The 57,671-nt window shown below is 45.5% G+C and carries 45 protein-coding genes and 1 tRNA gene (2 of these 46 cut by a window edge); 18 read left to right on the top strand and 28 right to left on the bottom strand.

From position 1 onward, the window contains the following. The 3 genes from EL262_RS01425 to EL262_RS01415 all read right to left on the bottom strand — a co-directional run. Positions 1 to 524: the 5' end (the start) of an FtsW/RodA/SpoVE family cell cycle protein gene (locus EL262_RS01425; protein WP_051522808.1), read on the bottom strand. It extends 775 nt beyond the left edge of the window; the window shows 524 of its 1,299 coding nt (coding positions 1–524); its start codon is at positions 522 to 524; its stop codon lies beyond the left edge, outside the window. Between the two features lie 88 nt (positions 525 to 612). Beyond that, positions 613 to 1,491 (bottom strand): bile acid:sodium symporter family protein, encoded by an 879-nt coding sequence (locus EL262_RS01420; RefSeq protein WP_025839255.1) that lies wholly within the window; start codon positions 1,489 to 1,491, stop codon positions 613 to 615. Positions 1,492 to 1,799: 308 nt separating this feature from the next. Continuing rightward, positions 1,800 to 4,076, bottom strand: a complete 2,277-nt coding sequence (locus EL262_RS01415; protein ID WP_078735946.1) for an NADP-dependent malic enzyme — start codon at positions 4,074 to 4,076, stop codon at positions 1,800 to 1,802. Positions 4,077 to 4,701: 625 nt separating this feature from the next. Here EL262_RS01415 and EL262_RS01410 point away from each other — a divergent pair. The 4 genes from EL262_RS01410 to EL262_RS01395 all read left to right on the top strand — a co-directional run bounded on the left by EL262_RS01410 (position 4,702) and on the right by EL262_RS01395 (position 9,588). Beyond that, positions 4,702 to 5,397 (top strand): succinate dehydrogenase cytochrome b subunit, encoded by a 696-nt coding sequence (locus EL262_RS01410; protein ID WP_025839253.1) that lies wholly within the window; start codon positions 4,702 to 4,704, stop codon positions 5,395 to 5,397. Positions 5,398 to 5,468: 71 nt separating this feature from the next. Continuing rightward, positions 5,469 to 7,409, top strand: a complete 1,941-nt coding sequence (locus EL262_RS01405) for a fumarate reductase/succinate dehydrogenase flavoprotein subunit (protein ID WP_025839250.1) — start codon at positions 5,469 to 5,471, stop codon at positions 7,407 to 7,409. 39 nt (positions 7,410 to 7,448) lie between these two features. After that, a complete protein-coding gene (locus EL262_RS01400; RefSeq protein ID WP_025839247.1) occupies positions 7,449 to 8,204 on the top strand; it encodes a succinate dehydrogenase/fumarate reductase iron-sulfur subunit in 756 nt (251 codons plus the stop codon). Positions 8,205 to 8,478: 274 nt separating this feature from the next. After that, the gene (locus EL262_RS01395) at positions 8,479 to 9,588 is read left to right on the top strand and encodes an IS256 family transposase (RefSeq protein ID WP_244919655.1); all 1,110 of its coding nucleotides are present in this window, start codon (positions 8,479 to 8,481) and stop codon (positions 9,586 to 9,588) included. Between the two features lie 600 nt (positions 9,589 to 10,188). Here the strand turns inward: EL262_RS01395 and glgP are convergent. From glgP to EL262_RS01370, 5 genes are all read right to left on the bottom strand, one after another. After that, the gene (gene glgP, locus EL262_RS01390; RefSeq protein ID WP_078735733.1) at positions 10,189 to 12,765 is read right to left on the bottom strand and encodes an alpha-glucan family phosphorylase; all 2,577 of its coding nucleotides are present in this window, start codon (positions 12,763 to 12,765) and stop codon (positions 10,189 to 10,191) included. 281 nt (positions 12,766 to 13,046) lie between these two features. Then, complete coding sequence (locus tag EL262_RS01385; RefSeq protein WP_025837692.1) at positions 13,047 to 13,955, bottom strand: BACON domain-containing protein; 909 nt, start codon at positions 13,953 to 13,955, stop codon at positions 13,047 to 13,049. Between the two features lie 40 nt (positions 13,956 to 13,995). After that, entirely contained in the window at positions 13,996 to 14,955 is a 960-nt protein-coding gene (locus EL262_RS10225; RefSeq protein WP_126464330.1) for a DUF5689 domain-containing protein, read from the bottom strand. After that, positions 14,940 to 15,497: a DUF5689 domain-containing protein gene (locus EL262_RS01375; RefSeq protein WP_126464329.1), complete on the bottom strand. Its 558-nt coding sequence runs from the start codon at positions 15,495 to 15,497 to the stop codon at positions 14,940 to 14,942. The genes EL262_RS10225 and EL262_RS01375 overlap by 16 nt, the downstream gene beginning before the upstream one ends. A gap of 39 nt (positions 15,498 to 15,536) precedes the next feature. Beyond that, positions 15,537 to 18,068, bottom strand: coding sequence for a TonB-dependent receptor (locus EL262_RS01370; RefSeq protein WP_025837687.1), 2,532 nt, complete (start codon positions 18,066 to 18,068; stop codon positions 15,537 to 15,539). Between the two features lie 698 nt (positions 18,069 to 18,766). Here EL262_RS01370 and EL262_RS01365 point away from each other — a divergent pair. Together EL262_RS01365 and EL262_RS01360 are read left to right on the top strand one after the other, a co-directional pair. Then, a complete protein-coding gene (locus EL262_RS01365; protein WP_025837683.1) occupies positions 18,767 to 20,926 on the top strand; it encodes an outer membrane beta-barrel protein in 2,160 nt (719 codons plus the stop codon). A 21-nt stretch (positions 20,927 to 20,947) separates the two neighbouring features. After that, positions 20,948 to 21,817: an OmpA family protein gene (locus tag EL262_RS01360; RefSeq protein WP_078735732.1), complete on the top strand. Its 870-nt coding sequence runs from the start codon at positions 20,948 to 20,950 to the stop codon at positions 21,815 to 21,817. A 310-nt stretch (positions 21,818 to 22,127) separates the two neighbouring features. Here the strand turns inward: EL262_RS01360 and EL262_RS01355 are convergent, their stop codons facing one another. From EL262_RS01355 to EL262_RS01310, 11 genes are all read right to left on the bottom strand, one after another. Next, a complete protein-coding gene (locus tag EL262_RS01355) occupies positions 22,128 to 24,974 on the bottom strand; it encodes a M16 family metallopeptidase (protein WP_159442733.1) in 2,847 nt (948 codons plus the stop codon). A gap of 284 nt (positions 24,975 to 25,258) precedes the next feature. Beyond that, entirely contained in the window at positions 25,259 to 25,573 is a 315-nt protein-coding gene (gene trxA / locus EL262_RS01350) for a thioredoxin (protein WP_025837678.1), read from the bottom strand. An 89-nt stretch (positions 25,574 to 25,662) separates the two neighbouring features. After that, entirely contained in the window at positions 25,663 to 29,289 is a 3,627-nt protein-coding gene (gene dnaE, locus EL262_RS01345) for a DNA polymerase III subunit alpha (RefSeq protein ID WP_025837676.1), read from the bottom strand. A 30-nt stretch (positions 29,290 to 29,319) separates the two neighbouring features. Continuing rightward, positions 29,320 to 31,344 carry an NAD-dependent DNA ligase LigA gene (ligA, locus tag EL262_RS01340; RefSeq protein WP_025837674.1) on the bottom strand — a complete coding sequence of 675 codons (2,025 nt, stop codon included), beginning with the start codon at positions 31,342 to 31,344 and terminating at the stop codon, positions 29,320 to 29,322. Between the two features lie 303 nt (positions 31,345 to 31,647). Continuing rightward, the gene (gene tilS, locus EL262_RS01335; protein WP_025837672.1) at positions 31,648 to 33,003 is read right to left on the bottom strand and encodes a tRNA lysidine(34) synthetase TilS; all 1,356 of its coding nucleotides are present in this window, start codon (positions 33,001 to 33,003) and stop codon (positions 31,648 to 31,650) included. Between the two features lie 209 nt (positions 33,004 to 33,212). Then, the gene (locus EL262_RS01330) at positions 33,213 to 33,992 is read right to left on the bottom strand and encodes a zinc ribbon domain-containing protein (protein WP_025837670.1); all 780 of its coding nucleotides are present in this window, start codon (positions 33,990 to 33,992) and stop codon (positions 33,213 to 33,215) included. Positions 33,993 to 34,022: 30 nt separating this feature from the next. Beyond that, positions 34,023 to 35,135, bottom strand: coding sequence for a Nif3-like dinuclear metal center hexameric protein (locus EL262_RS01325; RefSeq protein WP_025837668.1), 1,113 nt, complete (start codon positions 35,133 to 35,135; stop codon positions 34,023 to 34,025). 6 nt (positions 35,136 to 35,141) lie between these two features. Continuing rightward, entirely contained in the window at positions 35,142 to 36,179 is a 1,038-nt protein-coding gene (mltG, locus tag EL262_RS01320; RefSeq protein ID WP_078735730.1) for an endolytic transglycosylase MltG, read from the bottom strand. Between the two features lie 14 nt (positions 36,180 to 36,193). Next, positions 36,194 to 36,538, bottom strand: coding sequence for an HAD-IC family P-type ATPase (locus EL262_RS10220; protein WP_338047376.1), 345 nt, complete (start codon positions 36,536 to 36,538; stop codon positions 36,194 to 36,196). A 29-nt stretch (positions 36,539 to 36,567) separates the two neighbouring features. Further along, entirely contained in the window at positions 36,568 to 38,400 is a 1,833-nt protein-coding gene (locus EL262_RS01315) for a heavy metal translocating P-type ATPase (RefSeq protein ID WP_262706861.1), read from the bottom strand. After that, a complete protein-coding gene (locus tag EL262_RS01310; RefSeq protein WP_025837663.1) occupies positions 38,400 to 38,660 on the bottom strand; it encodes a DUF4834 family protein in 261 nt (86 codons plus the stop codon). The genes EL262_RS01315 and EL262_RS01310 overlap by 1 nt, the downstream gene beginning before the upstream one ends. 147 nt (positions 38,661 to 38,807) lie before the next feature. Between EL262_RS01310 and EL262_RS01305 the strand changes: the two genes are divergently transcribed. Beyond that, positions 38,808 to 38,993 (top strand): PspC domain-containing protein, encoded by a 186-nt coding sequence (locus EL262_RS01305; RefSeq protein ID WP_036845636.1) that lies wholly within the window; start codon positions 38,808 to 38,810, stop codon positions 38,991 to 38,993. Positions 38,994 to 39,156: 163 nt separating this feature from the next. On the opposite strand, the gene ppdK is transcribed toward EL262_RS01305, so the two are convergent. From ppdK to EL262_RS01280, 5 genes are all read right to left on the bottom strand, one after another. Next, a complete protein-coding gene (gene ppdK, locus EL262_RS01300; protein WP_025837661.1) occupies positions 39,157 to 41,886 on the bottom strand; it encodes a pyruvate, phosphate dikinase in 2,730 nt (909 codons plus the stop codon). Between the two features lie 493 nt (positions 41,887 to 42,379). Beyond that, on the bottom strand, positions 42,380 to 43,504 hold the full coding sequence (lpxB, locus tag EL262_RS01295) for a lipid-A-disaccharide synthase (protein ID WP_078735735.1): 1,125 nt from the start codon (positions 43,502 to 43,504) through the stop codon (positions 42,380 to 42,382). A gap of 27 nt (positions 43,505 to 43,531) precedes the next feature. Beyond that, complete coding sequence (gene surE, locus EL262_RS01290) at positions 43,532 to 44,302, bottom strand: 5'/3'-nucleotidase SurE (RefSeq protein ID WP_231551951.1); 771 nt, start codon at positions 44,300 to 44,302, stop codon at positions 43,532 to 43,534. A gap of 29 nt (positions 44,303 to 44,331) precedes the next feature. Beyond that, on the bottom strand, positions 44,332 to 44,931 hold the full coding sequence (locus tag EL262_RS01285) for an FKBP-type peptidyl-prolyl cis-trans isomerase (protein WP_025837657.1): 600 nt from the start codon (positions 44,929 to 44,931) through the stop codon (positions 44,332 to 44,334). Between the two features lie 43 nt (positions 44,932 to 44,974). Beyond that, positions 44,975 to 46,513 (bottom strand): glycine--tRNA ligase, encoded by a 1,539-nt coding sequence (locus tag EL262_RS01280; RefSeq protein WP_078735728.1) that lies wholly within the window; start codon positions 46,511 to 46,513, stop codon positions 44,975 to 44,977. Between the two features lie 565 nt (positions 46,514 to 47,078). Here EL262_RS01280 and EL262_RS01275 point away from each other — a divergent pair. After that, a tRNA-Leu gene (locus EL262_RS01275) sits at positions 47,079 to 47,162 on the top strand. A gap of 142 nt (positions 47,163 to 47,304) precedes the next feature. Here EL262_RS01275 and EL262_RS01270 read toward each other — a convergent pair. From EL262_RS01270 to EL262_RS01260, 3 genes are all read right to left on the bottom strand, one after another. Then, positions 47,305 to 50,067, bottom strand: a complete 2,763-nt coding sequence (locus EL262_RS01270) for a TonB-dependent receptor (protein ID WP_025837656.1) — start codon at positions 50,065 to 50,067, stop codon at positions 47,305 to 47,307. A 241-nt stretch (positions 50,068 to 50,308) separates the two neighbouring features. Next, positions 50,309 to 50,578, bottom strand: coding sequence for an HU family DNA-binding protein (locus EL262_RS01265; RefSeq protein ID WP_025837655.1), 270 nt, complete (start codon positions 50,576 to 50,578; stop codon positions 50,309 to 50,311). A gap of 343 nt (positions 50,579 to 50,921) precedes the next feature. Continuing rightward, on the bottom strand, positions 50,922 to 51,332 hold the full coding sequence (locus EL262_RS01260; RefSeq protein WP_078735727.1) for a DUF4332 domain-containing protein: 411 nt from the start codon (positions 51,330 to 51,332) through the stop codon (positions 50,922 to 50,924). A 775-nt stretch (positions 51,333 to 52,107) separates the two neighbouring features. Here EL262_RS01260 and EL262_RS01255 point away from each other — a divergent pair. From EL262_RS01255 to EL262_RS01220, 8 genes are read left to right on the top strand one after another with little or no spacing between them, the layout of a single operon-like run. Beyond that, the gene (locus EL262_RS01255; protein ID WP_078735726.1) at positions 52,108 to 52,317 is read left to right on the top strand and encodes a hypothetical protein; all 210 of its coding nucleotides are present in this window, start codon (positions 52,108 to 52,110) and stop codon (positions 52,315 to 52,317) included. A gap of 12 nt (positions 52,318 to 52,329) precedes the next feature. Further along, positions 52,330 to 52,548: a hypothetical protein gene (locus tag EL262_RS01250; protein WP_004584361.1), complete on the top strand. Its 219-nt coding sequence runs from the start codon at positions 52,330 to 52,332 to the stop codon at positions 52,546 to 52,548. 11 nt (positions 52,549 to 52,559) lie between these two features. Further along, positions 52,560 to 52,850, top strand: a complete 291-nt coding sequence (locus EL262_RS01245) for a hypothetical protein (protein WP_036853490.1) — start codon at positions 52,560 to 52,562, stop codon at positions 52,848 to 52,850. Positions 52,851 to 52,852: 2 nt separating this feature from the next. Further along, positions 52,853 to 53,443, top strand: a complete 591-nt coding sequence (locus EL262_RS01240; protein WP_025837653.1) for a hypothetical protein — start codon at positions 52,853 to 52,855, stop codon at positions 53,441 to 53,443. A gap of 17 nt (positions 53,444 to 53,460) precedes the next feature. Next, positions 53,461 to 53,874: a PcfK-like family protein gene (locus EL262_RS01235; RefSeq protein WP_004584358.1), complete on the top strand. Its 414-nt coding sequence runs from the start codon at positions 53,461 to 53,463 to the stop codon at positions 53,872 to 53,874. 19 nt (positions 53,875 to 53,893) lie between these two features. Then, positions 53,894 to 55,168 carry a PcfJ domain-containing protein gene (locus tag EL262_RS01230; protein ID WP_078735725.1) on the top strand — a complete coding sequence of 425 codons (1,275 nt, stop codon included), beginning with the start codon at positions 53,894 to 53,896 and terminating at the stop codon, positions 55,166 to 55,168. Positions 55,169 to 55,194: 26 nt separating this feature from the next. Continuing rightward, positions 55,195 to 55,449 (top strand): hypothetical protein, encoded by a 255-nt coding sequence (locus EL262_RS01225; RefSeq protein ID WP_025837648.1) that lies wholly within the window; start codon positions 55,195 to 55,197, stop codon positions 55,447 to 55,449. A 4-nt stretch (positions 55,450 to 55,453) separates the two neighbouring features. Then, complete coding sequence (locus EL262_RS01220; RefSeq protein WP_025837646.1) at positions 55,454 to 55,684, top strand: hypothetical protein; 231 nt, start codon at positions 55,454 to 55,456, stop codon at positions 55,682 to 55,684. A gap of 141 nt (positions 55,685 to 55,825) precedes the next feature. Here the strand turns inward: EL262_RS01220 and EL262_RS01215 are convergent, their stop codons facing one another. Continuing rightward, positions 55,826 to 56,941, bottom strand: coding sequence for a toll/interleukin-1 receptor domain-containing protein (locus EL262_RS01215; RefSeq protein WP_025837644.1), 1,116 nt, complete (start codon positions 56,939 to 56,941; stop codon positions 55,826 to 55,828). Positions 56,942 to 57,069: 128 nt separating this feature from the next. Here EL262_RS01215 and EL262_RS01210 point away from each other — a divergent pair, with 128 nt between their 5' ends. After that, positions 57,070 to 57,579 carry a transposase gene (locus EL262_RS01210; protein ID WP_126464328.1) on the top strand — a complete coding sequence of 170 codons (510 nt, stop codon included), beginning with the start codon at positions 57,070 to 57,072 and terminating at the stop codon, positions 57,577 to 57,579. After that, on the top strand, positions 57,567 to 57,671 hold the beginning of the coding sequence (locus EL262_RS01205; RefSeq protein ID WP_126464327.1) for an IS3 family transposase. The gene runs 648 nt beyond the window's last position; the window shows 105 of its 753 coding nt (coding positions 1–105); its start codon is at positions 57,567 to 57,569; its stop codon lies beyond the right edge, outside the window. The genes EL262_RS01210 and EL262_RS01205 overlap by 13 nt, the downstream gene beginning before the upstream one ends.

Here is a 57,671-nt window from a genome sequence, read left to right as displayed (position 1 = left end):
TCGATAAAAATAAGAAGGGCTATCACTGCCGTAGGTATGGCAACCCCGAGGAAAGCCGCCTTCTCTTTGTAATCCGCCTTACCAAGACGAAAAGCCGCAAAGTTGATCAGCGCAAACCGTGCAATTTCAGAGGGTTGAAACTCTACCCCGAAGAACTCTATCCAACGCTTACCATCGTTGCGCTCCACTCCCATCAGTAGGACAAGGAGCAGTAGGACAACGGAGATGAGGACGAGCAACCTCGACATCCCGGCAAAGACTTTCGGAGGTATGCGCGAACCCACCAGACACACCATAAACGCAAAGAATACGTGCCCCGAGTGACGTATGATGGGGTTATAAAAGCCTCCACCTCTCTGCTCACTCAAGAATGCGATATTGCTTGTCGCTGAGAAGACAAGAACAATGGAAATAAACATAAGACCAAGGATGACAAACCAAATGGTCTTGTCCCCCTTGAATAAAAAATGGAAAAAACGCTGCATAGAGCGTCCGGTCTCTCTTCTTTCTGCGTCGGTTGTCATCGGAGTTTGAATGTGGGTGTTCCTCAATAAGTGCAATCAAAGCAAAGGTAACAACTTTTTCACCAAAATCTTGTCACCCCGAGGACTTTTATTTTTGCTTCCCGACCCGACATTTGTACAGGTAACCAAGCAGGAGAGTCACCCAAAAAGAAGTCATGGCGTAGACCAAGGAGGGCTTGAGCATATCCTGACTTTTCAGAAGCGTACCAGCTATAAGCATGGCAAGCGAACTGTTTTGCACCGCAATCTCAATGGCTGCTGTGAGACGCAACTCACTCGACAGCCGAGTCACACTCGACCAAAACACAGCCGCAACAAAGCCCACGACATTGAACAAGACTGCCATCGGGAAGAGTAAAAACATCTCTGAGTCCTCAAGCTCCGCTCCGCCTTGGTTACCGGAAGCAAAAAATTTGATCCCGAAGACAAATGCAAGAATCACCAGCATCACCCCCTTGAGAGGGAGCTGGAGCTTCATACTGAGATCACTCCAACCTCTGCGTACAGCCATCCCCAGCAGCACGGGCAGTATGGTGACCAAGAAGATGTGAGACATCATCTCCCCCATGGGCATCACAACCGTCACCTCGGGAAGATGAAAGATCCGGAGAGCCACAGAAATAATAAGAGGTATGGTGAGTAGAGAAATAAGGCTGTTGAGTACGGTAAGAGACAAAGACATAGCCACGTTACCTCGCAGCAGATAGGTGATAACCCCCGAAGTGGTTCCCCCCGGACAGACAGACAAGATGATGAAGCCGACCTTGAATGCGCTCGGGATCGGGAATAAGGCCACGAGTCCCAAAGCCACCACCGGCAACAGGATGATCTGCCCGAAGAGACCGACGAGGATGGGTTTGGGATGCAATACCAAATCCAAATAGTCCTGACGAGTCAGAGAGAGCCCCAGGACAAACATAACCAGCCCTACTGCCCCCGCCAATAATACATCTATCAGATTGACCATGTCATGCCCCTCGCATTGTTTTAGTGAATGTTACAAATATAGGGATATATTGCGTTTCCTACTGCCCAATCAAGCATAATTAACTGCCCCTCCCGCTTTTATCGGCTCAAAACTTAGCCCGACAGAATGGTTTCTGCCAAGCTCCAAAAAACGGTCTATCCGATGAAAGAACACATTATATCCAACCACAAAAATCCACAGTCTCATCCATTTTCAAGGCTGTGGCAGCATGATAAAAAACAATGGGACACACCGACTATCTCGGTGCATCCCATTATTTTTATGTATCAGTCCGAAAACTACTTGGCTCACACCAAACAGGTACTACAGTCATGGACTGCCATTGCGGTAATGTTGACGATGTCTGTCACCGTAGCATCATGGTCTGTGAAGTATACCGGCTTACGAAGTCCCATCTGGATAGGCCCTACGACCTCCTCGGCATCGTCTGCTTCACGAAGGAGTTGATAGCAAGCATTGGCAGCAGAGAGACGTGGGAAGATTAGGACGTTTGCATTGTGACCCTTGATCTTATTTTCAGGATAACGAGCATCCCTCTTGTCGGCATGAAGTGCCATAGACACCCTCATCTCACCCTCGACCATGATGTGCGGATACTTCTCGTGCAAGATCGCCACAGCCTTACGCGCTTCACGTGTAGACTCTGCATCATCCGATCCGAAGTCCGAGAAGCCGACCAAAGCAACGACAGGCTTCACTCCGAAACAACGTACCTTGTCGGCCGCCATGACAGTGATGTCTACGAGTGCCTCCGCAGTGAGGTTACAGTTGATGAGCGTATCAGCAAGGAAGAGAGGGCCATTCTTGAGTGTCACCATGTGCATCGTTGCGAAGTGATCCACCCCATCTTCAAGTCCGACAGTCTGCTTCGCAATATTTGCCAAGTGGCTGTGATGGCTGTACACCCCGGTCACCATACCATCGGCATCACCGCTGGCTACCATCATCATACCGAAATAGTTGGGATCAAACATCTGATCCATTGCTTCGGGGACATTACCCCCCTTTCGCCAGTTATTTTTGGCCAACTGCTTGGAGTACTCTTGCCTGCGAGCTTTCTCTTCATCACTCCTATGATTGACGATCTCGATGCCCTCGAGGGATAGATCAAGCTCTGCCGCAAGAGCCTTGATCTTATTAGGATTACCGAGGATGATGGGCTCGGCCAGTTTTTGATTGCGCACCTCAACGGCTGCCTTGAGTGTCGAGACATTTTCGCCTGCAGCATAGACAATCTTGTGAGACGATAGCTTGGCTGCTTCGTGAAGACGTCTTGTAAGGTGACTCATGAGCCCGAGACGAGAGAGGAGCTCATCCTCGTATGCTTCCCAATCTTCGATGGTCTTCTGCGCCACACCACTCTCGATAGCAGCCTTTGCCACAGCTGTGGAGACCCTTACGATGAGTCGAGGGTCCACAGGCTTGGGGATGAAGTAATCTCTACCGAACTTGAATGTCGTATTGCCATAAGCAGTATTCACTTCATCGGGAACACTTTCTCTCGCCAAAGCAGCAATAGCCATGGTAGCAGCCATCTTCATCTCCTCATTGATAGCCTTGGCGCGCACATCCAAAGCCCCACGGAAAATATAAGGGAACCCAATCACGTTGTTGATCTGATTGGGGTAGTCCGAGCGACCGGTCGCCATGATGATGTCCTTGCGAGCAGACATAGCCTCTTCGTAAGTAATCTCCGGATCGGGATTGGCAAGGGCAAAAACGATAGGATTATCCGCCATCGAACGTATCATATCCTGAGTAAGGACTCCCGGACGAGACAGCCCCACAAAGACATCGGCACCCACAATAGCTTCGGCAAGAGTACGTACGTCTCTACGCTCGGTGGCAAAGTAGCGCTTCTGCTCCGTAAGGTCGGCACGATCGCTGGTGATGACACCCTTGCTGTCAATCATGACGATGTTTTCGCGCTTTGCGCCACAAGACTCATAGAGTTTGGTACAAGAGAATGCCGAAGCCCCGGCACCATTGACAACGATACGCGCATCCTCAATCTTCTTGCCGGCAAGGATGAGAGCATTGAGAAGGCCTGCCGAAGAGATGATAGCAGTACCGTGCTGGTCATCGTGCATCACAGGAATATCGAGTTCGGCCTTGAGTCTCTCTTCGATCTCAAAGCACTCAGGAGCCTTGATGTCTTCAAGGTTGATACCACCGAAAGTGGGCGCAATCGCCTTGACGGTGTCGATGAACTTCTGCGGGTCCTTCTCATCCACTTCGATGTCAAATACGTCAATGCCGGCGTATATCTTGAATAGAAGACCCTTACCCTCCATTACAGGCTTACCCGCCATGGCACCGATGTCACCGAGGCCGAGCACGGCAGTACCGTTGGAGATAACAGCAACAAGGTTGCCCTTTGCTGTATAATCATAAGCAGCAGAGGGATCTGCTTCGATGTCCTTACATGGCACAGCCACACCGGGACTGTACGCAAGTGTGAGATCCTGCTGAGTCGAATAAGGCTTGGTAGGCTTCACTTCGATCTTACCGGGCTTGGCACCGGCATGATAAGCTCTCGCCATTTCTTTGAGTTTGTTGTCCATATCTGGCTCTATTATATCAGTAGTTTTAGTAGTTTTCTTACCCTGCGTGTAGACATCGGAGTGTCTCGCGCATTCGGATGCGCAAATTTACTCTTTTTCAATCATTATCACCTGCTTTTATTCGTATTTTATATTAAAATAGCTCCGACTTCCCTATCCCTACCACGGAGTACGACTTGAGCCTTCCCAACGAGAGCTGTCAAAGCTCCATCAGAGGCATCACGAAGAAGTCCAAGGATCTTCGAAATCAAGTCGTACGATTTGATTTCGAAAGTCGTTAAAATCGATGCATCAAATCATACGACTTTTTTGGATGGGGTACATACCTCAAAAACAGGAGCAAATCAAAGCCTCAGCACTTTATTATTTTAATGTACATATAGAATTAAGGAGCTTTGTTTCCAAATACAAATAAGAACTCTTTCACAGTCACTTATAACACGTGAAATAATCGAAATGTCCCCACATCCCGATACCTACTAATCGGTAGCAAAGATTTCTGTTACAAAATGTTTGTACCCAATTATTGTGAAACAAATATATTCTCTTAACTTTGTACAGTAATCAAACCCACTTAAAAAGGTATAATACATTCATTTTTTAACCTCTTATTTACTTAAGAACTATGTGGTTATTTAACTCATCCATCGGGAAAAAGTTCATCATGAGTCTCTCAGGCTTTTTCCTTGTATTCTTTTTGTTGTTTCATGGAACCATGAACCTCGTAGCCGTCTTCTCTGAAAGCGGATACAATGCCATCGCAGACTTCCTTGGCACAAACGCAGTTGTACAATTTATGATTCCTGTACTTGCCTTAGGCTTTATCCTGCACATCGTCTACGCTACAGTATTGACAGTGCAAAATCGTAGAGCTCGTGGCAACGACCGTTACGCAAAGAGTGCAAATATGGGTGTACAGTGGGCTTCGAAGAATATGTTTATCCTCGGAGTAGTCGTCCTCGGTGCCCTCGGCTGGCACTTGTCACACTTCTGGGCAAAGATGCAGCTCGTGGAATGGATGGGAGATAAGCCTGAAGCAGGATTCACCCTCATTCAGGTTGCATTCTCCAGCCCTCTTATTGTCGTCGGTTATCTCGTGTGGTTCGTGGCGATATGGTTCCACTTGACACACGGATTCTGGAGTATGTTCCAGTCTATCGGCTTCAGCAACGACATCTGGTACAAAAGACTTAAAGCCCTCGGTATGGTGGTGTCGACCATCATCTGCTTGATGTTTACATTCGTCGCTGTAGCGTTCTATCTCCAAAGTATCGGAGTATGGAACTCAGTAGGTCACATCTGGACACTCGGTGCTCACTGATCCATCAACAGGCACAGAGATTTTGTGAATAAATAACTTCCAATCGTTTATCCAATCACGACATAATTATCATGGCAAAATTAGATCCAAAAATACCTCAAGGTCCTTTGGCCGAAAAGTGGACGAACTATAAAAGTCATCAAAAACTTGTCAACCCAGCCAACAAGCGTCGCCTCGATGTCATCGTCGTAGGTACAGGTCTTGCCGGTGCTTCGGCAGCAGCATCCCTCGCCGAACTTGGCTTCAACGTATATAACTTCTGTATATCTGACTCTCCCCGTCGTGCACACTCCATCGCTGCACAGGGTGGTGTCAATGCAGCAAAGAATTATCAAAACGACGGTGACTCGGTCTATCGTCTATTCTACGACACCATCAAGGGTGGTGACTATCGTGCAAGAGAAGCAAATGTCTATCGCCTCGCAGAGGTATCGAACTCCATCATCGACCAATGTGTGGCTCAGGGTGTCCCTTTCGCTCGTGAGTACGGAGGTCTCCTTGACAACCGCTCGTTCGGTGGTGCTCAGGTATCGCGTACATTCTACGCTCGCGGACAAACCGGACAACAGCTCCTCCTCGGTGCTTACTCGGCACTCTCTCGTCAGGTAGGTAAGGGTACGGTGAAGCTATTCACTCGTCATGAGATGCTTGACGTTGTCCTCATCGACGGTCGTGCTCGCGGTATCCTTGCTCGTGACCTCGTGACAGGTAAAATCAAAAGATTTGCTGCGCACGCAGTGGTGATCGCGACAGGTGGTTACGGCAACACATTCTTCCTTTCGACCAACGCCATGGCTTGTAACGGCTCGGCGGCTTGGCAGTGCTACAAGAAGGGTGCAATGTTCGGCAACCCATGTATGGCTCAGATCCACCCGACTTGTATCCCGGTACACGGTGACTTCCAGAGTAAGTTGACCCTCATGTCAGAGTCTCTCCGTAACGATGGACGCATCTGGGTACCTAAGAAAATCGAAGATGCTGTGGCAATCCGTGAAGGTCGTCTCAAACCAACTCAGATCAAGGAGGAGGACAGAGACTACTACTTGGAGCGTCGTTATCCCGCATTCGGTAACCTCGTACCACGTGACGTGGCTTCTCGTGCAGCAAAAGAGCGTTGCGATGCAGGGTATGGTGTAGGTACTGGTCAAGCAGTGTATCTCGACTTCGCACATGCGATCAACCGCCTTGGTAGAGATGTAGTAGAGGCTCGCTATGGTAACCTCTTCCAGATGTACGAAAAGATCACCAACGACAATCCATACGAAACACCCATGATGATCTTCCCTGCTATCCACTACACCATGGGTGGTATCTGGGTGGACTACGAGTTGCAGACCACTATCCCCGGTCTCTTTGCAATCGGTGAAGCAAACTTCTCTGACCACGGTGCAAACCGTCTCGGAGCATCAGCTCTCATGCAGGGTCTTGCGGATGGTTACTTCGTCCTTCCGTACACAATCCAAAATTACCTCGCAGACCAAATTCAGGTGCCAAGATTCAGTACAGAACTTCCTGAATTTGATGAAGCTGAAAAAGCTCTTCAGGCACGTATCGACCGCCTCATGAAGATCAAGGGTAAACGTTCGGTGGACAACATCCACAAGGAGCTCGGACACATCATGTGGGACTTCGTCGGTATGGGTCGCGATGCTGAAGGTCTCAAGACTGCCATCGCAAAACTCAAAGAGGTTAAGAAAGAGTTTTGGAACAATGTCTACATCCCCGGCGAGTCTGCTGATCTCAACGTAGAGCTTGAAAAAGCACTTCGCTTGGCAGACTTCATCGAGATCGGCGAACTCATGGCTCACGATGCCCTCGACAGAGAAGAGTCTTGCGGTGGACACTTCCGCCTTGAGCACCAAACAGAAGAAGGCGAAGCACTACGTCATGACGATCAATTTGCATACGTATCTTGCTGGGAATACCAAGGTGAAGACAAGGATCCTGTCATGCACAAGGAGCCTCTCGAATATGAGTTCATTGTTCGTCAACAACGTAACTACAAGAACTAACGTTTGTGTGTCACATTTTCAAATAGAAGAATTGATTTTATGGATAAGAATATAAATATCAAAGTAAAAGTTTGGAGACAAAGAAGTGCCAAAGAAAAAGGCTTCTTCGAGACACATGAACTCCAAAATATATCTCAAGGAAGTTCATTCCTTGAGATGATGGATATCTTGAACGAACAGATCATCCGTTCGGGTGGTGTGCCTGTGGCTTTTGATCATGACTGCCGTGAGGGCATCTGTGGTATGTGTTCGCTCTACATCGACGGTGTCGCACACGGTCCTGACACAGCGATCACTACCTGCCAGTTGCATATGCGCAAATTCAACGACGGAGATACCATCACAGTGGAGCCTTGGCGTTCGGCCGGCTTCCCGGTCATCCGAGACCTGATGGTAGACCGTACGGCCTATGATAAGATTATCCAAGCCGGAGGTTTCGTATCTGTCAATACCGGTGGTGTACCCGATGCCAACGCTATCCCCATCCCCAAGCACGATGCAGACCTTGCTATGGATGCAGCGGCTTGCATCGGTTGTGGTGCGTGCGCTGCTGCTTGTAAAAACGGATCGGCAATGCTCTTTGTTGCAGCAAAGGTCAGCCAGCTCGCCCTACTCCCACAAGGTCGCGTGGAAGCGGCTCGCCGTGCAAAAGCCATGGTGTCAAAGATGGACGAACTCGGCTTCGGTAACTGTACCAACACTCGCGCCTGCGAAGTGTCTTGTCCCAAGTCGATCTCTGTAAGCAACATCGCTCGACTCAACAGAGAGTTCATCAAGGCTAAATTCAAAGACTGATAAAAACCACTCTCAGTATATTAAAAATAAGCCTCACCTTTGAAATATAAGGTGAGGCTTATTTTTTGTTTATACTTAAAACTACATTAGTTCGATATAAGAAAGAGGCATAATATATTGTTTATCAAAACGTTTTATTTTTCACCTGTTTTTTTGATACTGTCCTAAAAAAGTGTGTAAGCCCCATTAGTCCTTAACTTTGAGGTAAGAAAAAAAAATAAACCTAAGAACAATGGAGCTTACAACATCACAAAAGTAGGCATTTATTTCTGAAATGCTATCATCAGAGGCGGGTATTAACGAACTTATCCGTGTACTATTGGACACCTTCTCGAAGCAAGAACGTGCTCTCTTTGTCGAAGAGCATGAGGGTGAACAATGCAATGGTTTCCGTCCTCGTCGATGGCGGGGCTATGGCTGTAGCTTTGAATTAAGGATTCCTCGAACACGTTCGGGCAATTTCCAACCCCTGATTTTGGGAATCCTCTCCAGCCAAGAGAGCGAACGAGCCTTGTTGTTTCACGAGCTTTATACCCGAGGCCTTTCCTGCGAAGACATTGGTGCTGTGTGCGAACGGATCTACGGCTATCACTATAGCAAGCAGCAAGTCAGTTTTCTCTCGAATACGAGTAAAGAGGAGATCTACAAGTGGTTGGAACGCCAACTGTCGCCCCACTATTTGGCGGTGTACATCGATGCTACCTTTGCCTACACACGGCGGGAGGAGCGTGTGGCTCAGGAAGCCTATTACACGATGTTGGGGTTGCTTCCTGACGGTAGTCGGGAGGTGCTTTGTGTGGTGAATCATCCCACGGAGGGAGCGTTGAATTGGGAGGCAGAGTTGAAAGCCCTCAAAGCACGTGGAGTCGAATGTATAGACCTGATCATCTCAGATGCTTTACAAGGGATTGAACGAGCCATCGCCTCGGCTTTCCCTCACTCCTCCCATCAGCTGTGTGTCGTTCATTTCAAGCGTCACGCACTTAATGCCGTATCGAAGAGGGACAAGGATCGGATGAGGCAGGAGTTGGAAGACTTGTTTCCGATCTCGGGTACAAGTCTTACACCCATCAAGGCATTTGAGAAATTGTGTACATTTGCAGAACGTTGGGGGAAAAGCTACCGGAGCCTGCTCTCCTTGTCGGCACCTCGCAATATAGGCTACTTCACTTACCTGATGTTCCCGGAGGGTGTTCGTCGTATGATTTACTCGACGAATTGGGTGGAGCGTCTCAATCGGAGCTATAAGCGCACGCTGCGTATGCGTGGGGCTCTACCCTCGGCTGATGCTGTCGTCTTTCTCTTGGGCTCTGTAGCCCGAGAAATGACCGAAAAGACTTACGCAAGGAGGTTACCCTATTTCCAAGAGTGGAGCACCAAATAAATGAGTAATGAGTAATAACAGGAAAACTCAAAGTTTTTTTCCCCTGGGGCATGCCCCAGGGGAAAAAGGGAGAACTAACCTTACACACTTTTTCGGACACTACCGTTTTTTTTAGATATTTATATTGCTTTCAGACGACTTTTTACTTCAGGGCAACCGCATCAAAATGTAAGTACCTGATTATCAATCATAGTTTTGAGTGCATTCTTTATCTTTGAGTATAATCTACGAAATGCAATCATTTGAAAATTAGCAACTTGTATTTTCTCTAGATTTTTGATGCGGTTGCCCTGTTTTTACTTTTGATTGAGCTACAATGACTTATAAATTGACTAATTTTGCGATTGTCTTATAAGACAGAACACAAAAAACAGATTGATTTATATACATTTATTCGCAGCATAAAGTATTTCCTTAGATCGAACTGGCGTAAAGTTAAGGACTGACGGGGCTTACACACTTTTTCGGACACTACCCAATTCTCCATCATCAATAAAGACCTCATACTCGCCTTCAAAACATAATAAACACAAAATAAAATCCTCAGCCAACAAAGAATTCTACCGACTGAGGATTTTATCGTTCAATCACAATGATTGATTAAACCAAAGAGAGAGGTATCCATGTCACATACGCAAAGTCCATCTTGTGTGGCAACGCGTGGTAGCGAGGTGTCACCCTTATAGAAATCTTTTGATGTCCGGGGACATCGATGATGCGTTCGAGTTCATACATGACTCTCGAGCCTTCTTGAGAGACGAGTTGTAATGGTATTACGCTCTGCAGCTTCAGGCTCTTATCCTCTTCCTCTTCGACCACAACAACTTCTACATCCAAGTCACAATCGACTTGGTGTTTGTCGAGAAGCAAAGTGACCTTTACGTGGTCGCCAATGATGAAGTTGAAGCTATCACCTTTCTTCACCACGGATGTCTCGATGACCTCAAGAGTATGCCAGTTGCTTGCAACCATCTCTTTCCACTTGACAATCTCCTTCACCAAAGCACGATCATCTGCACCAAGACGAGCACTCCTTTCGCTGAGGGGGATATAAAACCTCCTGATATAGTCGTTCATCATACGCCTCATGGTGAAATGAGGGAGGATGAAATTCATTGAGTTCTTGATCGTCTGTATCCATCCCGACGAATACTCCGCACCCGAAGTTCTTTCGTAATAGAGAGGGATGACCTCTTCTTCAAGAAGGTCATAGATTGTCTCAGCATCAAGCTGATCCTGATAGTACTGGTTGGTATATGTACGTTTATCCGTGAGTGCCCAGCCTGCCCCCTCTTTGTACCCTTCATACCACCATCCATCAAGAACAGACAGATTGAGGACACCATTCATAAGTGCCTTTTCTCCGGAAGTTCCGGAAGCCTCAAGGGGTCGTGTAGGCGTATTCATCCAGACATCGACACCTGCGATGAGACGCTGTGCGAGACGAATATCATAGTTCTCCAGGAATAGTATTTTACCGTCGAACTCGGGACGTCTGGATATCTCCACTATATGCTTGATGAGCCCTTGCCCTCCACCATCCGCCGGGTGTGCCTTACCCGTGAAGATAAACTGCACGGGCAATGTCTCATTATTGACTATCTTAGAGAGACGTTCAAGGTCTGTAAACAACAAATGCGCTCTCTTGTATGTGGCAAAACGTCGTCCAAAACCAATCAAAAGGGCATCGGGATTGATCTTATCAATGACTGATAGCGTATTCGATGGCTCACCCTTGCTATTGACGGGATGTAAAGAATAAGTGGACTTGACGTAGTCTATGAAACGCCGCTTCATGAGCTTACGCATATTCCAGATCTCGACATCCGGGATATCTTGTATCTTGTCCCATACCTCCTGCTTTTCTTGGAGATGAATGATATCATCAGAGATGTGTTTATGGACAAACGGTTTCCAGATCGAAGCCATCCACGTAGGAAGGTGTACGCCATTCGTCACATAACCCACGTGAAGTTCTTCGGGGAAGAAGCCCTTCCACACAGGAGCAAACATCTTCTGAGAGACAGCCCCATGGAGATAACTCACACCGTTGGCTGCCTGACACGTGTTGAGTGCGAATACGCTCATTGAGAACTTCTCGTATGAGCCGGGATTTTCGCGTCCCATATCGACAAACTCCTGCCATGTGATGCCCAACTTCGGGGGAAAGTCCCTCATGTACTTTCCGAAGAGTTCCTCATCGAAGTAGTCGTGTCCTGCGGGCACAGGCGTATGGACAGTATAAAGAGATGATGCACGGACGACTTCAAGAGCCTCATTAAAATTCAACCCCTCTTTTTCGATGAGATTGACGAGGCGTTGGACATTGATAAAAGCGGCATGCCCCTCATTACAGTGATAAACATCTTTCTTTATACCAAGCTCTTCGAGCATGAGGATACCACCGATGCCAAGGAGGTATTCCTGCTTCATGCGATTTTCCCAGTCACCGCCATAGAGTTGGTGAGTGATAGAGCGATCCCATTCGGAGTTTTCCGAGACATCGGTATCAAGTAGATAAAGATTGACACGACCGATGGCTACCTGCCAGACATTTGCATAAACGACACGTCCCGGATAAGGCACACTGATCTTCATAGGATTGCCATGAGCATCCTTTACCTGCGTGATCGGAAGTTCATTGAAGACCTGAGCTCTATACTCTGCCATCTGCTGACCATCGTTGGAGATGACCTGATCGAAGTAACCATATCTATACAAAAAGCCAACGCCTACCATATCGACATTCGAGTCGCTGGCTTCTTTCATAAAGTCTCCGGCAAGGACACCCAATCCTCCCGAATAGATCTTGAGGATATTGGTCAGTCCATACTCCATACTGAAGTAGGCTACAGAAGGGGCATCGGTACGATAAGGCTCCTGCATATATGTCTTAAACTTATCATATACACAGGAAATCTTGGCCTTGAAAGCCTCATCAGACTCGAGCTCCCTAAGCTTTCTCTGAGACAGAGAACGCAAGACACTCACGGGATTTCCGTTGGTTGTCTCCCACACTTCCTCATTGAGTCCCAAAAACAACTCTCTGGCATCACTATTCCACACCCACCAAAGGTTGTGCGCAATTTCATCCAGTTTAGACAACGAAGGAGGCAGGCTCGAGTATGTATAGACATCCCGCCATACAGGTTCGTTCGTTCGCTTAGATTGTATCATTGTAGATAGTATAATAACCTTTAAAATAATGTCGACTATGATGTAGAACACTTAAATCGGCATTCTTGTTGACACTTTTCAAGAAAATATCACCTCATTCAGATTTAAAGACACATTTGGATTCTCTATCGAGCGATGGAGCACATCTGAATATTCGTGAGCTTGATATCTCACTTTTCAAGTGACTTGATTTTGCCGTAGAAGTGCATCAGATAAAAAAGATTAGAGGGATGTGACTTCACACACCCCTCTAATCTTTCGTGTAATATTTCGGGCACTATTTACTGTATGGTAACCTCATCAATAAGGATATCATACTTAGCCTTGTTACCCATCTTGATTGCAAATAGGTCTTTACCTTCGGTTGTGGTAATATCTGAGATCTTAGAGATATCGAAGATTACTCTCACCCATTTATCATTTGTATTGATATTTCCCTTGTAGTCATTCATTCCACTACCGGTCTTATCATTGAGTTTATCTGTAGGTTTAACGGTCTTGTCACCGGTAAGGTCTCCGACATTAAGTGCAGCATACTTACCATCAGCTTTATACACTTGGATAGAGAGAGACTTAGCAGCAGAGCCCTTGACATAAAAAGAGATACTGGTCTTACCAGCCAAGCTAAAGCCGGCAGGACATTTTGCAGTTAGGATATAGGTATTCTTTTCAATTGCATCAGTTGAGATCTTGAGAGCCTTACCTTTCTTTCCACCTTCTGCGATTTCAGCATTTTTCAATCCATGAGTATTTAGAGCAGCCTTCAAAACATCAAGGTCTTCAAAATCCGCACCGGGGAAGAGGAGAGCACCGACAGGTACCTCAGCAGCTCCCGCCTGCTTGATGGTGATCTTTTCGGACTTTGTACCTGCAGTGATGGTAAGTTCTGCGCTACGTTCAGCACCATCATTCTTAAGTACCTTTACAGCTACAGTAGCCTTGCCACCCTTACCGCTTGTTGGGGTAACTGTTGCCCATGTTGCATCAGCAGGGACAGTGATGGTCCAGTCGACATTAGACTCGAACTTGACACTCTTTTCTTCACCTGCTGCAGCGAAAGAAACGGTCTTTTCTTCGATATCAATCTTTGGGGTGACAGGAGTGTCAGGAGTCTTGGAGCACGAAGCAAATGTAGCTGACAGCCCGACAAATAGGGTCGCAATTGCGAATAGTTTAGTTGAAATTTTCATATCATCAATGTTTTAGTTGTTAATAATCCGTGGGTTTCTTTTATTGTTGAACAACATCGCTTATGCTGTTGAGGGAAATCTGGTTAGTTGTATTGAAACCTGATAGGACTCCTTTTATATTAACCTTTCCGGTAGGCAAAAGGTTGTCCTTGTAAGCCACATACTTGTTAGAATACACAAAAATTTTATTGCCGCCCTCATCAGTAAAGGTACTATTGGTATGCATACCACCCTCAACCCATTTCTTCTGACCACCCTCGACAGCAGTAAGACCTTTGATCTCGATGTAAGTATTACACATCTCCGGAGTAATTTCGGCAATGGTAATGACTTTAGGAGCGACCTCCTTTGTTCCGGTCTTGAATGCCTTATCGGTGAAATCTTTCCACTCGACAAATGCTGTCTGATAGTTTCCGGAACCCGCTGTTCCGATCGAGAGTCTGTTATTGTCACGCCCCAAAGTCAGCCCTGAAGCGTCCACGACCAACTTTGTTCCGATCGGATAAGTTTCATAGATCTTTTTTCTATTGATCTTGATACTTATACCATGCCCCTGCTCATCTTGCATATAGAGATCTCGGTAGAAGTTACCATCCTTATCGGACGAAATAACAACAGCCTCGAAGACAGTATTATCGGGAAGAGTTACAGGTTTATCCATATAAAGAGCCTTAATCTCTGACAAAGTCTTTGTCACAGAAGGCGCGGGTTTATCGTTACCACCCACCTCAAAACGAGGTTTATCAAACTTAGCATCCGCAGGAGAACTCACATACAACTGAGGTGTTTCGTTGAAGAATGTGCACACACCAACAATATCTCCACTTCCATTAGGAAGTTTTTTACCAGCAAACACAGAGTAATCGCTGGTTCGGACAGTAATTATGTTCCCATCCCTATCCTGTAGTTCACGATTTTCGGCAAATTTATTTACGGAATTTGGATTAGCCCAAGTCTCCTCAGGGGACTTAAACTGCACATCCTTTATCTTGACAAGCATCCCCCCATAGAAGTACTGATATCGTTGATGCTAACCTCATTTATCTCGAGGGGCTTCACCTTCGCATCACCTTTAACTACTTTCATGACGAGAGGAAGAGGGATACGATTGTTCTCTCTGGTTCCCTTCTCCTCTACACCTATTGAGAGAGTTCCCTTGTAGCTTCCAAGTTTCAGACCATTGAGAGTTACTGCAACTTCAGAACCCTGAGGAAAGATGTCATAAAGAGATGCATAACCCAAAGAAATCTTAATACCTCCTGTACTATCTTGGATAAACATTTCATTATAAAAGTTACCCAGACGATCATCAGAGATTACCTGTCCACGTATGATGATAGGAGCAATATCTTTGGGAAAAAGAAATCCTCCTGGAACATACTTCTTCTGAACTTCTGCGATCTTCAAAGTAGCCTCTGGAAGAGAGGTCTCGACTGGAGCAACAGGTTCATGTTTATCATATGGATTACATGATGAAAGCAAGCCTCCTAAGAAAGATCCAAAGAGGAATGAAGCCACCAATATATTTATCTTCTGTTTCATTTCTATGTTCTTTTGTTTTGTTGTGTAAGGATATGATATTTACCAGCGGAAGCTGATGTTAGCAAAGTAGTTCATACCAAACATATAGAAATACTTCTTGTCAAAAGGCTTGTCAAATTTGACACCTTCTTGAGTCTTCGTGTACCTATTGCGCATCTGTTCAAAACCTCCGGTCTTGATTCCCTTGTTGTTAAGGATGTTAGAAGCCGAGAGGTTCACCGCAAGCGTGTACTTGCGTGCAAATCTCCAAGACTTACCTACAGTGGCATCGAGTACCCAGTAGCTACCCAGATTTTCTTGCTTTGCAAAGTCCGCTCGGAAGCCATCCATGTTGAAGATATTGTCAGTCCTAAGCGTTGGATTCATACTGATATAAGAGTCCGCAGCATAGTTCACGGTAAGGCCGGCATACCAGTAGCGAGGTGAGCGGTAATTGATCCCAAGACTTGCTACCTTCTGAGGAGTACCGGATACTTTATAGTCTTTCCAGTGTACGATACCGCTACCGAGGAGCTTTTCGGTATTGTCGACATAGTGAGAGTAGTTTGCATCCTTATGGTAGAAGAAGTCTCCTATCGATCCGGCTGCTGTGAGTGTCCAAGTAGGAGAGAGCTTGATCTCCGCACCGGCTTCGATACCGACATACTGCTCACCGATACCGGTCATCACATACTGACCAAATGCTCGCTTCTCATCGTCGTAGAAAGAAATAGTCTTATTCTTGTTGTCTATGCGTGTAAAGAATCCACTTACCCTTGCCTTGACAAATGGAGAGCGATAGATGTAGCTTACGTCTCCTGCCATCGAGCGTTCGGCCTTGAGTCCTTCGACGACCGTATTTCTCGAACGGGCAGACACAAAGACATCCCTCATGAGGGGAGCTCTCTGTCCCACTGCGACATTTGCAGAGACATAGTGCTGCCCTGTGATCTTATAGGTCGTACCGATCTTTGCATCGTACTCGAAGAACTTCAACACCTCTGACTTTCCGAACGAATTTTCGGGGAAAAGCCCACGCTTCATCTTACCATCACGGTACATGGTAGCGTGCCCCACCTGACCGGCGACATAAGTATCGAAGTGGTGAGTCTCGTGACGGAGGACTCCCCACACTTCGGGTCTCATGACGTACGTGTCATAGTCATACCCGAACTTGTCTCCGACCTTGGCTATACGATAAGGATTGTTGAGGTCACTCATCGCCTTGTCAGGATCTGCTGAGAAATCTCTCTCGGCAAACTTGTCGATATCATACCAGTAGTCTGCACCGAGGAGATCTTTGACTGTTGTGAAGTTAGACGTCCTATTGGCAGTGAAGCGTGCTCCTGCATCGAGTGCCCACATATCAGCAAGCTTACTGTTGAGTGTCGAAGCAAATGAGAACTGTCTCTGATCTGTACGACGATCTTCGATGATGTTCACCGCACGACGTCCCTCAGCCACCTTGTTGCCCTTGGCATCATAGATGGTCTCTTGGTTGTTGAGATTGGCGCGATACATCCGGTCGAAGTCTATATACAGCGTAGATCTATCCCCCGACTTCCAAAGGTCTGTAAGCATATCTTGTACGGTCGGTATTCCCTCATAGTTGCTGGGCAGGTTACGATAGTAGTCCGGACGCGGATCTTGTCCGATCCAGTTCATTGACGAATAGCCATTGTAACCGGTCCTATACATCGCTGTCGTCGAAAGCTTGTTGTTGCGATTGATCTTCCAATCATGAGTAAGGAGGAAGACCGGCTCGAAGAAGTCCCTCACACGGGCATTGCGTACCTTACCATTTTGGTAGCCGACATTGGGGTTGTAGTGATTACTGCCAATCAGGTCGTATGCTTCCTGTGTCGATCCTCCGGGAACACCCCTGCGAGTAGGAGCGACAAATGAAGAGAACGAGAGTGCATGACTGTCCCCAAGTCTCTTCTCTACCCCGAGATATACAGAATAAGCATCATAGAATGTACCGAGGACATAACCACTCTTACCTCCACGTCTGCCTACCGAAAGCGTGGCTGCCCATCCGTCCGAACGCAGACCGGTGGAGGCTGTGACCATCATACGGTGTGCGTAAGTACGGTTGCTGTGCGAGTAGGTCAACTTGACACCCTTACTAAATGCCGAAGCCCTGAAGTCCAAAGCCTGAGTACCACCGATATTACCGCTATCGAATGCCGATGCCGACAAGCCAAGGATCGTCTCTTGGTTACGAGTGATGTCATTGAGGCCACCCCAGAGTGCCCAGGAAGTGAAGCCGGAGTTCACATCATTCATCTTGATACCATTGATGAACGTGTTGGTATACATACCATCCAAGCCTCGAAGCCTGTATCTGAAGGGACTGAGATTATACGCCACGGCTGCGCCGAAAGGATCGCGAGAGGCATTGAGGAGAGAGGGCAACTCCATACTCATGCCGGGATCCAATTCAAATTCGAGTTCTTCCTGTGTCAGCTGAGAGACCTCTTGCTTCATCGCTTCTGCATCTGAAGTCTTGACCTCTTGGGCCATAAGATCGACATGAGCCGACATACCGATAGAGATACCCAGGAGAAGTAATCCTTGTTTAATATCCATATTATTTTGTAGTGTGTATAAAATCCGTGGAATGTATAGCCCCACGTATCGCTTACCTAATATCACAACAAAGTAAGAGTTTTTTTACCGATTTTCAAAGTTTTATGATCAAAACCCACCTTAATTTTGAATACCCCCTCAAGACTCTGATCTTGCAAGTGTCGGAGTGGTCTCATGACCCATCTCCATCCATGACACCGCCCCTCCCTTCAGCCAAATCACATCGTAAGACAGAACAACAGGCATCCTTCACTCAGTCCACAATAGGTCTCACGATCTTCGAAATCAAACTTAACGACTTTCAAAATTAAATCTAACGACTTTCATCATCGCCTTTAACGACTTTTTTCTCACCCTTGATGACACCTCCATAAGCCGACCTTATCGCTGATGAAGACAACGTGACAATACCCGATGCCGATCCTTCATTCTTCGCTCTGAAAATGCCCCTATGATATGGTACAAAACTAACAAAAAGCAGAACAAATGAAGAAAAAAGACCCACTTAATCAGTAAAAACTCACAAAAAAACAAAAAAATAAGCCTTATACCTGTCAATAAGAAGCCCAATAGCCAAAAACCGTAAATTCTTACACATTCAGTACTGCTATTTTCATTATCTTTGTTTTATACACGTAAAAAGTGTATCAAATCCACAGTATATAGATATAATATTTTGGACTATTAGACTATTATTTATGAGAAAGAGAAAATTTTTATTGGCCGGTGCTCTTGCGGCATTGGCTATCACCGGAGCAAACGCTCAAGTAAAAGATGTAAGTATCACTGTCTCACCTTTTGTAGAATACAACTGGTGGAATGACAACATTGCACTCAAGGACTCTCCATTCTGGGGAGCGAGAGTAGGTTTTGGCTTCGGTCCATTCTTTGAACTCAGAGGTACATTCGAGAAGTCTCTCAATCTCAAGAATGCTCTTGAAAATAAGTCTTGGAACGTCCTCAACGAGGAAACGCTCAAGAAGCTTGAGGGGACTCAGATCGACATCACACGAGTGGGAGGAGAAGCGAAGTTGAACCTCTTCGGGAATGCTCTATTCTCACCCTACGTGACTGCGGGGACGGGAGTACAGATCTTCGACTACAGCCCATTCAATTCTGACAATGTCGGAGGTGCAGTATCTGATGCACGTGTCAAGGAAAAGCAGATTTATGTCAGCCTTGGTGCAGGTCTCAAGTTGAGCATTTCAGATCGTATGGCTCTCTCTCTTGAAGCTCGCAACGTGAGATTCAACATGGATGAAGACAACACTTACTTCAACAAGAAAGTATCTGACAAGGATGCGAGATGGGGTAACTGGGCAGCGTTGGCATCTCTCGACTTCTATCTTGGTGGCAATACAACTCCTAAAGACAAGCAGGGAAGAGCATACTACAACCTCTTCACTGATGGATTCAGAGGGCCGAAGTTTGTGCTTGAACCAGGTATTGCATTCGTGGACTTCAGCAACAAGATGTCTTCGTACTCAGACCAGTGGTTTGTAGGGGGATCGGCAGGTATCGACCTCTCATCACTCATCGGTATCCGAGGCTTCTACTATCAAGCAACGAAAGAGCCCAACAAACTATCTTTCGACCTCAACAAGGATATGAAGATGTATGGTGCAAACATCATCACTCGTCTCAACTATCCACGTGGTATCGTACCTTACCTCTCTCTTGGTATGGGTTACTTTGACGTCAAAGGTGAAAAGGCATTCAAGAAAGAAAATATCATGGCTCTTGCAGGAGCAGGTATCGAAATCCCCGTGTCTCGTTATATCGCACTTTACGGTACATACAATGCTATGTTGATGACCACTCGTGAAGTCGAAGATGTCACAAAGGCGAAGAAGCCTTCTGACCTCATCAACAATCACATGTACACTGCCGGTGTGCGTATCAACCTCGGAGTACCGGCAAAGGCTCCAGTATACAACAAGCCTGTCTCAGCTGATGCAGAGTACGACAACGAGCGCATCAACGACATGAGAAGCGATAGCGATGTCAGAAAAGATAGCGATGTCAGAAGAGATGTCAAGATGACCAGAGAAGACGACACCAGAAGCAACTATAACCACGGTGTCTACACTCAGGAGCGTATGACAAAGAAGGAGTTTGAAGATATGGTGAACCGTATCCTCAAGAAGGTACGCGAAGAGGAAGAGCTGCTTACAGCAAAGCTCTCTCAAGACGAAACCAACGTCCTACTTGCAGCTATGGCTTACAAGGGTCAAAAGGCTGAAGGAAAGAAGGCTGGCGAAAAGGGTACGGACTCAGAAGTAGTCAAGGCTCTACAAGAAATCTCTTCAAAGCTCGACCGTAACCACTCTGAACTTCTCAGAAACGCAGGCACAACACCTTCGACAACCACAATAGTAACCACGCCGGGTGCTCAGACTGTAGTACCTGCTCAGCAACCTGTCGTCAAGGGTGGTGACCAAATCACAATCGAAGTAAAAGATGAGACCGTAGCTCCACGAATGACCTACTCGGCATTTACAGGAGTAAACTTTGGCGGCACATTCAACGTCAACATCGGTGGTCGTGGCTACATGAAGCTTGGTAACTCTTCATTTGATTTCGTTCCTGAAGCATATATCGGTCTTGGCAACAAGACCGGCTTCGGCCTCTCGGGCAACCTTGTGTTCAATATGGACTTCATGAACTCAGACAAGTTTGTTCCATACGTAGGTGTTGGTTTGGGTTTGTTCAACCACGGCAGTCTTGATCCCGGCACAAACATCATCGTGGGTGCTAACCTCAAGACTATCGGCAACGGAGCCCTATTCGTAGACTACTCAGCAAGAAACCTATTCAAGAACAATCAAGTAGCAGTCGGTTATAGGTTCAAATTCTAATCGTAAAAAGGTATAGAATTTATGAAGAAACTAACCATCATATTCCTATCACTTATCTTCACTTCTCTGAGCCTCACAGCTCAAGAAGTGAAGGAGGTGAAAGATACCATCGACGGTGATAAATACATACCGATCACTCGTCAGCAGGCCGAAGAGCTGATCACAAGGATTGTCGTCGAAGCTCGTAAGCCTCATATCAAAGCTCGTCAGACAGAGCGTATGTTGCGTGAGTTTAAGGTGGAAGCCCTCAAGCGCAGACTACTTGATCAGGCTCTGAGAGACACCTACGTGGATGAGTACAAAGAACGTATGGATCGCCTCGAAAGACTCGTCATGACCCTTGTCTTGGCACAGTCCGGAGGCAAAGCAGATCCTGCTGTCATACAGAACATCATCTCACAAGGAGGTTCGTCTCAAGCTCCTGTCATGGCAGGGACACCCGCAGTTGCGACCTCAAATAAAGAGGAAGCAGAGCACCATGACTCGGTAAACAAACTCATCGCAGACCTTGTCGATCCGACGATGGAGAGTGAGGAACCGACAGAGACCGACACTCATCATACACCACAGACCATCGACATCAAAGATGCAGTGTATTTCGAGGTCAGCAGTCATACCCTATCGGATGTTGCAAAAAGCACTTTGGATGAGGTCATAGCCAAAGCTCTATTCAATCCTTTGGTAAAGATCGAACTCAAAGGCTATGCATCTCCTGAAGGTAATATGGCTTTCAACAACCGCCTATCTCAAAGAAGGGTCGACAGTGTGGCGACTTACTTAAAGGAAAAAGGTATCGCAGCCTCTCGCCTTGTCCTTGTCCCCTCGGGCATTGACAGTATGAAGGCTCAAAGAAAAGATGCCAGACGAGTCGAACTGACAACAGTGAAGTGACACTGAGATAACATTCTATAAAGGCGGGATAAATCGGAGCGATTTATCCCGCCTTTTCTATGTCCATTATTCCTATCATCGCAGCAATCCGATACTCTTTGGATAAAGCAGAAAAAGCCTCTCAAAGATAAAAAGCCTAAAGACCAACAAGGTCTGTTAGCATCGGTCATTGTCTTTCCGGAATTAAGATTGACAATCTCCGATGGAGGAAGACAATGAGGTCAAAGACATACATAGGTATAAAAATTGAGGGGCATGAGACAAGTCTTATCTCATGCCCCTCATTGGGATCGGGTAATCAAGGCTAAGATTATAATCTCAAGAAGTCATCTTTCTTGAGGAAGACCACTTCCCCAAGGGTTTTGAGTTTGTCAATATCTATGTGCTTCTTGTTACCGACTATAGTATAAATAATGGGAGCATCCTTTACTTTGTTGTTGTGAAAGCTTACCATATCATTTTGAGTTACCGTTGATGCGACATCCAGATACTCGACAGCAATGTCATTGTCAAATCCTTTCCGACGAAGGGTACTGATACGTCTGCTCTTACGTCTCACTTCGGGATACATCGTGTATGCAAGGTTCCTAAGGGTCTTCTGAGCATCTCCATACCTTTCGACATCCTCAGGAGCCTGTCTCACAAGAGCATCCAAGAGTGCTATCGCATCTGCTGTCTTATCGGCCTGTGTGGACATATAGAGGATCAAGTCGGCCTTATCTTCTTTGAAAATCGGATCCAAAGAATCAAGATAGCCCCCTACCCCATAAGCCATGGATCGGTATTCCCTAATCTCTTGGAAGAGAAGAGAGTTCATCCCCCGACCAAGATAAGAGGTATAAAGTTCGGCAGACTTCTCATCGAGCTTCGACAAAGCATCGATATTCAGATAGGCTCTGATGACAGCTTGATTGACCTTTGGTTCATCGACGATATAGATTTTTGTATCCGAAGCCTTCGTAGCTTTCAAAAGGACAGGCTTATCTCCTACTCTTTTGATCTTATCTATCCGAAGATTTTCACAAAGGACAGGTGCTACATCCTCTGCTTTCCATTTACCCGTATAGTGCACGTCCACCTCTGTCTGTAACACCTCGGCTAACAGCTCAAGCATCTCATCCCCCTTCAACTTCTTGACCTCTGCCAATGTCATCATACGTCTAAAATCTGAAGCTTCACCGTAACGTACATATTCGAAGAGTCGTGCCGAAAGTTCGTCTGAGGACTTTTTGAGGCTCTTATTGTAAAGTTTCTTTATATTGGCGAGTTTTTTGACTTTGCTCTGTTCAGGCTTTGCATTGAAGATGAAATCGCTTAGAACCTTAAGTGTCTCTGCGAAATACTTGTCATAGCCTGTCAAGCTAATGCGGATACCTTCTCTAGGAGCCACAGCCCAAGTGAGCGAGGCACCAAGGTTTTGGAATGCTTCATTGACTTCATGAGCAGACTTCTTATCTGTACCGAGGAGAGACATATACTCATCCAAGTACTGGAGCTTGGGGTCATCATATTGATTTCGCTGATAAATGATGTCCAGAGAGAAGATATCATTGATCTCATTTTCGGTAACGTAAAGTGTCGCCAAATCATTTCCACCGAGTTTGGTAGTAACGACATCCTTGTCAAAATCCAATATGTGCACTCTATGCTCAGGGATAGGGAGCTTCTCCAACTCTTGAGCAAATGCAGATTCAGCACCCCTATTGGGCGGAATAATCGGTGCAAAAGGAGGCTTCTCGATCTTATCCTTAGGATAACGCCCCGTCTTCTTACGGACATCAAGATAGTTATCGGTAAGGTACTTGTTCGCCACGGTGACAATATCCTCCTTGGTGAGAGCATCTATACGTTTGAGGCTGAGCTCGTAATCCTCCCAAGACCGTCCGGAAGCAAATGTCGTGTACATAATCTGTGCACGCTCTACAGGCTCCTCGAGACTCACGAGTATAGACTTGAGGAGTTCTCTCTTGACACGTTGAAAAAAGTCCTCACTGAATGCCCCTGTCTTGATGGTTTTAACTGCTTCTTTCAACTTCTTCTGAGCCGAAGATGTGAGTTGAAAAGGTGGATTGGGCACAGCAAAAGCCAATACCGCTCCACAGTCCAATAGTGACACATGGGCTGCCTGTGCCATCATCACCTTACCATCGACTTGGATTCGATCCAAAAGACCCGTCTTACCCTCATTGGAGAGAAGGCCTACCATGACATCTATTGCCTCCTTATCGGGATGTGTGCCGGGCACGGTATGCCACGCCATCATAGCCCCTTTGATGAATGGAATCGGGAACTTGACGGTGTATTTCTCTGCTCCCACAAAGGGCTTCGGAGCGGGAGCTTCAGGTCTCTCGACCTCTCCCATTCGAATACGTCCGAATGTGCGATCTATGATAGGCATAGCAGCTTCGGCATCGAAGTCGCCCGTGAGTACCAGCCCCATATTGCCTGCGACATAATACTTCTCGAAGAAGTCTTTCATCTCCTTGAGGTCAGGATTTTTGAGGTTCTCGGTACTGCCTATGATGGGGTATTGGTAGGGATGAGGTGCAGCGATACGCCCTATGATAGCCTTCATCACTCCACTCTCCATACGATCATCGTACATGTTTTTTTCCTCATAGACAGTCTCCAATTCGCTTTGAAAAAGTCTGAATACCGGAGAGATCAGACGTTCGCTATTAAGCTCGCACCAGTGCTCCAAATACTGAGGAGTGAAGACATTGTGATAGACGGTATAGTCATACGAAGTACCGGCATTGAGACGACTGCCACCGTACTTGGTGATGAGATTGCTGAAGTCATTGGGGATAGCATACTTAGCGGCCTCTATGGAGAGTCGATTGATCTCCTTTTGGACCTCAAGCCGTTGGGCATCGGAGGTCTTTGTCTTGAGCTCCGCATATTTCTCTTCGATCTTCTCCAAGAGTTGCTTCTCCTTCTCATAGTCAATGGTACCGATACGATCAGTCCCCTTGAACATGATGTGCTCGAAGTAGTGAGCAATACCTGTGTTCGGAGAGTCTTTGGCTCCTATCTTGACGACCAAAGCCCCGACGACCTTGGACTGAGAGTGATCTTCGTTCAACCATACAGTAAGACCGTTCGGCAATATTACTTGTTTTACCTTGATAGGTGACGCTGTTAATTCAATTGTCATTATTATAACGCATAAAATCGTTGTTAGTACATATCTCATAATATTATAGGTATTAATCTGACCCCAAAGGGAAAAAAAGGTTATAAAACTCGATCAAACAAGTTATAAAGATCAATAAGACAAGTCATACAACTTGATGTCGATCATTCAGGACACGTTTACAGAAATGCATCTCAAACGATATCATAAGTAAGCAATACGACTCTAAAGAAAAACAAAAAAGGCGTACCGGCAGGCAAATGCCTACCGATACACCTTTTGTGCATTAGTCGTTGCTCAGTGAATTAGAGAAGAGCATCGACCTTTTCCTTCAAAGCAGCCTTTGTAGCAGCACCTACGTGCTTGTCCACGACCTTACCATCCTTGATGAAAAGGATCGTTGGGATGTTGCGTACAGAGAATTCACCCGGAGTCTCAGAATTTTCGTCTACGTTCATCTTACCGATGAGTACCTTACCTTCGTACTCCGCAGCAAGCTCCTCGATGATAGGAGTGACCATACGGCAAGGACCGCACCACTCTGCCCAAAAGTCAACAACGACGGGCTTTCCTGATTCTACTTCAGTCTTGAAATTTGCGTCTGTAAATACAAATGCCATAGTTTTCCTGTTTTTAGTGTTTAATAATCTATGTAATATATATTGATCTATGTTATTCTTTCCTATGTATAAACAATAATCGTGCCAGATTAGTTCAGGCGGAACTTGATGTCTTCGATCTTTTCGAGCTTCTCTACAAAGGCTGAAGAGAGACTGCGCCCCTTCAATTTATCGGACTCCAACTTAAGGACAACGCCACTGGAGGGATCTAAAACGCTAATAGTAACATCGATATGACCATTCTGAGTCTTGAGCAGATCGGGCACAAGCTGACTGTAGAGTTCGTCTGTCATTGCATAGTAGGGAATGTCGATGCTTAGATTTTTCAGTAGTGTGTCATACACCTCTTCCAACAACTGACATTTTTGGATCGAAATGAAGTGTCTATTATCCTTACTTTCGACAGCGGCGGTGAACAAGACATAAAGTCCCTCCTTACCGTAGTTGGCAAACTTTGCATAATTCTGTCCGAATAGCGCTAATTCCCCCTCTCCTGTGAGGTCTTGGAGTTTGATGAAACCACACTGTGCACCTTTACGAGTAACGGCTTCTCTATATCCGGTAACGATACCACCAAAAATCATATCACGCCCCACAAACTCTGCAGGATCGGACAAGCAATCGACATTGGCATTGCAATAATACTGCAACACAAGTGCATATTTGTCAAGTGGAGAAGAGGTCAAATAGATCCCCAATAGCTCTTTCTCCTTAGTCAGGCGTTCGATATCGCTCCAAGGATGAGCACGTTTTTCGAGTACAGGCTTGGCCATCTCTTGGTACTCGCTCTCTCCGAACAGGGAAACCTGTGCAGAGTTCTTCTCATTTTGAGTCTTGAGGGCAAACTTCAACAATTTATCCAAGAATGTCTCATCCCTATGCTCCTCGGTAGCAAAAAAGTCTTCTCTTGAGAAATCTCCAAAACTGTCGAATGCCCCACAGAGCACGAGAGACTCGACGACTTTCTTGGTACACTGATTAGGATTGACCCGTTCAAAGAAGTCATAGACATCCTTGTACTGACCGTTCTGCTCTCGCTCTTGAACAATGTTTTGGACAGCACTTCTTGAGATCCCTTTGATGGCACTCAACCCGAAACGAATATCTCCCTTGGCATTGACTGTGAAGATAGCATCAGACTCGTTGACATCAGGGCAAAGCACCTCGATCCCCATACCACGACACTCGTCGATGTACTTGATAACTTCCGTACTGTTGTTGACATTTCGGCTCAACACCCCTGCCATAAACTCTGCAGGGTAGTTGGCCTTCAAATAAGCTGTCTGATAGGCGACCCATGAGTAACAAGTAGAGTGGCTCTTGTTGAAGGCGTACTCCGCAAACTTCGTCCAGTCAGCCCAAATCTTGTTGAGTACATCCTCCGGATGCCCCTTCTCCTTACCACCGGCGAGGAACTTACTCTGAAGTGATGCCATGGTGGGCAAGTCCTTTTTACCCATTGCCTTACGAAGGGTATCGGACTGACCTCTGGTAAAACCTGCCAGCTCACGCGACAGGAGCATCACCTGCTCTTGAAAGACTGTGATACCATAGGTATCCTTCAAGAAGCGTTCCATCTCCGGGAGATCATAGTGTATGGGCTCTTCTCCGTGCTTACGATTGATAAAGGATGGGATATAATCCATCGGCCCCGGACGATAGAGAGCATTCATCGCAATAAGGTCTTCGAACTTTGAAGGCTTCAACTGCATGAGATACTTCTGCATACCGGCAGATTCGAACTGGAAGACTGCCGAAGTACGCCCTTCGCAGAAGAGATCGTAGGTCTTCTGATCATCCAGCGGGATTGCCTCTATATCTATACTCAGACCATGTCTCTTCTTGATATTGAGGAGGGCTTCCTTGATGATCGAAAGTGTCTTAAGACCCAAGAAGTCCATCTTGATCAATCCCGTTTGCTCGATGACCTTACCCTCATATTGTGTCACAAGGATCTCTTCGTTGGTCAAACTGTCTCGTGTCACAAATATAGGTACAGTATCAGAGATGTCATCCTTACCGATGATGATACCACAAGCGTGGACACCGGTACTACGGACTGTTCCCTCCAGCCTCATGGCATAGTCGAGGGTCTCACGCTTGACCTTATCTGATCCGTTGTATATATCATTAAGTTCGGGTACATACTTTATCGCTGCCTCGATGTTCACCTTCTTGACGTCAGGCAATTTATCAGGAATGAGTTTCGCTAATTTATTACTGTCCGGCAAGGGTAGACGGACGACTCTGGCAACGTCCTTGATAGCACTCTTGGATGCCATCGTACCATAAGTGATGATATGAGCGACTTTTTCGTAACCGTACTTCTTCGAGACCCAGTTGATAACCTCCAGACGTCCATCGTCGTCGAAGTCGATATCGATATCAGGGAGAGAGATACGGTCAGGATTAAGAAACCTCTCAAACAGCAAATCGTACTTGATAGGATCCAGATTGGTAATACCCAAAGCATAAGCTACAAGTGACCCAGCAGCTGATCCACGACCGGGGCCTACCGACACCCCCATCTCTCGCGCAGCGGCAATGAAGTCCTGGACGATGAGAAAGTACCCGGGAAACCCCATTTTCTTGATGGTTTCAAGCTCGAAGTCAAGGCGTTCGACAACGACGGGAGAAAGCTCTCCACCATACCGTCTCTTTGCCCCTTCGTACGATAAATGCCTGAGGTAATCATCCTCTCCATCAAATCCCTCTGGTATAGGGAAGTCAGGCATGAGAGGCTTATTGTCTATCGAATAGTGCTCTATCTTATCAAGTATCTCTATTGTGTTGTCGAGAGCTTCGGGGATATCCGCAAATATTCTGCTCATATCCGCCTGACTCTTAAGCCACTCCTGCTTGGAGTAGAAGAGCCTGTTCGGATCATCGTAGAAGACCTTCGTATTCATACATATCAAGCGGTCATGCGTCTCTGCATCCTCTTCCTTGGCGAAGTGAACGTCATTAGTGGCGATAACCTTAACCCCCGTCTCTCGAGCCAACTTGATCAACTGTTCGTTGACTTTCATCTGCTCTTCGTACGTGCTATGGTTGGCACGAGGGACGGTAGCCTTGTGTCTCTGCAACTCAAGATAATAATCATCACCAAAGATAGACTTGAACCACAATACCGACTGCTTTGCACCCTCATAGTCCCCTTTCATGATCAACTGCGGAATCTCACCCCCGAGACACGCACTACTGATGATGAGGCCTTCATGATGTTCTTCGAGAAGCTCTTTGTCGATACGAGGTCTATAGTACAGTCCCTCGGTATAGGACTTAGAAACCATCTTGATGAGATTCTTGTAGCCCACAAGATTTTTTGCAATGACGATGAGGTGATAGCCACTTCTGTCAAGCTTCTCTGTCTCCTTCATGTGACGACCACGACGAGCACAATAACATTCGCACCCGATGATAGGCGTAAATATCTCTTTCTTTGCCTTTTCAAGCTCCTCCAAGAGTTTCGACTTCCCATCCTCGGGTGCCTCTGCCAAAGCAGTCTCTATTTCCTTGATTTTTGCCTTAGGGCCACCGTTGATCTTATTGACATAGTTGACGAACTCCTTGATACCAAACATGCTACCATGGTCAGTAAGAGCAATACCACGCATACCATCCGCCTTGGCGAGATCTACAAGCTCCTTTACAGATGCTTGTCCGTCCAAAATCGAAAAGTAAGAGTGTACATGAAGGTGTACAAAGGGTCGTATTGATGTAGAGTCAGACATTGTGTATATCTCTTATTTCAGATTATATGTATTGAAAAATTCTTCTTCGGTCATAATCTTTGTACCCAAGGCCTCAGCCTTTTGCAACTTCGATGGACCGACATTATCCCCAATGACCATAAGGGTCGTTTTGGAGGTCACTCCACTCCCGACCTTACCACCATGAGTCATGATCAAGTCTTTGAGTGCCTCTCTTTCAATGGTCGAGAAGACACCGCTGACGACAATAATTTGCCCCGATAGAGTATCACCTCCGAGAGCTTCATCCTTTTCATTCTGAGGCACGGACATCTGTATACCATGATGCTCGAGCCTATCCAAGAGGGCAATGTGCCTCTCATCAGAGAAATAATCCGTCAGACTCTTTGCTATGCGAGGCCCGATACCATCGATAGCTGTGAGCTCATCCTCAGACATTGCTCTTAGATGATCGAGACTTTTAGTCTTCTTTGCGAGATCTCGTGCGACTGTCTCTCCGACATATTTGATGCCGATGGCAAAGAGCACCTTGGGAAAAGGGGTGGCCTTTGAGCCTTGGATACTGTCATAGAGCTTCGAGGCACTCTTTTCTTTGAAGAGAGGCAGAGTCATGATGTCTGCCACAGTCAAGTTGTAAAGATCTGAAACATCCCTGACAAGGCCACGTTCATAAAGTTCGCTGATGGTTTCAGGCCCTATATTGATATCCATTGCCTTACGAGAGGCAAAATGTTCTATTCTCCCCACAATTTGTGGAGGACAAGAGACATCGTTGGGACAATAAGTCCCTGCTTCGCCCTCATCCTTCACGAGAGTAGTCCCACAAGCCGGACAATGGGTAGGCATCTCTACCCTGACGAGAAGATCAGCTGCCCCCCTCTCATCATGCTTCACCCCTGTGATCTTGGGGATGATCTCCCCACCTTTCTCTACCATCACCATATCGCCGATATGCAGGTCGAGCTCTCTGATGATATCAGCATTGTGAAGTGAAGCACGACGTACCATAGTCCCCGAAATATGTACTCCTTCAAGGTTGGCCACAGGAGTAATGACACCCGTACGACCAACCTGAAAGTCCACACTGAGCAGTCTGGTGTGAGCGGCTTCTGCGGGATACTTGAAAGCGATAGCCCACTTCGGAGACTTGGCCGTAAAACCGATCTGTCCGTGGAGTCGATAGTCGTCGACCTTTAGGACAATACCATCGGTGGCAACATCCAACCCTCGTCGCCCATCTTCCCATTTGTCTATATATTCATACACTTCTTTCAGAGAACGACAAAGCTTGGCATGTTCACTGACCTTCAGACCCATCTGTTTCATCATCTCCAAACGTGCAAAGTGTGAGTGTGGCAAAATACCCTCTTCGTCTGACAAAAGATAATAGAAGATGGCATCAGGCTTACGTTCACTCACGATACGTGGACTGAGTTGCTTGATGGTACCCGCAACAGCGTTACGAGGGTTGGCAAACAGAGGTTCTCCCTTCTGCTCACGTTCGATGTTGATACGATTAAATTCGGTCCAAGGCAACAATATTTCTCCCCTCACTTCTAATAGAGGAGGGATGCCTTCTCCCCTGAGCCTTAATGGGATCGAACGTATGGCTCTCACCGATGCCGTGACATCATCACCTCGGATACCGTCCCCACGTGTAACAGCTCTTGTCAAAACGCCATCCTCGTAGATCAATGAGATAGACACTCCATCATACTTAATCTCAGCAACCAAGCAAAAGTCATCTCCTATCTCCTTCTCTATACGATCATAAAACTCCCCTACCTCACCCTGTGTGTAAGTGTTTGAAAGTGACAACATAGGAAACCTGTGCGCCACGGAGCGATCCCCACTGGTCAAGTCACTACCGACGCGCTGCGTGGGTGATGTACTATCGTAGTATTCGGGGAAGTCTGCTTCGAGAGCCTCCAAGTCCTTCATCATCATGTCGTAGTCTACGTCACTTATCGTAGGACTGTTGAGGATGTAGTATTCATACTCATACTGCCTTAGTTTTTGACGCAGTTCTTCTATCTTATGCTTGTAAAGTAAGGACATATAGCAGGTTATAAGGAAGGAATTAAGTCTAAGCAAACAAGATTACGAAAGGGGGTAGATGCCCAAAAATCACATCCATAATCCGGCCATTGTGTTTGTAGTGTAAAGATACAAAAAGTCGGGGCTTCGTCTTCTCCGATTAACCAATTTTGTTTCCCATTTGCCCGAAGCTCTCAACGACAAAACACCCCATTAAACCGAGACAGATGAGTAAGACATTGAAACACAAACTCATCCATCGAGACGATAGAAATAAGTTTTACGAAGAAAGGCCGTATATAGGTCAAGATCCGGTAGCTATGTTTACCTTTTGAGAAGCTCAAGAAGGCCTGAGAATGAAGATGAAATCGGCCCGAATGATAGGATATAAGTATCCCCTGACCCGGATGTGAGTGCAAAACGGTCATCGATCTGAAATGGCATGACAGCAACTATTTGACCTTGAAATGTGAGGACAGGGACACAACCTCTATACATCGGGGGCAGTCCTTGCTCTTTGAGATAAGTAAAGACTTTTTTCTGTCCCTTTTTCATTCCATAGGGTCGAAAACGATCTTCAGGGGTAGCATACCTCAACTGTAAAGTTTCCGTACGTTTGGGCAAAGTGAAACGCAATGTAAGGTCGGAGTCTTTCACCTCTGTCCCCCAATAGAAAGAACCGATAGGAGTCGAAGTCTGCACATTGAAAGGCAAGGAAAGCGACAGCTCCGTATGAATGTCTCCACAATTCTTGGCAAAGAAGAGCTTTCCCCTGAATAATTCGGATTTCAGGGACTTATCCACAGATAGGAAGATCGCACTTTCTCTGTGAACATCCAATAAAATATCATCAATGACGGAAGAAGAAAACCCTCTCTTTTGCAAGATCCTGAAGAGCAGCAACCGTGCATGAGGATAACTTTCGGCCTTGTCTAAGTCCAGCATGTCGGCCTTCACGTCATAGACCTCTTTTTCGAGAGCTTGCACTTGATCCTCGATCAGAGCTTGCTCCGACCTAAAAGCATCTATGGAACGAGACATCCGATTATAGAAATTAGGGTTCAGCTGAGTAAACAGTGGCACAACCTTCGAGCGGAGCAGATTACGACGATAAGCCTCGTCATCATTGGTAGAGTCAATCACAAAGTCTATATTCACTTCATGCAGATAGTCCAAAATTTGCTCTCGAGTGACATTCAGCAAGGGACGATATACATTACCGCTCAGGACATCCATCCCCGTCAATCCGGCACCACCTGTCCCACGGATCAGATTGAGTAGCACGGTCTCGATTTGATCATTCAAGTGATGGCCGACAACGATGAGTGAAGCACCATATTTCTGTCTCAAGTCCTCAAACCACTCATACCTCAGTGCTCTGGCCGCCATCTCGATAGAAATAGCCTTTGACTTCGAATAGGCTATGGTGTCAAAGTCCTTAACCTCAAAATCATGCTCCTCCCAATGCTGCCCCATCATCTTCTCGACAAATGCCATATCTCTGTCGGACTCTTGCCCCCTGAGGTGGAAGTTACAGTGCGCTGCAACAATCTTGACACACTTGGCAACAGACAACAAAGACATCAATGCCATGGAATCTGCCCCTCCACTGAGACCAACAATCACAGTGTCATGCCCGGATAGCATTTGACGAATTTCTTGGATTATGTTGTCAAACATAGGTCACATCCGTGTTCAAAAGTTTATCATTGGTCATGTACATACGACCTCTTCGTCTCGAGTAGGGATTTATCGTTGGGCGATAAAGATGTCTCAAAGATAAAATAAAAAAGAATGTAGAGCCAACATTCAGAATCCTAAATGCAAGCCCTACACCCTTCGTGTATAGCATCTTAAATATGACTTATCGAGTCAATGTGAAGTGGAGATCAATCCCACTTTGATTTCTTGTCGATCTCCTCTGCCATCTCCGGGTCTACAAGAATGCGCCCACAGTATTCGCAGACAATGATCTTCTTACGCAACTTGACATCAAGTTGACGTTGAGGTGGGATTTTATTGAAACACCCTGCACAAGCCTCACGTTCAATACGGACAACTGAAAGTCCATTGCGAGAAGCCTTGCGTGTACGCTTGAAAGCAGCCAAAAGACGAGGCTCGATGAGCTCTTCGATCTCCTTCGCTTCCATACGCAAACGCTCTTCATCCTGCTTGGTTTCAGAGACTATCTCTTCAAGTTCTTTTCTCTTTTGATCCAAGTCGAGCTGACGCCCTTCGGTCTCCTCATCAAGACGAGCGAGCTGTTCTGTGAGTTGAGCGATGCTTGCCTGATCTTCTCCAATCTTCTTCTCAGAGAACTGTATCTCGAGGTTTTGGTACTCGATTTCCTTTGTAAGAGCATCATACTCTCTGTTGTTACGGACTTCATCGAGTTGCTTTGTATACTTCTCGATGAGCTCTTGAGACTGAGAGATCATGTGCTTACGGTCGGCGATATACTTATTGAGTTGTTCGATCTCAGATGCGTACTTGGCTTTTCTGGTCTTTCGCCCTTCGATTTCATCTTCGAGCTCTTGCACCTCGATAGGCAACTCCCCTCTTATCGTACGGATACGGTCGATCTCCGAGACTACCGTCTGTAGTTTATAAAGAGCCTCGAGCTTTTCCTCTACTGTAAACTCTTTTGCTTCTGCTTTCTTTTTAGCCATGCTTATATCTTATGTATATCTTTTATTGTCTTATCGGACGTAATGGATCGGATTTGCACATCGCGCAGAATACCGGACTACAAATTTAGGCATTTTTTTGCACAATATATCACGTAACAAGGACTTTGTCAGCTCTTCAGACTCGTAGTGCCCTATCGTAACAAGCGTAATATCGTCCATCGCATCATAATAATCATTGTACTTGGCTTCACCTGTGATGAAGATATCTGCTCCGACACTCGCAGCAGCACGGCGTAAGAAGGCTCCACTCCCTCCACAATAAGCGATACGACGCACCATAGGCTTCAACACCTTGCTATGAGCAATGACACTGACCGGCATGAGATCTTTGATTTTCTCGAAAAGGCACTCCACCGTGATAGGCTCAGGCAATTCTCCAACGATGCCTGCACCATAAGCGGGATCAGAGTTTTGTATCGGCACGACATCGATGACAGGCTCCTCGTAAGGATGCGATTGGCGAATGATCCCAAGAGCCCTTGAAAGATCATGTTTATGACACATCGTGAAGATAGCTTCCTCGGGCTCGGTGTGCCATTGCCCCTGATGCCCGACATAAGGATCTGACCCGTCCAATGCTCTGAAACGTCCCTGCCCCCCGACCGTAAATGAGCACCCATCATAAGCCCCTTGTACCCCGACACCATTATCTCTGAGCGCAAGCCGTATGGCATCGGCATGAGAGCTGGGGACATACACGATGAGTTTGTATATCGATTGTTCCAACAGCGTGATGGTTCGACAATTCTCCAGCCCCATCATATCTGCCCATTTATAGTTCACGCCCCCCTTGAGGTTGTCCAAGTTGGTATGAGCCGCATAAATGGCGATGTCGTTCTTTATGGCCAACCTTACCGCCCTCTCGATGTATGTACGTTGGGATATCTGCTTCAACCCTTTGAATAACAAAGGATGATGCGTCACAATGAGATTACATCCTGTCTCTATCGCTTCGTGAATGACTTCTTCTGTGATATCGACAGCCAACAATATACCTGTCAACTCGTCTCTCTCTGCGCTCACCTGCAGTCCACAGTTGTCATAGCTCTCCTGAAGCGATCGAGGGATTTCACTATCGAGGTATCGGATGACTTCTTTGATTGAAAATGTATCTTGTTTCATTGGTTGTTATTTTATTCCACGATCATTCAATGCCTTTGCATATCGTCTGGCATTCATCAGATGCTCATTGTAGGAGACTGCAAAATTGTGATAGCCCGAGAAATCCTCTTTTGCACACATATAGAGATAGTCATGTTGGGCGGCATTGAGCACGCCATCAATGGCCTGTATAGAAGGTATGCGTATCGGAGAGGGTGGTAGTCCTGTGACGAGATAAGTATTGTAAGGAGAAGGTGTCTTGAGGTGCTCATGCAAGATGCGTCTCAAAGAAAAATCCCCTACCGCATACTTCACCGTCGGATCTGCCTGCAAGGGCATATTTATCCTCAATCTATTAAGATACAATCCAGCGATATCGTCGTACTCATCGACCTTTGCCGATTCTTCTTGGACAATCGAAGCAAGTATACTCACGTCATAAGGCGAAAGGCCTATGGCCTCTGCCTTTTTCGATCTCTCTTCGTCCCAAAATCGCCTGACCTCCTTACTCAAACGTTTGACCAGCTCTTCGGCAGATATGGACCAGTACACCTCATACGTATTAGGGACTACCGAATAAGTAAATGTAGAGGCAGACAATCCCTCCTGTGCCAAAAGAATCGAGTCTGTCATAGCATTCCGCACACCATCTGCTCCAATCATAAGTTGACCACCTATGACTTCGTACAGATCTTGGGGAGTACGTACCGAGTTGAATCTTAGTTTGATGGCAGTCCCTCTACCACGAATGAAAGCACGGTACAGACTCAATGTGCTCATATCGGGCAGAATGAGATAGGATCCATAACGAGGTGGATACTCTTTCAATGATATGAACCGCCTCAGATCTTCACCATATCGAGATGGCACCTCTTTATCAAGTTTGGCCAATATATCACCCCATTTGTCTCCGGGATAGATATTGAAACGTATAGACTCGACACCGGCGACATTATAGTTAGGAGACAGCACGATCCTATGATAACAGTAATAAGCAACACCTCCCAATATTAGCAATAAGAGAAGCAGTCCCCCTAACACCTTTGACATTTTGCTTGATTTCATGCGCTCTGACAATGTTATCTCTTGATACGCAAACTATTCATCACGACACAGACAGAGCTCGCAGCCATGGCTCCGGCCGCCCACATCGGAGAGATGAACAGTGCAGGATAAAATAACCCTGCAGCTATCGGTAGAGCCGTAAGGTTGTACACAAAAGCCCAAAAGAAGTTTTGCTTGATGATCTTCGATGTGCGACGAGACAAGTGCACTGCCTGCACAACAGACTCTACAGTAGCCCCCATAATCGTCACCATAGCCACATCCATCGCGACATCGGCACCTGTAGCCACAGCTATGCTCACATCTGCACTTGCAAGAGCGGGAGAGTCGTTGATACCATCACCGATCATAGCCACGATCCTCTTCTGCCCATCGCCTCTAAGATCATCTACATAAGTCTTCTTATCCTCCGGAAGGACATTCCCCTGAAGCTATCCACTCCAAGTTGAGAGGCTATCTTTTCGACACGCTCAGTCCTATCTCCGGATAGGATATGGACACGTACCCCTGCCGCTTTCAACTCAGAGATTGTTTTACTTGCATCAGCAAGAACCTCGTCTTCGATGGCAAAAAGTCCCAAAAGACGATTACCTCTCGTATAATATACCAAGGTGGACAATGAGTGGCGTTGTTCAAACTCCTTCACTGAAGGTTCTTCGTGAGGCTTACAAACGATCTCACCCACCAAACCTTTGTTGCCCACTCTATACTCCTCTCCATTGAAGACAAAAGAGATACCCTTACCGGGTGTCTCCACAAAGTCTATGATGTGCAGATCTTTTTGATACTTTCCAAATGACCTGATCAAAGCTCCCGAGAGGGGGTGCGAAGAGTGCTTTTCGGCCGAAACAAGCAAAGATTTATATTCGTCAGTCTCGACAGTCCAAAGCACAGATGAGACAGTAGGCAACCCACTTGTAAGTGTTCCCGTCTTGTCAAAAACAATGTCTGTGACCTTTCCCAAAAGTTCAAGTGCCACAGCATCTCGGATCAATATCCCCTTTTCCGAAGCAGCACCTATTGCCACCGTTATGGCTGTAGGTGTGGCAAGACCCAATGCACATGGGCAAGCGATAACCAGGGTCGTGATCCCAAAATATAGGCCGTGCAACCAAGCGTCTTCTCCTCCGGCAAGTCCCCAGACTATGAAGGCAAGAAAGGAAAGCCCCAAGATGACAGGAACAAACACGCCCGACACCTTATCTGCGATACGTTGGATAGGTGCCTTGGAGGCTTGAGCTTGTCTCACGGTCTCGATGATCCTTGAGAGAACCGTGTCAGCTCCGACCTTATGAGCCACCACCACGACCGGCGCACCCACACAGACCGATCCTGACAAGACCGGAGTCCCTACCATACGCTCGACCGGAAGAGACTCTCCCGTGATACTGCTCTCATCGAAAGTACCATGTCCCTCCGACACACCATCGACAGGCACCCTATCCCCCTTTCGGATGAGTACCCTATCTCCTATTTTGATATCCTCTATTGCCATCTCTTCATACTCACCCCGATCTCCCATGACCATAGCAGTCTGGGGAGTAAGGTCTATCAGTCTCCTGAGCGAGTCCGTAGTCCTACTCTTTGCCTGCTCTTCAAGTAGTTTTCCCAGCAAGACAAAGGACATGATCATCCCCACGACATCGAAGTAAGAGTATCTAAACACGGATGACAATGTCTCATCGCCAAGAGAGAACAAGCGATAGAGGCTAAAGAAGTAAGCGACCGAGATACTCATGGAGATCAATGTGTCCATAGTGAAAGAGAGAGTCCTCATCTGCTTCAGTGTACGCACATGATATCCCCAAGCACAGAAAAAATAAACGACAGTCGCAGCCACAGCCTGTATGATCTGAGCTGTATGATGACCCATCCCGAGTGCATCATGCTTCATGCCGACCAGCATCATGAGGACGGACATACATACAGTAACAATAAGTCTGATACGTATAGACATGAGATTACGCCGCTCGAACCTCTTCTGCTCACGTTCACGAGTCTTTGGGTCTCCCAGTAGGAGACGATACCCCATGGCATCTACTACACGCTTGATCTCCTCGGGTATGATGAGATCCGTATCATATTCGACGACAGTGCGCCCTTCGACGAGTGTCACCTCCACATAAGAGACACCCTTGAGCTTACTGATGGCATCTTGCACATGAGCAACACAGCCGGCACAAGCCATCCCTGTGATGCTGTAAGTCTCTTTTATCCTCATTATTTATCCTCCTTTACATCTTCGTATTCGACATACTCGCCACCATTAAGATCCATGTGAGCCTCTCGGATCTTATCGACTGAAGACTGAGGAGCTTCCTCCGCCTTAGCCTGCTGCTCATAAGCTCTCTGTTGTTCTTGGTACCTACGACTGAAGTCCCTCTGAGCCTTGATGGCAAGGTAAAGCTTTCTTAGAAATGAAAAGTTCTTGACCACTATATATATAATGAATCCAAGAAGCAGTATAGGTATAAATTCCATATAAATTTTAGATCTTCACTTTGGTTGTATAGTAATAACAAATCAAGTCGAACAAAGTTACTCTTTTTTTGACCTCTTATGATGACCACTTCAAAAAATACGTATATTAGAGGTCTGTATCATGTAATTTAATTATCAAACATATCCATGAACAAGAGACTTGTCAGATCAAAAACAAAAAGGCAGATTGCCGGTGTATGTGGAGGACTTTCAGACTTTTTCGGCGTCGATGTTGGAAGCATTCGTCTGCTCTATATCTTTGCGACCCTCTTCACTGCATTTTCGGGCTTGATCATATACATTGCACTTGCGCTACTCCTTCCCGAAGAGTAATTTGACATCGAAAAACAAACAGAAGTACAATCCGAAAAAACAAACCGACTACACATTCACTCGACCTCATCAGCACAAAGAGCATCGGTTGTGTGTGTAAAAAGATTGGGGTTGTCCGAATACTCGGACAACCCCACATTATTATTGTTTTGAGAGAAAACTATTATGCTTGCTCTTCGATCACAGCTTGAGCTGCTGCAAGGCGTGCGATGGGCACACGGAATGGAGAACAAGACACGTAGTTGAGTCCTGTACGGTGGCAGAACTTCACGCTCGATGGCTCACCACCGTGCTCACCACAGATACCGCACTTGAGGTTTGGACGCTCTGCTCTACCCTTTTCAGTAGCCATCTTGACAAGCTGACCGACACCATTTTGGTCGAGAACTTGGAATGGGTCTACCTTGAGGATCTTCTTTTCAAGATACACAGGAAGGAACGAAGCAATATCGTCACGTGAGTAACCAAATGTCATCTGAGTAAGGTCATTTGTACCGAATGAGAAGAACTCTGCTGATGATGCAATTCTGTTCGCAGTCAAAGCAGCACGAGGCACCTCGATCATTGTACCTACTGTGAAGTCGATACGATCACCCATTTCTTCGAACACCTTTTCAGCCGTTGCGCGGATCACAGACTCCTGCTCCTTAAACTCGTACAAGATACCTGTGAGAGGCACCATGATTTCAGGCACTGCTGTCACACCCTCTTTCTTGAGTTCAAGAGCCGCAGAGATGATGGCACGTGTCTGCATTTCTGTGATCTCAGGATATGTGTTACCAAGACGGCAACCACGGTGACCAAGCATTGGGTTTTGTTCGCTTAGGCTTTCGATGCGATGCTGGATCTGCTCCATAGAGATACCCATGTCTTCTGCCATCTCTTGCTGACCCTTCAAATCGTGTGGGACAAACTCGTGCAAAGGTGGATCGAGGAGACGTACAGTCACAGGAAGGCCATTCATCTCACGGAAAATGCTCTTGAAGTCATCCTTTTGGTATGGAAGGATTCTTGAAAGAGCTTCACGACGACCTTCTGCGTTCTCAGCCAAGATCATGCGACGCATAGCCTTGATCTTGTCACCTTCGAAGAACATGTGTTCTGTACGACAAAGACCGATACCTTGTGCACCGAACGAACGAGCGATCTGAGCATCGTGACCGGTGTCAGCATTGGCACGGACAGTGAGCTTAGCATATTTGTCGGCAAGTGTCATGAGTGCTTCGAAGTCGGGATCGAGCTCTGCAGCTTTGGTATCCACCATACCTTCATACACTTCACCTGTCGTACCATTGAGAGAGATGAAGTCACCTTCGTTATATACATTACCATCCACTGTAAGTGTACGAGCCTTGTAGTCGATCTTAAGCGCACCCGCACCTGAGACACAACACTTACCCATACCACGAGCCACGACAGCTGCGTGAGAAGTCATACCACCACGTGCAGTCAAGATACCCTCTGCCACCTGCATACCTGCAAGGTCTTCGGGAGAAGTCTCGTTACGGACGAGGATGACGCGGTGACCACCTTCATTGTGTAGCTTTGCTGCATCATCAGCAAAGAACACAATCTTACCTGTAGCTGCACCCGGAGATGCTGGGAGACCGCGTGTGATACGCTTAGCAGAAGCAAGAGCTGCCTTGTCAAATACAGGGTGAAGAAGTTCGTCAAGCTTATTAGGCTCGATCTTCATCAAAGCTGTCTTTTCGTCGATATAACCTTCCTTGAGAAGATCCATAGCAATCTTCACCATCGCAAGACCTGTACGCTTACCGTTACGTGTCTGAAGCATCCAAAGCTTACCTTCTTGTACGGTGAACTCCATATCTTGCATATCACGATAGTGGTCTTCGAGCTTTGTCTGAAGGGCATCAAGCTCCTTGTAGATCTCAGGCATCGCTTCTTCGAGAGATGGCATGGTAGCTACACGCTCTTCTTCGCTGATACCGGCTCTGTCTGCCCATCTCTGAGAACCAATCTTTGTGATCTCTCTTGGTGTACGGATACCTGCCACGACGTCTTCACCTTGCGCATTGATGAGGTACTCACCGTTGAATAGGTTTTCGCCTGTTGCAGCGTCACGAGAGAAGCACACACCTGTTGCAGATGTTTCGCCCATGTTACCGAATACCATCGCTTGGACATTGACGGCAGTACCCCACTCTTCAGGGATGTTTTCCATCTGACGATAGAGGATTGCACGCTCATTCATCCAAGAACTGAACACTGCGCAGACAGCACCCCAGAGCTGCTCATAAGCAGAAGCAGGGAAATCGTGTCCGGTCTGAGCCTTGACAGCCTCCTTGAACTTAGCCACGAGGAGCTTCAAGTCTTCGACTGTAAGGTCTGTATCGAGTTCGACACCACGAGCCTCCTTCATCTCTTCGATGATGGCTTCGAATGGGTCGATATCTTCCTTATTTACGGGCTTCATGCCAAGTACGACGTCACCGTACATCTGCACGAATCGACGATAAGAGTCCCAAGCAAAACGTTCGTTACCAGTCTTACGAGCAAGTCCCTCGACCACTTCATCATTGAGACCAAGGTTGAGGATGGTGTCCATCATACCCGGCATAGAAGCTGGAGCACCCGAACGTACAGAGACAAGAAGAGGATTTTCGACATCGCCGAACTTAGACTTCATCAAGTCTTCGACCTTAGCGATAGCCTCCTTTACCTCGGGAGTGATAAGTTTGATAACTTCTTCCTTACCCAAACTATAATATTCCTTACACACCTCTGTGGTGATAGTAAATCCTGGAGGCACCGGAACGCCGATCAGATTCATCTCGGCCAAGTTTGCGCCCTTTCCACCTAATAGCAGTTTCATGCCTGCTTGACCTTCGGCTGTACCGTTACCGAAGAAATAAACTCTTTTAGTAGACATTTACGTTTTGTTTTGATTTAAAAATGAGGCTTATCACGCCAATATAAATATCAATGTACAAAAATACGAATAATTACTCATCTTTCTCTGCTCGAAGAATAAATATTTTGAGCCGAAGTGATAGAAAATCACCCACTTCACCTCCTTGCACACTTCGACGATATACAACTGATATATATTCACACGTTCTTTCCAGACAAAAGTAGCAATTATCCACGCAACAACCTAATACAAAAGCGACAACAACGGACACGTGACATAAATGAAGATAGGTGGTGCCACTCCCTTATCGGGTACTGAAAAGATTTAACGACTTTCTTCATCAAGTCATACGACTTTCATCATCAAATCTTACGACTTGATTTGTCACCTCCTATGCCTTCTTTGATCGGGTGATCAGAAATTGGGAAAGAAAATTTATCAGGTAGAAGAGATCAAATGAGCGTCAATTATGATAGTAGAAGCCGGACGGACACACATCATCAAAGAAGCATCACAACCCAAGCAACCTCGTGACTTGTTTAGCGGCATTTGCAGAGGCTCTATGCTCAGTCTCTAGAGCGATCCTGATATCTACATACTTCTGCCTCATCTGCACCCGAACTTCCTCATTGTACAGCAAAGGGGCCACATAGTCTACAATCTTCGAGACCCTGAAGTCTCTGCCATACAACTCCTTCACCACGTCTTCGCCGGCGATGATGTTGACTAAAGAAATGTATGGAATGGAAAAGAAGTTTTTGAATACAAAGTTCGCCAAGCCTCCACCCTTGACCGCATAACACACGACCTGGGGTGTACCGATAAGAGCAGTCTCCAATGTCGCAGTCCCGGAGGTAACGAGTGCCACCTCGGCATACTTTATGACCCTATGCGTTTCACCAAAACAGACCTCCTCAGCCCTTACCCCTTCTATTCCTCGATACACCGAAGGCGATACTCCGGGAGCTCCTGTAATCAGTATTTTATACTCTGAAAAATGTCGGGCTGCTCGAAGCATCACGGGAAGGTTATTTCGGATCTCTGACAAGCGACTGCCCGGCACCAAAGCGATATAACGCTCTTTCGGCAGTCCCTCTCGACCATTATCGTTGGCTTCAAAATCTTTGATTGCATCTACAGATGGATTACCGACATATTTGGCTTGGGACAGTCCATTCTTTGCAAAGAAGTCCACCTCAAACGGGAAGATGCACAGCACCTCGTCCGTATGGGTTCGGAGAGTCTGTATGCGCCCTTTCTTCCACGCCCAGACTTTTGGAGGGATATAGTACACACATTTCGTGGCAGGAAGTTTTTCCTTGACAAAAGGTAAGACATAACGAAAATTGAACCCGGCATAGTCGACACAGATCACCACATCAGGAAGAAAATTCTTCAGTGCCACCTGCACTTCAGATGCCCCCTTACGTATATCTCCCATGTGCTTCAAGACATCAACAAACCCCATAAACGCTAGCTTCTCTGAGGGGATCACACATGTCCCACCCACACTGCGCATCATAGACCCTCCGACGAACATAAATTCGGCATCGGGATCCTTCTCCTTTAGCGCTTTCATCATGTTCGAAGCGTGAAGATCGCCACTGGCCTCACCAACCACAAAAAAGTACTTCATATCCCCATACAAAAAAGGGAAGGGGCATCATGCCTCTTCCCAATGTTTAATCTTCTGAATGACTTCGTAATCCGTCACATCTATACTACAAGGCACCACTGTCGCATAGCCTTTCTCAAGAAGCATGATATCGGAATTCTTATTCACCGGCTCGTGTACCTTGAGTTCGCCCGAAAGCCAATACACATCCCTATTGGTCGGTGTACGATGCTTGACATACTCATTGTAAAATCGTCCGTCTGCCTGACTGCACACCTTGAGCCCTCGTACGATAGGTACATTAGGGACATTGACATTAAGATAGATCCCCTTAGGCAGTCCCTCCTTCAAGAGACGACGAGCAAGCACACGGGCATAGCGGCACGAGTCCAAGAAGTCCTCCTCTTGCTTGCCTTGAAGCAAGGATATGGCAAAGGAGGGGATATCAAAAATACAGCCCTCGATGGCCGCTCCAAGCGTACCTGAATAATTGACAGAGATGCCTTGATTTCCGCCATGGTTGATCCCTGCAATGACGAGATCCGGCATGGTCGTGACAATCTCATTGAGCGCAAGCTTAACGCAGTCGGCAGGTGTACCACTACAACTATAGACAGTTACTCCGGGTTCGGTACGTACACAGTCATAGTGGATGGGGACACTCGTCGTAAGAGCACTGGAACACCCACTACGAGGCTTGTCAGGTGCAACCACAGTGAGATCACCGATATCTTTGAGCGCAATGATGAGCTCTTCCAACCCTTTGGCAAATACACCATCATCGTTGGAGAGGAGGATATTTGGACGTTTGGTCATAATCTATTCAAACGAATACTATCTGTTCTTAATTACTTCTCGAGGATATCCACAAGTTCGATCTCAAATACCAAAGTAGAGTAAGCAGGGATGACACCGCTGAAGCTGTACCCCCTATAACCCATCTGCCAAGGAATGACGACCTCCCATTTCTCCCCCACAGCCATATTTTGAAGAGCGACTTGGACACCCTTTATAGTGGACACAGAGCCTGATGAATTGATATTCTTCTCTTGTACCCAGAGCGGAGTAGGTTTGTCTGATTTGTGCTGAAATTCCTCACCACTTGCAATCAAGGGCATCACATCCTTGAGAGCCTTTACCTCTTCGAGACTGAGAAGTTGCAACTTAGGGAAAACTCCCTTCAGATAGACACTCACCTTACTGTTCTGCAAAGGCTTATTGTCCTTGTTCGCATCCGGTGCAGCAGTAAGCACCCTATAATATATGGGTCCTTCATGAAGGAACTCCAACTTGGTGTATCTGTTATCATTGCTTACCACCTCAACAAAAGCATCATTCTTCCGCTGATACTCTGTGACTACCTCTGTCACCTCTTCGTTACAAGAGGAAAAGAGAAAGGCAAAAGCCATCACAAGCCACAGCCATCCTTTGATCGTATATCTATTCATAAGACAAATAGGTTTTTACCTCCATTAGCATTTTACTATTACATCACAAACCCGAGAGCAGGCTTCTCATGCTGACCTTGGCTCCGATGATTTCCTTAAGCTGAGAGATGGGCACACGCTCCTGGCGCATATCGTCTCTGTATCGGATGGTCACCATATTGTCCGTAAGGGTCTCATGATCAACGGTGACACAGAAGGGTGTCCCCATCGCATCTTGACGACGATAACGCTTACCGATAGAATCCTTCTCGTCATACTGACAAGCAAACTCATACTTTAGTTCCTCAATAATCTTACGAGCTACCTCGGGGAGCCCATCTTTGCGCACAAGTGGAAGCACAGCCAACTTGACAGGTGCCAAAGGTGCAGGAAACTTGAGCACGACACGAGTCTCCCCATTTTCAAGAGCTTCCTCCTCGTACGAAGCCGAGAGTATGCTTAAGAACAAGCGATCAACCCCGATAGATGTCTCGACCACGTATGGGATATAACTGTCGTTGAGCTCGGGATCGAAGTATCTGAGCTTCTTACCGCTGTACTGCTCATGGCTGGAAAGGTCAAAGTCAGTACGAGAGTGAATACCCTCAACTTCCTTGAAGCCGAAAGGCATCTCAAACTCAATATCAGTTGCGGCATTGGCGTAGTGAGCAAGCTTCTCATGATCATGGAAGCGATACTTGGCAGCACCGAAACCAAGGTTCTGATGCCATTTCATACGAGTTTCTTTCCACTTCTCAAACCATTCCAATTCACTGCCGGGACGAACAAAAAACTGCATCTCCATCTGCTCAAACTCCCTCATACGAAAGATGAACTGACGAGCAACGATCTCATTACGGAATGCCTTACCGATCTGAGCAATACCAAATGGGATCTTCATACGCCCACTTTTCTGGACATTGAGATAATTCACAAATATACCTTGTGCGGTCTCGGGTCTGAGGTAGACCTTCATCGCGCCATCGGCTGTGGACCCCATCTCTGTCGCAAACATAAGGTTGAACTGGCGCACTTCTGTCCAATTTTTTGTACCACTGATAGGACACACAATCTCGCAATCTATGATGATCTGACGAAGCTCATTGAGATCTCCATCATTGAGAGCCTTTGCAAAACGTTCGTGGATAGCGTCCTTCTGTGCAAGTGTCTCCAACACCTTTGGAGAAGTAGAGCGATACTGAGCTTCATCGAACGCTTCACCAAATCTTTTCTTGGCTTTCTGAACCTCCTTCTCAACCTTTTCGTCAAACTTCGCAAGATGATCCTCAATAAGGACATCGGCTCTGTATCTCTTCTTTGACTCTTTATTGTCGATCAATGGGTCGTTGAACGCATCGACGTGCCCGGAAGCTTTCCAAATTGTAGGATGCATAAAGACGGCAGAGTCTATACCGACCACATTTTCATTGAGCAAGGTCATACTGTCCCACCAGTACTTCTTGATATTATTCTTGAGCTCGACCCCATTCTGTCCATAGTCATAAACAGCACCGAGACCATCATAGATCTCTGATGAAGGGAAGACAAAGCCGTACTCTTTACAGTGAGAAACAATCTTCTTGAAAAGATTTTCTTGTGACATACTAAAAAAATTATCCTTAGTTTTATAAGAGGCCTGACCGAAGCGATCTGACACCCTACATTAATATATGCTTTAATACCAACCACAAAGATAACCAAAAGAAAACAATACACCTCTACCAAGATAAGGTCTATATGACAAGAATCCGACACCATATCGGAACATATCTAAGTTATTCCACCTTCACATCTGAAAAGAAAGGCACCTCCACCCTTGATCAACTATAACGAAAGCCCTATTACCTAACTTTCTTAAAGTACGCAAAACTAAGAATCAATAATATATCAGCTTGGGATATAAGAGGCTCATGAATAAAAAAGTATTTTTGACACTTACCTGCTCTCACTTAGATACTGATTTCTTTCTACTTATACCTCTGCTCTGCACTCGGTGAAGGGGATACAACAATTTGTCTCGATAATAGGACACGAGATTTTCCACCAAGAAAAGTGTGCAATACTCTTGCAGATTGAAAAACTTGTCGTATATTTGCAGTCGAAAACGAGAATGATAGGCTAATTACGATTAGAAAATAAGTTCTCGTAAGATATTTTGAATAGTGTATGCGCAGGTGGTGAAATTGGTATACACGCTACTTTGAGGGGGTAGTGCCGGTTCCGGCGTGTGAGTTCGAGTCTCATCCTGCGCACAAGAGCGACGAGTATTTCAGTACTTGTCGCTTTTTGTTTTTTCCTCTCCCAAGAGGATTAAAGGGACCAAGTAAGGGGCTGTGTCAAAATTGAATTTTGACACAGCCCCTTACTTTAAGACATTTCTAATGTCAACAAAAACTATCTGCGAGGCATCGTATGAGGAGGGCGACCACCTCTTGCACCACCAAATCGTGACCGTGCCCCATCTGACACCCTGCCACTACCATCTTTTCCGAAGGAGTTGAATCGATACTTGAATGTCATCAAGGCATAGGTACTGATATTATTGACCGTCCTGTCGGTAATGGATGTAGAAGTGATCATACGAGAGAAAGAATTTCGTTGCCCCAAGATATCAAAAACAGAAACCTCAAAGGTGGCAGCGTTGCCCTTTAGAAAACTCTTTCCCAACGACATGTCCCACAAGCAGATATTGGCATCTAACTCTTGTGAATAACCACTTTTTTTGGTATACTCCACATTTGATGTAAGCTCTATTCCCCAAGGCAAACTCCAGTTGAACTCGTTAATGAGAGAATAGTTGGTAGCTGTCCTATCAAGATTGGTTGCCACACTATTTGATACCTTCTGCCACTGTCCTCTCGCTCCGAAAGAGATCGAAAGGTTGTCACCCCTCCATGTCAGTTTGGGAGACAATGTGGGAGAGAAAATGTGCGCTGAATTAAGTTCGTCGTTAATATAAGCCTTTGTCCTCTCATAGCCTCCTCGACCTGAAAGGAAAAAAGACCAACCGGTACGACCAAATGGCAAAGAACCCATAAAGCCTAAACCGACACTTGCCACTCCACTGACATTCTCATAAGTAGTCTGTACAGCTCCTGTCTCCGGGTCGACTGTGCGACGGTCGACAATAGCATTGTCGGTAAAAGAAAGACGCCCCATGATTCCAAAACTTTGCTTCTTCCGAGGGCTATTGTAATTACCCATGAATCTTACACTGTGGGAGAAGGAGGGTAAGAGGTCCGGATTTCCGACGACCTTGTTGAGTGGAGAGTTTATCACAACAGCAGGATTCAACTGTTCCATGGATGCGTGCGAGGTCCGACCGCTATAACGCAAGTTAAACATGATGCTATCACTCTTACGATACTCGATCCTGACAGATGGGGCATAGTTCCACACTACCCTTGACTTATTGAATACTTCTTTATTCCCAATCGTAGAAACTGTAGTGGCGAGGGAGGGGCGAGCATCCATACCAAAAGTTATGTGGGATCTGTCGACTTTGTATCTCAAGTTGAGCCCAAGACTATGGTTTTGGAACGAACTTGTGGATCCCTTCGTGTATACTTCATCGAGAATAGTATACTCTCCATTGGGATCTTTATTGAACGCTTCTCTCAGATTCTTACGATACTGTGCCTCTAGTCTATAATTCACTTGCAAAGCCCAAAGACGACTCAGAGGCTCGATGTAAGAGGAGCGCAATACCAATCGTCCCGACTTCCCGTTGCTATTAAGGCTTTGATCTATCTTTTCATCCTCCTTTCCTGACTGTGCAAAATCTGTCGTTAGCACATTTGATCCCGAGCCATCAGACTGACTGAGACGCCCCTCAAGCCCTAAATAGAGATGACGTCCTTTGGTATTCAGTTTACGACTGAAATGCACTTCCGCCAGAGCACTCACATCCGCATTGTCATTGCTCCTCTTTGACACACCCTTGTTGATTAAATCGTTATCCTGATTACGAGTTTCAAAGGACTGGACAGACTCTGTCGCAGAACGGCTCCATGACAGCTCAGGCGTAAAGAATATCGTAGTCAAGGTGTCAGGTTTCCACTCAATCCTCGTGATTCCGCTGAGGTCATTTCTACGAGTCAAGTCTATATAATCTTCATTATATATATTGCGCTTATCTTGTCCGAGTAGATTTTCTCGTACTACGCTTCCTGATTTATTGTTATTGTCACCGTCATAACGTACTTCGGAGACCATCTCAAACTTCTTGTCTATAGATGTCTCGTAGTTGAAACCTATACGTCGAGCATCACGGTCACCCTCTCCGGCGAGAACCCCCTCCGTGTTATTAAAATTGCCAAGAAGTGAATAGCGAGCATTCTTATCAAAGAAATTGATCATCATGTCTCCTGCATAACGCTTGCGAATACCATATCCCCCATTGATATTTGCAACGCCCCCCCTCTTCATATCAGGCTTGATGCTTAGATTAAGGACCTTTGTCCTCGTACCATCATCCATACCGGTCAATATAGACTCATCGCTCTGCTTATCCACAACTTGCACCTTGTCCACCATAAGAGATGGGAGATTACGCGTTGTCATCTTCGGGTCATTGGAGAAAAAGTTACGACCATCGACCTCAATCTTTTCGATACGCTCACCATTGTAAGTGATATTTCCTTCGGCATCCACTTCAACACCTGGCAACTTCTTCAATAACTCTTCGACATTAGCACCACTCTTGACCTTGAACGCTCCGGCATTGAACTCCACAGTATCCGGCTTCAGTACGATGGGTCGGACACGCCCGGTAACATCTACCCCCTTCAGAGCAGTCGTATTAGGTATCATCTTTAAGGTACCAAAATTTACTTTTGATGCCTTTCCCAAAGACACATCTAGCTCGATACTATTGTAACCAACAAAACTGATAAGGAGTCTATAATCTCCAGGCATAAGGCCTGTCATTACAAACTCACCTTTCATATCGGTTGTAGTTCCTTTGATAAGCTTACCATCGGACTTTTTCATCAATCTCACCGTAACGGCAGACATCAGTTCATTAGTGGCCGCGTCTTGTACCTTTCCGGACAAATCAAAGTTACCGGAGCTCTGTGCAAGCACCATACACGGAAAAAATAGGGCTAAAGCAACAAGTAATAATCGATACTTGAGAGGGTGAGTCGGTGTATTCATTTCTTTAGTTATTATGATATATTCTGTAAAGACTTATACACCTAAAGACTCAACAAATCAAACAAAGTTTAATCCGCCACAACATATTTTCGTCTATACACCTACTTATACCCCATGCATCACATGAAAAACGACCGTATCAAGAACACATCTCGATACAGTCGTCTTATGTAGTAGTTGAAGACAAAGACACCTGCAAAAATTTGCTGTCTCGACTTCAGGACTTACTTTCCTCGATAAATTACTTTACGATATCAAGGTCAGAACCGGGCTTAAACTTAACAATCTTTCTTGCCGGAATTTTGATTTTTTCCTTTGTTCTTGGGTTGAAGCCTTCTCTCTTAGCTCTTTCAACAACAGAGAATGTACCAAAGCCTAGAATTGCGACTTTTTCCCCCTTCTTCATTTCTTCTGCGATAACAGCTACTGCTGCATCAACAATCGCCTTAGTGTCAACCTTTGTTGCACCAGCCTTTTCAGCAACTGCTGAGATAAATTCAGTCTTGTTCATTCTAAAATATTTTTATGTTTTAAGGTGTTAGTAATGCTCTAATCTTCTGACTAAAAAGCCGTTTACTCTTATTTTATGCCCAAATATAATTGTTTTAATTTATATACCAATATTTTATATTGTTTTTTTATCACAATCTGCCAATATTTCTTCAAAATCTATAAGATTTCGAGTCTTGGAAGAAAAACATGGGTTAAAATTCTTTCCTTTAGCAAGAAGGTGTTGAGTTCGGCATAATACAAAAAAAATCTAAAGAACGTAACAGTTCAAAAAAGGCATTCTCACTTTATTGAGTCTGCCTTTTATTGTCTCATTGTATCGTGCTACACAGAGATGCTCTGAATCAATACTCAAGCACCCGAGGAAGGCTCTTAGCCTCTTCAACCCACTTTTGAACGAACTTTAGAGGCGGTTCCCTACGAACCAGTTTTTTCATATTATTGACCTCCATCATCTTATCACACAAATTCTCAGGTTTGCGTTGCGCCAACTCTTTTACGGTATCAACACCTGCGGCTTCGAGAAGTTCTGCATATTCCGAGCCTACACCCTTTATCCTGAACAAATCAACTTGATTAGCAAATTTCAAGATTTTGGCTTCATCTATACCTGTCTTTTCAGCCACCTCCTTACGTTGTTTCTTTGTCGCACATGCCTTCAATAGTGCATCTGTCGAAGTGATTCCGATCTCTCTAAACTTCTTGCCTAACGCTGAACCGATGCCTTCGATCTCTTCAATTTTGTAATTTGCCATAGTCGTTAAATTTTGCTTGTTTATACTTACACATATCAGTAGACACTGAGATATGCATTTGAATACTCATTATGACAGTTCATATCTAAAAGCGCAAATCCGTAATGTAACAAAAGCACATACGTTAAACTCAAAGATAATCTTTTTTGATTAAAATCTATCATTTAGGTATAAGTAATTGGCTATCAACAGTCGAATGAGTCATGAAATGCAGTAGGTAATGATTTAGCGACCTATCTTCTGCAATAATATACAATGCTTTGTGTACCTTGAATAACCTACTTCAAAGGTAATACTATCTACGGAGAAAGACGAAACTTTCTCTGTTTTTCTTTTCTGACGGCTCTCTATCCAGTCAGCTGATTCTATTTTTTCGTCTTATTGCTGATTGTTGTGGCAGTCTTACTTGTGAAGACTGCCTTTCATTTTTTTCACTCTGTCCTATGCGTTGTTCCACTCCACTTTCTACTTTATGTATTCGCATCGGGATCGGTCTTCGTTCTCTTCGGCAAAGGTAGCTTCGGCGTCTGACGGCCAAAAAGGTCAAGCGGCAAGCCGTCAGGGCAACAATCTCCACACTTCATTCTTCAGGTAGTATTCTTGCCCTAAACCTTGTTGTCCTTGCCCCCTACCTTTTTATCGCCTTGAAACGAAAACGACCGACCCGACGGAAATACGCAAAAAAAATGTCGGAAACGCGAGGACAGAGAAAAAGAAAAATGGAAACTCAACTCCCTCACCTCAAGAATCCGCATAAAATCAAAAAACAGACAAGATGAAACTGAGATACAAAACCTTGATTTGGGGAACACTTGCCCTCATCGGCTCATCCCTCTTGGGCGGCAGTCTTTGGCTTTGGCTTGCAGGACTATGGCTGGGGAAATACATCGTTCGGCTACTCTTTGCCATCACACTGACAATTGTGGTCTACATACTGACCTATCTATTCATTGTCGGGGGAATATTTTGGTTGCTTATCTCATAAACATTTATCCAGATGAAAAGAAGAAGTAAAACTATCGCACAGCAATGCAGATACTACGAAGTGGACAACATTTTCGAGTATATGGTATCGGTTTACCTCAATGGGAATATATCCGCCTTTAGGGAACTATACAAAGAACTCAATCGGAAGGACAGAAAGGAATTTATCCTCTATCTCTTCTCAGAAGTTGAACCTATTCATATCCAAGAAATCATTTTAGCAACAATCTAATAGTGGGAGCAATGGAAGCATTCAGATTTTACCAAGATAGAAAGGTTACTTGTTGGGAGCGCACCCACTTTGAAGTAACAGCAGAGAATTACGAGGAAGCCGTTGCTATTGTCAAGTCGTGGCAGGGAGAGGATGTACTTTGTTTTGAAGACAACGAGAAGGTCATCATTATGGACGACAAGACCTTATATGAAACCTCCGAACACCTATCCGTAGAGGAAAATGGAGGGAACCCGACTATTGAGGTCTTTGCAGACAATGGAGAAAACATCATCAATAATAGCCCCGACAACACCAAGTAGATATGAGAATAGAAACAAGAACATACGAGGTTTACAACCTCCACGAACTGACAAGAGAGGCACAAGCAAAGGCACACAGCCATTGGGCGGAACATTTTAACTATGGTTGGGACGAAGAAAACCGAAAGACATTGCAAGCCTTTGAACAGATATTCAATATCAAGGTAGACAGATGGTCATACGATAATTATTCCTATTGGTATCGTTTCACTTCTCATTACAGCGAGGAAGAAGATAATTTGAAAGGGGTTAGACTACTGAAATACCTTGTCAATAACCATTGGAACGACTTGTATATACCCAAAACCATTTGGGGACACAATTACAAGAGAAAGCGTAAAAGTCGTGTATTTGTTACCAATGATTGCGTATTGACGGGCTATTGTATGGACTATGAGATATTGAAGCCCATATACGACTTTTTGAAAGCCCCCGATGATACCATCCTATACGAACTTATGGACAGGTGCTTGAATGGATTTTTCAAGGCTTGCTGGGACGATATGGAATACCAACTCAGCGAGGAAGCCTTTGCAGAGAGTTGCGAAGCCAACAACTACGAATTTCTATCCAACGGAACATTATTCAATTGATTAAAAAGACAAAAACAATGAAAGGTACAGAACATTTCAAGGACGTTATCCAAAACTATTTGGAAACAAGAGCATCATACGATGAACTCTTTGCAGGGAATTTCCGCAAGGAGAACAAGAACATAGACGAGTGCATTACCTACATCTTGACGGAAGTCCAAAGAATGGGGTGTGCAGGTCTGTCTGATGAGGAGGTATATTCCCTTGCCGTGCATTATTACGATGAGGATAACATCAAGGTAGGCACGTCCATCAACTGCCAAGTCGTGGTAAACCATACTATCGAACTCACAGAAGAGGAGAAAGCGGAAGCACGGAAAAAGGCTATCGAGCGATACCAAGCAGAGGAATACCGCAAACTTACCGCTAAGAAACCGAAAGCGGAGAAGCAGGCGGAGGAGCAACTCCAACCCTCCTTATTCGAATTTTAATACTAAACAGCGAACGAATATGAAACCAAGAAACAAGTTTGAGAAAGCAGTACTTGCCGAGAGTAAGAACTTACGCCCGATAACCAAGACACAATGTAAGTGGGCATTTAGAGGGTGTATAGACCACTTTGCCTATCGACTTCCCAAAGGTCGTACAACGTGTATGGATTGCGGTCATAGTTGGACAATGGAAAAGTCGAAATACACTTGCACCTGCCCTCATTGTAGGGCAAGGTTGCAGGTCAAGGAAACCTTTGAACGCAAGATAAGACAGAAGCAATACTTTACGATACTTACCACTTGTGGAGAGTACCAAGTACTAAGAATGTTTCTTCTTTCTGTGGAAATGGAAAAAGGTTGCAAGGCATCATCATACCTCTTTGAAATCGGTCAGTATTGGTGGAACGCACAAGGACGAAAGACGATTATTGCCATTCAGAGAGTATTGGGCAGATACATCGACACCTTTTCTTATTGCTCGCCTATGGCAATCCGCAACGACAACGAAGCCTACCGCCATATATCATACTCCCCGATATATCCGAAGTTCAAGGTAACGGAAGCACTCCACAGAAATGGTTTTAGAGACGATTTTCACGACATTGAACCAACCGTTCTCATTCCTGCCCTGTTGTCCGACAGCCGTGCGGAAACATTGATGAAAGCAGGCAGAACCGAACATCTGAAATACTTTCTTAACAATTCACGGACATTTGATGCTTGTTGGCAGTCCTATAAAGTCGCCACTCGCAACGGCTATAATATAGAGGACATTTCGATATGGTGCGACTACGTGGATATGCTCCGAAGATTGGGCAAGGACATACACAGCCCGAAGTATGTTTGCCCTACTGACCTGCATAGGGAACACGACCTAAGACAAAATGAACTTCGCAGGCAACGAGAAAAGGAAGAAAAGGAGAAGAGACGCAAAAAAACAATAGAGGACGAGAAGCGTTTCCACGAACTCAAATCCAAGTTCTTCGGTATCTCATTCACGGACGGCACAATCCGAGTCCACGTTTTGGAGAGCGTGCGGGAATTTTTGGATGAGGGAGTGGCAATGCACCATTGCGTATTCGACAATGCCTACTATCTCAAAGAGAACTCGCTTATCCTTTCGGCTACCATTGAGGGCAGACGAATAGAAACGATTGAGGTCAATTTGGACACGCTCAAAGTGGTGCAAAGTCGTGGCGTGTGCAACAAGAACACGGAATATCACGACCAAATCGTGAGCCTTGTCAATGCCAATCGCAAATTGATAAGGCAGAGAATGAGAGCGACAGCATAAGCAACAATCACCAAAACATCACAGATATGAAAGCAGAAATAGAAAGCATCGTATGCGACTGGGCAGACGAGATACCCCATATCCTTGTAAGGATAATCAATGCCATTACCCTATCCACCAATGAAGAGGAACTGAGGTCAGCCATCAAGCGGATAGCCGAAAAAACGGAACTTGACAAGTTCTTTGCCTATGGTTACGGCACACATCATTTTTGGCTTACCCACCGCAGGTTATCGAATGGTGAGCCTATGGAACACAGATTATTAAAGGTTGAGTTTTGAGAAAATGAAGAAGAAAGTTTACAGAGTACGGACACAATACGTCTTTGAAGGAGTGTTTGAGGTGGTTGCCGAAAGCAGAGAGAACGCACGGCAAAAGGTCATTCAGGATTGCGGATTGGTAATGGGTGGGAACATTCACAGCACCCTACCCGATGAGGAGGTAAATTGGGCTTTCTCTACTCACCCCGATGTAAGTGTGGGACAGATAAGCATTCAAGAAGAACAGACAAAGTAAAGCGGTCAGCAAATTTGCCGACCGCTACTTTCTTTCGTGAGCTTTGAGCGGACAAAGAAAGTAGCAAAGAAACCCAATGAAAAGCACCCCGTTACTTTTGACAGTGAGTCGAAACGGCTCAAAAGTAACAAAAAGCCCCAATTAGGGTTGCAATGTTAATGCTCGTACTAAGCGATTTATCTCTTCATCAAATGGATGATTTACAAAATCAAATCCTTTTCGTGCGATTAAAAAATCGGGGCAACATTTCTCAAAACTCCCAGACAATAAAATCGGTATAAACTTTGTCGTGTCTTGATCTTGGTAAATAGCTCGTGAAATAACTCTACCTTCATGGGCTACTCCACCTGTTGAAAGCTCTGCCTTTTCTTTATACTTTGGAGTGAGAAACACAAGACATTTTGTACAATCTCTTATTTCTTTGTTCATGAAACGAACGAGATCTGTTCCATAAGGAACATCCTCATCTATGCGCACTTCGATATTAGCATCTTTCAAATGTTTAGCGATTCTTTGTACCGCCTCTTTATTTTCATCCCATGCATAAGATATAAATACTATCATAGGAACAACCTTTAGCTCACTCTTTTCCTCTTGAGGCTTACTGATCTTTTCCACATTATCAAATAAGGTCGTATCTACACAAACATCAGACCTCTTCTTGTTGTTTGTCGAAGCGTTTACTTTCTCGGATAATTTACTTATAAATATTTTAATATCCTCATCTGCAAGTAAGGAAAAAAGTTCTCGATACCATACCACTCTTGAAGTCGAGACTCCTTCTTTTTTCCTATACTCTATATACTCAGAATACGAAGGATATGCACCTTGTATAAAAGGTTTTATGGTATTATAATAATCGGGACCATTTACATAGAAGAAAGCCTCTTCTTCTTTCCCAATAAACCTCCATAATTCGTTGAATATAAAATCCTTCCCTTTTTGTTCTATTTCTCTTAAGTACATCAAATCTCCTAATGAAATGGATAGATCCAGTGGAAAGTCTCCATTTATATGGTCATATCCCTTTTGAGAAAGCATAATAAAATCTTGAGACGAGTTACTAAAATGCAAATAATCATTGGATAGCAATAAATTCAACACAACGTACAGGTTATTCATTTCTGACCTATTCCTGACATAGTCTTTTTCTGCTTTGAAACTAATGGTTCTAAGAAACAATCCTTGACCAACATTCATACCAGCAAAGAATGATAAAATGAAATCCTTGTACTTATTTATTTTTAATTCATTCATAATAATTTGTTTTCTGCAAAGTTACTCATTCATAACGAGAAGTGCGAAGGAAATAGCAAGAAAACGCCCCTTGCGAAAGTAGTATGCCCCCAAAAAGTTGGACAAAAAACTTTGGAAAGTAATCAGCAATGAAACGCGATTTAGAAGAATGGCTTGAGATGTTTAGGAAGATTGATTCAGGCAGAGGGATGAAGTCAGTCAGCAGCGAGCACCGTACAGACTATGTTCTGCTTCGTCAGAAGTACTACCGTTACAAGAAATATGGGACATCGGGTCTGGAGTACATGAAAGGGAAGAGGTTTTCAGCATCTGAAAAAGAGGCTATAGTTTTGGCCTTCACAGACAAAGGCGTACCTTTGTCTGTGTTGAGTCTGACACATGACGTCAGCATCAAAAGCCTCCGACGATGGATTCAAACCGTTCGTACCGGAGGGTCTTTGTATGAAATCAAAAAGAGAGGGCGACGCCCCAAAGAGACTATGGGCAGACTAAAAAAGAAATCACCGGAGACAGAACTTGAGAAGCTCAAGGCAGAAAATCTCTACCTCAAAGCAGAGAACGCCCTGCTAAAAAAACTGAAGGTTTTGATCGAGAAAGAGAAAGCCCGAGGCAGCGGGCGAGAGTCATCGAATCACTAAGGCCTGAGCATCCGCTTGATTTACTTCTCAAAGCGGGAAAGATGGCTCGTTCGGTATTCTACTATCACCTCAAGAAACTCTCTTGGGAGGAC

Origin of the sequence: Porphyromonas cangingivalis (assembly GCF_900638305.1) — a bacterium.
Lineage (GTDB): Bacteria > Bacteroidota > Bacteroidia > Bacteroidales > Porphyromonadaceae > Porphyromonas_A > Porphyromonas_A cangingivalis.
This window is presented reverse-complemented; position numbering and strand designations above follow the sequence as displayed.

Excerpts from the sequence above, each read along its gene's own strand:
- mltG (WP_078735730.1), bottom strand. The coding sequence starts at position 36,179 with ATGAAATCAAGCAAAATGTCAAAGGTGTTAGGGGGACTGCTTCTCTTA.
- EL262_RS01410 (WP_025839253.1), top strand. The coding sequence starts at position 4,702 with ATGTGGTTATTTAACTCATCCATCGGGAAAAAGTTCATCATGAGTCTC.
- EL262_RS01245 (WP_036853490.1), top strand. The coding sequence starts at position 52,560 with ATGGAAGCATTCAGATTTTACCAAGATAGAAAGGTTACTTGTTGGGAG.
- EL262_RS01250 (WP_004584361.1), top strand. The coding sequence starts at position 52,330 with ATGAAAAGAAGAAGTAAAACTATCGCACAGCAATGCAGATACTACGAA.
- EL262_RS01360 (WP_078735732.1), top strand. The coding sequence starts at position 20,948 with ATGAAGAAACTAACCATCATATTCCTATCACTTATCTTCACTTCTCTG.
- EL262_RS01395 (WP_244919655.1), top strand. The coding sequence starts at position 8,479 with ATGCTATCATCAGAGGCGGGTATTAACGAACTTATCCGTGTACTATTG.
- EL262_RS01370 (WP_025837687.1), bottom strand. The coding sequence starts at position 18,068 with ATGGATATTAAACAAGGATTACTTCTCCTGGGTATCTCTATCGGTATG.
- tilS (WP_025837672.1), bottom strand. The coding sequence starts at position 33,003 with ATGTTTGACAACATAATCCAAGAAATTCGTCAAATGCTATCCGGGCAT.
- EL262_RS01420 (WP_025839255.1), bottom strand. The coding sequence starts at position 1,491 with ATGGTCAATCTGATAGATGTATTATTGGCGGGGGCAGTAGGGCTGGTT.
- EL262_RS01325 (WP_025837668.1), bottom strand. The coding sequence starts at position 35,135 with ATGAAACAAGATACATTTTCAATCAAAGAAGTCATCCGATACCTCGAT.
- EL262_RS01240 (WP_025837653.1), top strand. The coding sequence starts at position 52,853 with ATGAGAATAGAAACAAGAACATACGAGGTTTACAACCTCCACGAACTG.
- EL262_RS01215 (WP_025837644.1), bottom strand. The coding sequence starts at position 56,941 with ATGAATGAATTAAAAATAAATAAGTACAAGGATTTCATTTTATCATTC.
- EL262_RS01225 (WP_025837648.1), top strand. The coding sequence starts at position 55,195 with ATGAAAGCAGAAATAGAAAGCATCGTATGCGACTGGGCAGACGAGATA.
- lpxB (WP_078735735.1), bottom strand. The coding sequence starts at position 43,504 with ATGAAGTACTTTTTTGTGGTTGGTGAGGCCAGTGGCGATCTTCACGCT.
- ligA (WP_025837674.1), bottom strand. The coding sequence starts at position 31,344 with ATGTCCTTACTTTACAAGCATAAGATAGAAGAACTGCGTCAAAAACTA.
- ppdK (WP_025837661.1), bottom strand. The coding sequence starts at position 41,886 with ATGTCTACTAAAAGAGTTTATTTCTTCGGTAACGGTACAGCCGAAGGT.
- EL262_RS01230 (WP_078735725.1), top strand. The coding sequence starts at position 53,894 with ATGAAACCAAGAAACAAGTTTGAGAAAGCAGTACTTGCCGAGAGTAAG.
- EL262_RS01285 (WP_025837657.1), bottom strand. The coding sequence starts at position 44,931 with ATGAATAGATATACGATCAAAGGATGGCTGTGGCTTGTGATGGCTTTT.
- EL262_RS01355 (WP_159442733.1), bottom strand. The coding sequence starts at position 24,974 with ATGACAATTGAATTAACAGCGTCACCTATCAAGGTAAAACAAGTAATA.
- EL262_RS01265 (WP_025837655.1), bottom strand. The coding sequence starts at position 50,578 with ATGAACAAGACTGAATTTATCTCAGCAGTTGCTGAAAAGGCTGGTGCA.
- EL262_RS01220 (WP_025837646.1), top strand. The coding sequence starts at position 55,454 with ATGAAGAAGAAAGTTTACAGAGTACGGACACAATACGTCTTTGAAGGA.
- EL262_RS01315 (WP_262706861.1), bottom strand. The coding sequence starts at position 38,400 with ATGAGGATAAAAGAGACTTACAGCATCACAGGGATGGCTTGTGCCGGC.
- glgP (WP_078735733.1), bottom strand. The coding sequence starts at position 12,765 with ATGATACAATCTAAGCGAACGAACGAACCTGTATGGCGGGATGTCTAT.
- EL262_RS01235 (WP_004584358.1), top strand. The coding sequence starts at position 53,461 with ATGAAAGGTACAGAACATTTCAAGGACGTTATCCAAAACTATTTGGAA.
- trxA (WP_025837678.1), bottom strand. The coding sequence starts at position 25,573 with ATGGCATTTGTATTTACAGACGCAAATTTCAAGACTGAAGTAGAATCA.
- EL262_RS01375 (WP_126464329.1), bottom strand. The coding sequence starts at position 15,497 with ATGAAACAGAAGATAAATATATTGGTGGCTTCATTCCTCTTTGGATCT.
- EL262_RS01310 (WP_025837663.1), bottom strand. The coding sequence starts at position 38,660 with ATGGAATTTATACCTATACTGCTTCTTGGATTCATTATATATATAGTG.
- EL262_RS01385 (WP_025837692.1), bottom strand. The coding sequence starts at position 13,955 with ATGAAAATTTCAACTAAACTATTCGCAATTGCGACCCTATTTGTCGGG.
- EL262_RS01405 (WP_025839250.1), top strand. The coding sequence starts at position 5,469 with ATGGCAAAATTAGATCCAAAAATACCTCAAGGTCCTTTGGCCGAAAAG.
- EL262_RS10225 (WP_126464330.1), bottom strand. The coding sequence starts at position 14,955 with ATGCTTGTCAAGATAAAGGATGTGCAGTTTAAGTCCCCTGAGGAGACT.
- EL262_RS01415 (WP_078735946.1), bottom strand. The coding sequence starts at position 4,076 with ATGGACAACAAACTCAAAGAAATGGCGAGAGCTTATCATGCCGGTGCC.
- EL262_RS01330 (WP_025837670.1), bottom strand. The coding sequence starts at position 33,992 with ATGGCTAAAAAGAAAGCAGAAGCAAAAGAGTTTACAGTAGAGGAAAAG.
- EL262_RS01400 (WP_025839247.1), top strand. The coding sequence starts at position 7,449 with ATGGATAAGAATATAAATATCAAAGTAAAAGTTTGGAGACAAAGAAGT.
- EL262_RS01270 (WP_025837656.1), bottom strand. The coding sequence starts at position 50,067 with ATGAATACACCGACTCACCCTCTCAAGTATCGATTATTACTTGTTGCT.
- EL262_RS01260 (WP_078735727.1), bottom strand. The coding sequence starts at position 51,332 with ATGGCAAATTACAAAATTGAAGAGATCGAAGGCATCGGTTCAGCGTTA.
- EL262_RS01210 (WP_126464328.1), top strand. The coding sequence starts at position 57,070 with ATGAAACGCGATTTAGAAGAATGGCTTGAGATGTTTAGGAAGATTGAT.
- EL262_RS01280 (WP_078735728.1), bottom strand. The coding sequence starts at position 46,513 with ATGTCACAAGAAAATCTTTTCAAGAAGATTGTTTCTCACTGTAAAGAG.
- EL262_RS01365 (WP_025837683.1), top strand. The coding sequence starts at position 18,767 with ATGAGAAAGAGAAAATTTTTATTGGCCGGTGCTCTTGCGGCATTGGCT.
- EL262_RS01305 (WP_036845636.1), top strand. The coding sequence starts at position 38,808 with ATGAACAAGAGACTTGTCAGATCAAAAACAAAAAGGCAGATTGCCGGT.
- EL262_RS01255 (WP_078735726.1), top strand. The coding sequence starts at position 52,108 with ATGAAACTGAGATACAAAACCTTGATTTGGGGAACACTTGCCCTCATC.